This is a genomic window from Pseudomonas sp. Irchel s3b5 (genome assembly GCF_900187435.1).
GTDB lineage: Bacteria > Pseudomonadota > Gammaproteobacteria > Pseudomonadales > Pseudomonadaceae > Aquipseudomonas.
On the sequence record NZ_FYDY01000029.1, the window covers coordinates 1 to 57,671 of the forward strand.

A 57,671-nucleotide genomic window follows, 5' to 3' on the forward strand; every position below is an offset into this window, starting at 1 on the left:
AGTTGAAAAGGTCGCCGAGGTCGAGCAGGTCTTGTTGAACAGACATAAAAAATCCGATGCCAGAGGTCTGGCATCGGATTTTCTAGGAAGCCCTGCGCGAGCTCAAATGCTTAAGTGAACAGCATTACGCCGAAAGGCGGGTTTTTTGTGGGCGATGAATCGACTTTGTGGCGAGGGAGCTTGCTCCCGCTGGACTGCGCAGCGGTCCTTCTTTTTTGGGACGCTTCGCGACCCGACGGGAGCAAGCTCCCTCGCCACTGAGTGTTCGGCGTTACTTGTCGTGATCAATATCCAGCTTGCTGAACGTCACCTTCCCGCCTTCGCTGGTGTACCCGGTGTTGTCCTGCACATAGACCCCGGCCTTGAAGTACAGCGGTTTCTCGCGCCAGGTCGTGCTGATGTTGGTGTCCCACGTGTAGCCCGCCGCGCTGATGCCCAATGCGCCGCCGGGGCTGAGGTGAATGAGGTAGGAAAATTCGCGGTCGAGTTTGACGCCGGTGGCGATGGTGATTACCCGTCCTGTGTCGTCATAGGGGTGCATGCGCACTTTGGCGACGATGTTGCCTGTCTCGGTGTCGGTTTTGTACTGGTACTCCACCTTCACCATGGGTTTTTGACTTTGATAGGCATGGATCTGGCCGATGACAATCTTCCCCGAACTCGGCACCTGGTTCACTGCCAGGGTGGCGCGCAAGGTGTTGTCGGCGTCGGGGTAGTACCAGTTGCGCAGGGTGCCGTTGCTGTAGGTTTCACGCAGTTCTGTGCGGGGATAAATAGCATTTTCGGTTCGTGAGCCGGTCACCGGCGTCCAGAAAAACAATGTGCCGGTATCGGAATGGAAGTACTGATCCTTGAAGCCGTCTACCAGTTTGGAGGTTTCTACTGTGTACGGCGGGCTGCCAACGGGGACGCTTAGGTTCCAGGTTGCGAGATCGATCATGTAGGTTCTTCCATTTTGGTCGTGCTGCACGGGCGTGCCAGAAGCTCTAGCCCGCACCTTTTGGGGCGGTCTTTATAAGCGCAGAGGGGTGTTTTGTTAACGCCCGTCTGGCGGTTCGTTGGCGCCAACATCCTGTCGAAGTGCCATCCTTCCCGGTTTTAGCGGGCTGTAGAGGTGACCGTTAGTCGGCGAGTTAACCCTTTGGTTAGGTGATGGCGCTCTGATGGCTTCTGCTTTTTTGGATCCAGGTCTAGAGTAATGGCTTAGTATTTGTCCGGTTTTCACGAGAAGCCGGCCTGGCCTCGCACAAAGAGAAGCAGCATGGAATGCGCGCAACCCACGTCCGTCGAAGGCAACTCAACGTTACTGATTGTCGACGACTACCCTGAAAACCTGATCAGCATGCGCGCGTTGTTGCAGCGTCAGGACTGGCAGGTCATTACCGCCGCCTCGGGTTTCGAGGCGCTCGGCTTGTTGCTTGAGCATGATGTCGACCTGGTGCTGCTGGACGTGCAGATGCCGGGCATGGACGGATTTGAAGTGGCCCGCCTGATGCGCGGCAGCCAGCGAACCCGTCTCACACCGATCATCTTCCTGACCGCCAATGAGCAGTCGCCGGATGCGGTAATCAAGGGTTACGCCAGTGGTGCCGTGGATTACCTGTTCAAACCCTTCGATCCGCAGATCCTCAAACCCAAGGTCCAGGCGCTGCTCGAACATCAGCGCAATCGCCGACAACTGCAGCGTCTGAGCCACGATCTGGAGAGCGCACGCGCCTTCAATGCTTCGGTGCTGGATAACACCGCCGAAGGGATCCTGGTGTTGGGTGAGGACGGGGTCATTCGCTTCGCCAACCCGGCCATGTCGCGGCTGCTCAACGCGACGGTGCAGGAGCTGCAAGGCAAAGAGTTTCTCGACTACCTGCAAAAACCGCATTTTCCAATCTGGGCCGATTCCGAGTTTTTCGCCGGTTACAAACGTCGTGAGACCCTGCGTCTGCACGACGCCGTATTGCGCACGGCGCCAGGTCAGCAAGTGCCGGTGGCGTTGTCCTGCGCGCCTTTGCCCTCTGAGCAACATGCGATGGTGGTGACCGTGCTGGACATGTCGGTGGTGCGTCATCTGCATCAGCAACTGGAGTTTCAGGCGGTCACCGACCCGCTGACCGGTTTGCTCAATCGCCGGGGTTTTTACCAGACAGCGGAAAACCTGCTGCTGCGGGGCGAGCGTTCCGGGAGTGCCTGGGTGCTGCTGTATCTGGACCTCGACGGCTTCAAGCGCGTCAACGATTCCCTGGGGCACGATGCCGGTGACCGTGTGTTGCGTTGGGTGTCCGAACAGTTGAAATCCTGCTTGCGGCCCTTCGACATTCTGGCCCGCATGGGGGGTGATGAGTTCACCGCGCTGCTGGATCTGGAGTTCCCCGAGCAAGCGGCCAAGATTGCCGAAAAACTCATCGAGCGGGTGTCGATCTGTCAGCAGATCGATGGTCTGGACATGGCCTTGGGGGCCAGCATCGGTATCGCTACGTTCCCCGATTGCGGTGCCAACCTGGATGGTCTGCTGCGGGCGGCTGACATCGCCATGTATGAAGCCAAGCGCGCCGGGCGTCAGCAATATCGTTTCTACGATCATGACATGAACGGGCGGGCACGCTCGCGGCTGATGCTTGAAGACAGCGTGCGCACCGCCATCGAGAACCGTGATTTCAACTTGGTGTATCAACCTCAGGTGTCGATTGTCGACGGGCGGATTCGCGGGTTCGAGGCCTTGCTGCGCTGGCAGCACCCGAGCGTCGGCGATGTGCCGCCGGGTCTGTTTTTACCTTTGCTGGAAGAAGCGCGGCTGATCAGTCGTCTGGGCAGCTGGATTTACCATTGCAGCGCAGGCCAGCGTAAAGCCTGGGAAACACTGTTTACCGAAGACCTGGTCGTGGGCGTCAGTTTGAGCTGCACGCAGTTCGGCATGCCCAATCTGGCCACTGAATTGCGCCAGGTGCTTGAGCGCCATGGCTTGCAGGCGCGTCATCTGGAGCTCGAGGTCACGGAAGAAGCCTTGATGCACAACCCTGAAGAGACGCGTAAACAACTGCGTCTGCTGCGCAACCTGGGGGTGCGTGTGGCGCTGGATGATTTCGGCTGCGGACATTGCTCGCTGTCGCATCTGCGCGACCTGGAACTGGACACCCTCAAGCTCGACCGTCACTTGATCGCCCGGCTGCCGGATTCCGTTCGAGACGCGGCACTGGTGCGCAGTGTGATCGACCTGTGCAAACAGTTCGGCATGCTGGTGATTGCCGAAGGGGTGGAAACGGTCGCGCAATATGAGTGGCTGCAAGCCAATGGCTGCGAGTATGTACAAGGGTTTCTGGTGGCGCGGCCGATGACGTCTGAAGACGCCGGTGAGTTTGTACAGCCCTTCGACTGGAGCGCGCTGACCCGCTGAATTCGCTACACTGGCGACCTTTTAGTGACCTGTATTGCCGCCCCGATGACCGCGTTGAAATACCTCCAGGCTTATCCCGCCAACTTGCAGGACCAGGTGCGACAGCTGATCGCCGACGGTCGGCTGGGCGATTACCTGACCCAGCGTTACCCGGAAAAGCACGGGGTGCAGAGCGACAAGGCGCTGTACACCTATGCGCTGGACCTCAAGCAGGAATACCTGCGAAATGCCCCGTCTATCGACAAAGTGCTGTTCGACAATCGTCTGGACCTGACTCACCGCGCGTTGGGCCTGCATACCACGATTTCCCGGGTGCAGGGCGGCAAGCTCAAGGCCAAGAAGGAAATCCGCATCGCTTCGTTGTTCAAGGAAGCACCGTCCGAGTTCCTGAAAATGATCGTCGTGCATGAGCTGGCGCACTTCAAGGAATCGGACCACAACAAGGCGTTCTACAAACTGTGCGAACACATGCTGCCGGGGTATCACCAGGTCGAATTTGATGTGCGGGTCTACCTGACGTGGCGGGATCTGTAGGCGCTGCCGCAGGCTGCGATCTTTTAAGGAGTATTGGATGGACGTGAGCAAGACCAAAAGCAGCTTCTATCGCCGCTTGTACGTGGCGTACCTGATCGACAGCGGGCTGGCCAGCAGCGTCCCGGCCCTGACCGAGACTACCGGCATGCCCCGGCGCACGGCTCAGGACACCATCGCGGCGTTGGCGGATCTGGATATCGTCTGCGAATTCGAGCAGGAAGAAGGTGCACGCAACCATGCGGGGCGTTATCGGATTCGCGAGTGGGGGGCGATTGATCGCGGTTGGATCGAGCGTAATCTGCGGCAGATCAAGGCGGTGTTGGAGTATCCCTGAGGTTTGCGTTGCCTGAGCTGACGCCATCGCGAGCAAGCTCGCTCCTACAGTAATCGCGTTTGGATCAAAATTACTCAATCCAATCGGTACCCTGCGGGAGCTGGCCTGCCAGCGATGGGGCCGTCAGGGACGGCGCATTCCAATGTGTGGAATGCCATCCTCGACAAACTCCTCACCTGTCACGACAAACCCGTACCGCCCGTAATACCCCTGCAAATGCGTCTGGGCCGAGAGGTAAATCGGCGTTTGCGGCCAGCGTTCTTCAATCTGCTCCAGCGCCTGGTCCATCAACGTGTGTCCAAGCCCGGCGCCACGTGCGTGCGGGGCGATGATCACTCGGCCAATCACCACGTCCCCGCCTTGCAGTTCCGGGTCGAGCAGCCGCAGATAAGCTACCAGTTGATTGCCGTCCCAGGCCATCAAGTGGCAGGTGTCACCTTCCAGGTCCTGGCCATCCACGTCTTGATAAGCGCATTGCTGCTCGACGATGAACACCTCGGCGCGCAGCTTCAAAATGGCATAGAGCTGTTCTTTGCCCAGGTCGCTGTGATGCTTGCAGATCCAATCGACTGTCATGTTTTGATTCCCTGAAAACGTCGCTCCGATACTAAGCGCACTCGCGCCAGAAGTCTTTATGGCGGAGGAATCTGTAACAAAGGCCAAAATGCCATCATTCGATTCTCGCGGCCTTGTCGTCTTTGTGTAATCTGCAATGCAGCGCTGTGCAGTGGTTCCCATGAGCCAAGGTTTGCAAGACGAGCCTTGGGGTTTTGGCTGAAAACAAGAAGGGCTGACCGCCCGCTAAGGACTTTCTAGCATGCCGCGATTGCATCGAGCCTTTGCCTTGACTGGATTGCTGTTGCTGGCTCAGGGGGTGGCAGCAGAAAAGCTGCGCCTGGTTGCTGATGCCTGGCCACCTTTTACCGATGCCACGCTCGTCAATGGTGGCTTGGCCACGGATATTGTCAGCACTGCATTGGCCAGGGCCGGTTATGCCAGTGAATTTGAGCAGGTGCCTTGGGCCCGGGCGCTGATGGGATTGGGCGAAGGGCGATACGACGTGCTCGTCAACGCCTGGTACAACGACGAGCGCAAAAAGCTGGGTCAGTTTTCCAGCGAGTACCTGCTCAACCGCGTGCGCTTTCTCAAGCGCAAAGACGCGCCGATCGAGTACAACAGTTTGCAGCAACTGCACACTTACCCGATTGCGATCGTGCGCGGTTATGCCTATTCACCGGCGTTCGATAAAGACGAATCCCTGCAGAAAGTCCCGGTGCACAGCTTCGCCATGGCGGTGCGCATGCTCGCTGCCGATCGGGTCAAGTTGACCCTTGAAGACGAATACGTCGCGCGCTACTACCTGGCCCGTGAAGCGCCCAGTGTGCGTAACGCGGTTGAGTTTCTGCCGAGGCCTCTGAGTGAGAACAGCCTGCACATCCTGGTCAGCCTGAAGAACCCCAGGCACAAGCAAATTGTCGCCGGTTTTGAGCGGGAGATCGCGGCGATGAAGGCGGACGGGAGTTATGCCAAATTGATGAGGCAGCATGGAATGTGAGTAGGCGGGTCCAGAATCCATGTTGTTTTTGCCGGCCTCATCGCGGGCAAGCCCACTCCCACAGTGGGCGAACGCAAAACGTGTGACCACCAGATAACCCTGTGGGAGCTGGCTTGCCAGCGATTGCGTCGGTCCGGACAGCGAAAATCTCAACCCTCACGGCTGTCCTTGATCAGGTGCGCCGCCAATGTCCGCAGCGGCCCAAGCTGCCGACAGATCAACGCCAATTGCGTCTGCACCAAACGCTGGCCTTCATCGATCTCATCCGGCATCTGCTCAAGCATGTCGGCCAGCGCTTCCTCTTCATCACTCTGAATCGCCACCGAGGATTTGCTCGCCAACCCTTGGGCGATCTCGTCGATGCTGGCGGCCAGCTTCGCGCCAGCGCCTTCGATCAAGTGCTCGCGCACGTCCGCCGGCAGCGGGGTTTCCCGATGCGCGCCCAGGCCTGAGAGGTAACTGAGCAGCGTGTGTGACAGCACCAGGAAACGGAAACCCACGTCCGCCTCCTTACGGAAATGCCCCGGCTCCATCAGCATGTTGGCCAGGGTGGTCGACAGCGCGGCGTCGGCGTTGTGCGCGTTGCGGCGGGCTAGGCGATAGGCCAGGTCGTCACTTTTGCCATCAGCGTATTGCTGCATGATCTGGCGCAAGTAAATGCTGTTGCAGGACAACGTATTGGCCAGCACCTTGTTCAGGCGTCGACCCTGCCAGTCCGGCAGGAACAGGAACACCGCCAGCCCGGCGATCAGGCTGCCAAGCAAGGTATCGAACAATCGTGGCAGGAACAGCCCGTAACCATCGCCGACCTGATTGAAGCAGAACAGCACCATCAAGGTGATCGCTGCTGTCGCCAAGGTGTAGCGGGTGGTGCGGTTGGTAAAGAACACCACGCCGGCGGCAATGGCGAAGCACGACTGGATCAGCGGATTGGGGAACAGGTCGAACAGCGCCCAGGCCAGGGTCAGGCCGATGGCGGTGCCGACGATCCGTTGACCGAGTTTGCGGCGGGTCGCGCCGTAATTCGGCTGGCAGACAAACAGCGTCGTCAGAATGATCCAGTAACCTTGGGACGGGTGGATCAAATGCACCATGGCGTAGCCGATGCACAAGGCCAGGGGCAATCGCAGGGCATGACGGAACAGCAGGGAAGTCGGCGTCAGCTGTGTGCGTAACCGCAGCCATACGTCCTTGAGGCTGCGTGGCGAGCGATCGAGCAGGCTGCTGTCAGTGGCATCGGCCAGGGCGTCGGGGTTGCTGGCGTCGCTGAGCAACCGGTCGAGAGTGCCAAGGTTGGCCGCCAGCGCCCGCAACGAGCGCAGCAAGCCGCGCCAGGCCGGGTTGCTCTGGACGCGCAGGTGTTCGAGAGAAGCATCAAGATCGCTCAAGGCTTCGGCGAAGCTGGCGTCGTAGGTGAACGGCTGGCGCATCTGGATCGATTCGGCCAGGGCCCGGCAGGCCTTGCCTTGCTGGCGCAGCAGGCGCTGACAGCGGAACAGCACGTCACTGTGGAAAAACGCTTCCGCCAGCGCGTTATAGGGGTAGTGCGAGGAACTGGCGCGCTCGTGGATGTCCTGGGCGAGGAAATACAGCTTCAGGTAGCGACTGACTTTCGAGCCCGGACGACCGTTGCCGACCCGGTGCAGGATAATTTCCTTGGCCGCGTTCAATGCGGCAACGACGCGCCCGTTCTGCTGGGCCAACTCCAGGCGACGCGCCTCGACGTCCAACTGGCGAATGGGTTCAAGCAGCGACGATTTCAGCTTCAGGTAAAACCCCAGCTCCCGGAACAACCGCGCCAGGCTCTGCTGCACCGGTTGATTGGAAAACAGCGCCTGCCACAACACCGACAGCAAGCCGTACCAGGCCGCGCCGGCCACCAGCAACACCGGTTCGTGCCAGAAGTCGGTGACCGCGCCACCGCGCTGGTCCACACCGATCATGGTGTAGACCGACAGAATCAGCGTCGCTGAGGCAATCGCGCCATAGCGTTCGCCCAGCGCGCCGAGCATGGTCAGGCAGAACGCGGCGAGGGCGAAAGCGATGACGAAGAGATAGGGGTAGGGGAAGAGCAGTTCGACGGACAGGGCGGCAACGGCAAAACACACCAGCGTCACCGCCAGCGCGTTGAGACGGCCCTGCCAACTGTCGTCGGTTTCGGCCAGGGCGCTGGCGATAATCCCCAGGAACAAGGGAATCAGCAGCCCCATTTCATCCTGATACCAACACAGCGCCATGGTGCCGGTCAGGGCAATGAACACCCGCACGCTGTAGCTGAATTTATCCAGCGCCCACAGGCGCCGCAGAGACTGACGGAACGAAGTCGATGACATGAAGTGCGAAGGCCTTCCGAGGCAATGACGCTAAATTGAGCCACTAATGACGCCGACGCAATGGCGTCGATCACATCAGACAGCAAAATCTGTTCCTTCCCTGTGACACGCGGCATTTGTAGGGGCGGCTTGCTGGCGATGAATGGTCACGCGGTCTGCCTGGTAGACCGTGTTGTCCGCATCGCTGGCAAGCCAGCTCCTACAGGGCTTTGGGTGTCAGACGTATTGCGCAGCCGCGTAGCCCGAGGCCCAGGCCCACTGGAAATTGAATCCGCCTAAATGCCCGGTCACGTCGAGCACTTCGCCGATGAAGTACAGGTCTGGGCTTTTCAGCGATTCCATGGTCTTGGACGACACTTCATTGGTGTTGACGCCGCCAAGGGTCACCTCGGCCGTGCGATAGCCTTCAGTGCCGGCGGGCACGACTTTCCAGCTCGCCAGTTTTTCAGCGATGGCGGCCATTTCGGCGTGGGTGTACTGCTTCATCGGTTTGGAGACGAACCAGTTGTCCGCCAGCAAGTTGGCCATCTTCTTGGTGAAGATTTCACCGAGCAGGGTTTTCAGCTCGCTGTTGGGGCGTTCAGCTTGCTGTTGTTGCAGCCAGCCCGGCACGTCGTGATCAGGCATCAGGTTGATCTCGACCGTGTCACCGGATTCCCAGAACGAAGAAATCTGCAAAATCGCCGGGCCGCTGAGGCCGCGGTGGGTGAACAGGATGTTCTCGCGGAAACTCTGCTCGTTGCAGCTCACCAGGCAATCGACCGACGTACCCGACAGCTCGGTGCACAGTTCCTTGAGCTGATCGGTGATGGTAAACGGCACCAGGCCGGCGCGGGTCGGTAGTAGCTCGTGACCGAACTGCTTGGCCACTTGATAACCAAAACCGGTGGCGCCCAGGGTCGGGATCGACAGACCGCCAGTGGCGATCACCAGGGATTCGCACGTCACTTGGCCAAGCGTTGTATCCAGCAAGTAGCCTTTTTCAAGCTTCTCGATGGTCTGGATCGACGTGTCCAGGTGCAGGCTGACGCCAACCTGGTCGCACTCGTTGAGCAGCATTTCCAGGATGTCGCTGGATTTGTTATCGCAGAACAACTGGCCGAGTTTTTTCTCGTGGTACGGCACGCCGTGCTTGGCCACCATGCCGATGAAATCCCACTGGGTATAGCGGGCCAGGGCAGATTTGCAGAAGTGCGCGTTTTGCGAAAGGAAATTGCTCGGTTCGGTGTACATGTTGGTGAAATTGCAGCGGCCACCGCCCGACATCAGGATTTTCTTGCCGGCCTTGTTGGCATGGTCGAGCAACAACACCTTGCGCCCGCGCCCGGCGGCGGTCAGCGCACACATCAACCCTGCGGCGCCAGCGCCAATGATCACGACTTCGGTAGAGCGCAAAACGGTGTCCTCACAATTTTTTAATCCAACGCAAAACCTGTAGGAGCCGGCTTGCTGGCGCTGCAGACGCTGCGGTCCATCGGGTCGACCGCGTCATCGTTCATTGCCAGCAAGCAGGCTCCTACAGTGAATCAATCAGAGGATGCGAACGCGCAACGAACGGCCCTTGATCTTGCCGTCGTTCAAACGCTGCAGGGCCTGCTTGGCGACGCTGCGATCCACGGCCACGTAAGCCTGGAAGTCGAAGATCGCGATCTTGCCGACCTGGGCACCGGGGATGCCGGCGTCACCGGTCAGGGCGCCAAGGATGTCACCTGGGCGAACCTTGTCTTTACGGCCGGCGCCAATGCACAGGGTGCTCATCTGCGGCAGCAGCGGACCGCCGCCCTGGGAGACGAGGTTGTCCACCTGATCCCAGGTCAATGGCGTTTTTTGCAACAGTTCGATGGCCTGCGCACGCTGCGCTTCCGACGGCGCGACCAGGCTGATCGCAAGGCCTTTCTCACCGGCACGACCGGTACGGCCGACGCGGTGGATGTGGATTTCCGAATCACGGGCCAGCTCGACGTTGATCACCATGTCCAGGGAATCGATGTCCAGACCACGGGCAGCAACGTCGGTGGCAACCAATACCGAAGTACTGCGGTTGGCGAACATTGCCAGCACCTGATCGCGGTCGCGCTGTTCCAGATCGCCGTGCAGGCCGACGGCGGAAATGCCTTTGGAGGACAGGTGATCAACGGTTTCCTGCACTTGCTGCTTGGTGTAGCAGAAGGCGACGCAGGACGCCGGACGGAAGTGACCCAGGACCTTGGTCACCGCGCTCATGCGGTCGTCAGGGGAAATTTCGTAGAAGCGCTGCTCGATCTGCGTGTCGTCGTGGAACGCTTCAGCTTTAACCTGCTGCGGGTTGCGCATGAACTTCGACGCCAGTTGCTTGATGCCCACCGGGTACGTGGCGGAGAACAGCAACGTCTGACGACGCTCCGGGGACTGCATGATGATTTCTTCGATGGAATCGTAGAAACCCATGTCGAGCATGCGGTCGGCTTCGTCGAGGATCAGGGTATTGAGGCCGTGAAGGACCAGCGAACCCTTGCGCAGGTGCTGCTGGATGCGCCCCGGGGTGCCGACGATGATGTGCGCGCCGTGTTCCAGCGAAGCGATCTGCGGGCCGAGGGACACGCCGCCACACAGGGTCAGGACCTTGATGTTGTCTTCGGCACGGGCCAGACGACGGATTTCCTTGGCGACCTGGTCAGCCAGCTCACGGGTCGGGCACAGGATCAACGCCTGGCAACCGAAGTAGCGCGGATTGATCGGGTTCAGCAGGCCGATACCGAAGGCGGCGGTCTTGCCGCTGCCGGTCTTGGCCTGGGCGATCAGGTCCATCCCCTTGAGGATCACCGGCAAGCTTTGCGCCTGGATCGGCGTCATCTGGGCATAACCGAGGGAGTCGAGGTTAGCCAGCATGGCGGCGGACAGCGGCAAAGTATTAAATTCGGTGGCGATGGTGGTCACGGGACTGGCCTGCAAAACAAAATGTCGCGCAGTGTACCAGTCCGGTGGCCATTCGCCCTAAGGTTCGATGTGCTGTTCCGGACGTTTGACGCGCCGTCCGTCTTCCTTTGAGAGCTGCGAGAAGATCGTCGCGGCCAGCATGGCCATGATTCCGACGGTCACAAACGTCAGCTGGAACGCACCGAGCACCGTCTCGACGCCGCTGCTTCCAATCTCCGCCGTGAAACCACCGAGCAATGCACCCGCACACGCAACGCCGAGGCTCAGGGACAATTGCGCGACCACCGACAGCAGGCTGTTGCCGCTGCTGGCGCTGGCGTCGTCGAGATCGATCAGGGTCACGGTGTTCATCGCGGTGAACTGCAAAGAGTTGATCGCGCCAAGGACCGCCAGCTGACACAACAGCAGCCAATATGGCGTCTGCTCGCTGACCAGGCCCATGCTCGCGAGCATGATCCCCAGCGCCAGGGTGTTACCGGTGAGCACGATGCGGTAACCCAAACGCTCGATCAGCGGGCGTGCCACCCACTTGGCAACCATCGCCGCCGCGGCGAGCGGCAACATGCTCATCCCGGCCTGGGACGGCGAATAACCCAATGCGACTTGCAGCAACAATGGCACCAGAAAAGGCAGGGCGCCACTGCCGAGGCGGGCGAACAGGTTACCGAGAATGCCCACGGCAAAGGTCCGGGTCTTGAACAGCGACGGTGCGAACAGCGGGTTTTCGATATGCCCGGCACGCAGCCAGTACGCGGCGAGGCACGCCATGCCACCGAACAGCAACAACATCACCCGCAAGTGCGGCAGGTGCAGTTCACCCAGGCCTTCCATGGCGATGGTGATCAGAATCATCGCTGCGCCGAACAGCACAAATCCCAAGCTATCGAAACGCGTGCGTTCAGCGCCGCGCAGGTCAGGGATGAATTTCCACACGGCGTAGCAGCCGACCAACCCCACCGGCAGGTTGATCAGGAAGATCCAGTGCCAGGTCAGGAATTGCACCATCCAGCCGCCCAGGGTCGGGCCGATCAACGGACCGAGCAGACCGGGAATAGTGATGAAGCCCATGATCCGCACCAGTTCCGAGCGCGGGTACGCCCGCAGCACCACCAGCCGCCCGACCGGCAGCATCAAGGCACCGCCCAGGCCTTGAATCACTCGGGCGCCGATCAACTGAGTCAGTGTGGTCGACAGTGCGCAGAGCAACGAGCCGAGGCTGAACAGCAAGATCGCGCTGAAGAAGATTTTCTTGGTGCCGAAGCGATCGGCAATCCAGCCCGACGCGGGGATCAACAAGGCGACGGTGAGCATGTAGGCGATGATCACGCCTTGCATGCGCAACGGGTCTTCCGCCAGATCCTGGGCCATGGCCGGCAGGGCGGTATTGAGGATCGTCCCATCGAGGGACTGCATGAAGAAAGCAATGGCGACCACCCACGGTATCCAGCGGGCGGTCACGGCGTCGAGAGGCGGGCGGTTGGGCATGGGACCTCTTGTCAGGGAATATCAGCGTTTCACCGATACTGTAGGAGCTGGCTTGCCGGCGATGAGGCGGTCAAATTCAACATAGTTGTCGGCTGAAAGACCGCGATCGCTGGCAAGCCAGCTCCTACAGGGTATTGCGGTGTTACAGGGTCAAGGTCAATCGGCTGACAAGGGCCCCCGGCAACAACGCAGAAGCTGTCGCCCGCTGGCTGTACGTACTGGCCGATAACAGCAACTCGCGCTCCTCTGTCAGCGCTTCCAGTTGCGAACCCAGCAGGCTGAACGCACTGTCATCAAACCGCATGGTGCTCACCGGCGCCTGGATCTCGCCATTCTCGACCCAGAACGTCGCAAAGCGCGTCATGCCAGTCAGGCGTGCCGCCGGTTGATCCGAGAAGTTCAGGTACCACAGGTTGCTGATGTACAAGCCGGTGCCGAGTTGTTTGAGGATGTCCGCTTCAGGCAATGCCCCGGCCTGCATGTTCAACGCGCTCGGTGATTCGCCACCGTCGGCGCCATTGGCCGTGAGGCCATACTCAGCGGCACTGCGTGAACCGACCAGTTGCGCGCCTGCATTGCCCTCGACTATCAACTGAAGATCGCTGCGCGGATAGCCTTCCTCGGAAAACGCCGGGCTTAAGGAACCACTGACTTTTTCATCCAGCGAGACCAGCGGGCTGAAGCGTTGATCGCCGCCGTAGAGCTTCTGCAGCGGGCTGCTTTTGCTGGCAATCGACTGCGCTGAAAAACCGCCCCAGCAGAGCATGCCCATGATTTCTTCCAGCGCGGCCGGCGCGAGGTAGGCGCGGTACTGACCCGGTGCCAGGGTGCGCAATGGGCGACCCAGATATTCCAGTTGTTTACGTGCCTGCTGGAAGCGTTTGGCAAACCCTTCACTGCTCCAGTCGTGCCCGGCATAGCTCGCTTTTACTGCCTGGCCGTTTGCGTGGAACAGGCTGAAATCGAAATTGAAGCTGTTGGCCTGATGCCAACCGAACGCGCCTGAAGAACTGGCAAAACCACGACTGATGGGACCGGCCGCGTAAAAGCCGACCAGGTCCAGACCTTCGGCGGCCTGGGCAATCTCAGCGACCACCTGTTCTGTATCCGGCAGCGGATGCTCCTGCACATTCGTGCTCTGCCAGCCGTTATGGTTGAGCAGCAGGTACGGATCCTGAGGCAGCAGCGGCAGGGTTTCGCGCAGCTGTTGCACGCCTTCCAGCAGACGCTGAAGGTCAACTTCCGGGTCGCCCGCCAGCGTGATTTGCAGGTCGGCGTGGCGGCCATCGTTGATCAGTTTCAGGCCGATGTTCGCTTGCTGCACCTGTCCGGCCTGACGGACCTTGGCGTGGTTGAAGCGCACGAAGGCCGACGACTCGGCGGCGTAGCTGAGGGTGAATTGTTCCGGCTCTTGCAGCGCTTCGCGTAACCCGGCGACCAAAGTCTTGAAAGACTCGGCCTGAGCTTTCGATGTACTCATCAGGCATCTCCCCCAAACACATCAACGTTGCTGAACACGCATGCCGGCGAGGCATGGCCGACGCGAATCACCTGATTCGGTTCGCCCTTGCCGCAGTTCGGGGTGCCGAGCACCTTGAAGGTGTTGGCATCGCCGACGGCGCTGAGGCTCTTCCAGAACTGCGCGGAAATCGCCCGGTAATTCGGATTTTTCACCACGCCTTTGAGCTCGCCATTCTCGATCAACTGGCCCCATTCACAGCCGAACTGGAATTTGTTGCGCGCATCATCGATGGACCACGAGCGGTTGGTGCTCATCAGAATGCCGTGTTCGATGTTGCCGATCAGTTGTTCCAGCGGCTGATCGCCGGGCTCGATATTGAGGTTGGCCATGCGGTCGATCGGCGGACGGTTCCAGCCGCAGGCGCGGCTGTTGGCGACGCCATCCATGCCGGCGCGGAACTGCGACAGCGCGCCGCCCAACGGGCGCAGCAACAGGCCTTCGCGGATCAGGAATTGTTTGCTCGCAGCGGTGCCGTCGTCGTCATGGCCGTAACTGGCGAGCTGTTCGGGGATGTCCGGGTCGAAGGTCACGTTGAGCAGTTTGGAACCGTATTGCAGGCTGCCGAAATCCTCGGCTTTGACGAAGCTGGTGCCGGCGTAATTGCGCTCGTCGCCGAGGATGCGGTCCAGTTCCAGCGGATGGCCGATGGACTCGTGGATCTGCAACATCATCTGATCGGGCATCAACAGCAGGTCGCGCGGACCTTGCGGGGTGTTGGGTGCGAGCAGCAATTGCAGTGCCTGATCGGCGACTTGCGCGCCGGCACCGATCAGGCCGCAACGGCTGATGACATCGGCGCCGCCTTGCTGGCCGAAGTTCTCGCGGCCGAGGCTGCGAGTCTGGCTGTCGTTGCCGTCGTAGGCTGTGACGTCCAGGCCTGGGTAGACAAATCGTTGTGCCTGGCGCAGCTCGGCACCGGCGCTGTTCAAGTAGATCTGCTCGACGTGGGTGATGCCGACGCTGACCTGCCAGTTCACCAGGCGCTCGTCCTTGGGCACGGCGGCGGACTCGGCGCCGAGCAGTTGGTAGCAATCGCTCAGGGACGGAAAGGGCTGGTCGAGGTTCGGCGAGAAGTAGTCGGCGCGATCACTCGAAACAGCCTGGTCGCGCAGGTCCAGCAGGGCGTGGGGCTTGAGTCGGCGAGCTTGTTGTTCGGCTCGGCCCAGTGCCGCTTGCAGGCCTTGTTGTGACAGATCGTTGGTCGCGGCATAGGCTTCGACCCCATTGACCCGCACCGTCAGCATCGCCCCTTCGTCACGGCTCAGGCTCGGCGGTTCGGCGACGTTCTTGCGCACCGACAGGTACTGGCCGGATTCGCGCACATAACGCAGGGAAAAGAACTCGGCCCCCGTGCGCAATGCAGCAAAACGCTGCTTGAGCTGGGGATGGAAATCGAACATTCGGGAACCTCCTTGGTATGGAGTGGCGGCGAAGCGGTGTAGCGAGGGGAGAGGTGAAACGATTGTGTGGCGCTAGATTAGGCCTGTGCGGGGGGAGGAGCAAGTTTGGAATGGGGTCGGGGTGGGTTGCTGAGTCTGGCGGCAAGATGTGTGCTGAATGGCTGGCCTCATCGCTGGCAAGCCAGCTCCCACAGTGACCAAGTTGGACGCAAATTTTGCGGCCGACATAAAACCTGTGGGAGCTGGCCTGCCAGCGATTGGCCGTGACGCGGTATAGCGCCTTACGCGATCTGGGTCACTTCACGCATCGGCTTGCCCTTCACCGGCGCTTCACCCGCCACGTAGTAAGTGGCGGTGCTGCGCGGCAACGGTTTGCGGCCACGGATCTTGTCGGCGATTTTCTCGGCCATCATGATCGTTGGGGCATTGAGGTTGCCGGTGGTGATGATCGGCATGATCGAGGCATCGACCACGCGCAGGCCTTGCATGCCGTGCACGCGACCTTCGCCATCGACCACGGCCATGTCGTCGGTGCCCATCTTGCACGAGCAGGACGGATGGAACGCGGTTTCGGCGTGCTCGCGGATGAACTTGTCCAGTTGCTCGTCGGTTTGCACTTCGATGCCCGGGCTGATCTCGCGACCGCGGAAGGCATCCAGTGCCGGCTGCTGCATGATTTCACGGGTCAGGCGGATGCCGTCGCGGAATTCCTGCCAGTCCTGCTCGGTAGCCATGTAGTTGAACAGGATGCTCGGGTGCTGGCGCGGGTCCTTGGACTTGGCCTGGATGCGCCCGCGGCTTGGCGAACGCATGGAACCCATGTGCGCCTGGAAGCCGTGCTCTTTCACACCGTTGCTGCCGTTGTAGTTAATCGCGACCGGCAGGAAGTGGTACTGGATGTTCGGCCATTCGAATTCTTTGCGGGTACGGATGAAACCGCCGGCTTCGAACTGGTTGCTGGCGCCGATGCCGGTGCCGTTGAACAGCCACTCGGCACCGATGGCCGGCTGGTTGTACCAGAGCAGCGACGGGTACAGCGAAACCGGTTGGGTGCACGCGTATTGCAGGTACAACTCAAGGTGATCCTGCAGGTTTTCACCGACGCCGGGCAGGTCGTGGACCACCGGAATGTCGAGCTTGTTCAGCAGTTCGGCCGGGCCGACGCCGGAGCGTTGCAGGATCTGCGGCGAAGCGATGGCGCCGGAGCACAGCAGCACTTCCTTGCGCGCTTTGACTTCAACGCGCTCTTCAGCGTCGCCGACCAGGTAACGCACGCCGACCGCACGCTTGCCGTCGAACAGGATCTTGTCGGTCAGGGCGTGGGTGACGATGGTCAGGGTCGAACGTTTCTTGGCGACGTCCAGGTAACCACGGGCGGTGGAAGCACGACGACCTTTCGGTGTCACGGTGCGGTCCATCGGGCCGAAGCCTTCCTGCTGGTAGCCGTTCAAGTCTTCGGTGCGCGGGTAACCGGCCTGCACGCCGGCTTCAACCATGGCGTGGAACAGTGGGTTGTTGCCGGCCTTCGGCGTGGTCACGCTGACCGGGCCGTCACCACCGTGGTAGTCGTTCGGGCCGATATCGCGGGTTTCTGCCTTGCGGAAATACGGCAGGCAATCGAGGTAGGTCCAGTCTTCCAGGCCTGGCAGTTTCGCCCAGCCGTCGTAGTCCATCGCGTTGCCGCGGATGTAGCACATGCCGTTGATCAGCGAAGAACCACCCAGGCCCTTGCCGCGACCACATTCCATGCGACGACCGTCCATGTGTGGCTCGGCATCGGTTTCGTAGGCCCAGTTGTAGCGGCGGCCTTGCAGCGGGAACGCCAGTGCCGCAGGCATTTGCGTGCGGAAGTCGAAACGGTAGTCCGGGCCGCCCGCTTCGAGCAGCAGGACGGTGACGCCTGCGTCTTCAGTCAGACGGGTCGCCAGGGTGTTACCGGCCGAGCCGGCACCGATGATGATGTAATCGAATACTTGGGACATTGAGTGCACCCTCTTTGAAGTTGGTCAGGTCTTGGCGAGTGCTGCGCACTCGATCGCCAGCAAGCCGGCTCCTACAGAAGTGCGGGGCGCCGTGACTGTTGTGCACGACGCCAACCCTGTAGGAGCCGGCTTGCTGGCGATAGCGGGCTCCCGGGAGAAGCAGAGGCTGCCTTAGAACACCGAGACGTAATCGCCCAGCTCAACCTGTACCGATTTGATGCGGGTGAAGTTGTTCAGCGAGCTGATCCCGTTCTCACGGCCCACACCCGACTGCTTGTAGCCGCCCACCGGCATCTTCGCGTCGGACTCGCCCCAGGCGTTGATCCAGCAGATACCGGCTTCCAGTTGATGAATCACGCGGTGGGCGCGGTTCAGGTCCTTGGTGACGATACCGGCGGCCAGGCCGAAGTCGGTGTCGTTGGCGCGACGGATCACTTCTTCTTCAGTTTCGTAGGTGAGGATCGCCATCACCGGGCCGAAGATTTCTTCGCGAACGATGGTCATGTCGTCGGTACAGTCGGTGAACACGGTAGGTGCCACGAACGCGCCTTTGGCGAATTCACCGTCGGTCAGACGCTCGCCGCCGCACAGAACACGGGCGCCTTCTTCCTTACCTTTGGCGATGTAACCCAACACGCTTTCCATGTGGGCGAAGCTGACCAGCGGGCCGAAGTTGGTGTTTTCGTCTTCCGGGTTGCCGACGCGGATGCGCGCAACACGCTCAACGATCTTGGCTTCGAACGCAGCTTTCAGGTGAGCCGGTACGAACACGCGAGTGCCGTTGGTGCAGACCTGACCGGAGCTGTAGAAGTTGGCCATCATCGCGGTATCGGCGGCGCGGTCGAGATCGGCGTCGTCGCAGATGATCAGCGGCGATTTGCCGCCCAGTTCCATGGTCACGTCTTTGAGCGACGAGGCCGAAGCGCTGGCCATGACTTTCTTGCCGGTGTCGGTGCCGCCGGTGAAGGAAATTTTTTCGATGCGCGGGTGCTCGGTCAGCCAGGTGCCGACTTCACGGCCGCTGCCGGTCAGGACGTTGAACACGCCGTCCGGCAGGCCGGCTTCGGTGTAGATCTCGGCCAGTTTCAGAGTGGTCAGCGAGGTGACTTCGCTTGGCTTGAAGATCATCGCGTTACCGGCCGCCAGGGCAGGGGCGGATTTCCACAGCGCGATCTGGATCGGGTAGTTCCACGCGCCGATACCGGCCACGACGCCCAGCGGCTCGCGACGGGTGTAGACGAACGAGGTGGTGCGCAGCGGGATCTGCTCGCCTTCGATGGCCGGAACCAGGCCTGCGTAGTATTCCAGCACGTCAGCGCCGGTGACGATGTCGACATACTTGGTTTCGGAGAACGACTTGCCGGTGTCCAGGGTTTCCAGGGCGGCCAGTTCATCGTTGCGCTCGCGCAGGATGTCGACGGCACGACGCAGGATGCGCGAACGCTCCATGGCGGTCATGGCGGCCCAGATCTTCTGGCCCTTTTCGGCGCTGACGACGGCGCGTTCGACGTCATCGAAGGTCGCACGTTGCACTTTTGCGAGGACTTCTCCGTTAGCCGGGTTGATGGCTTCGAAAGTGGCGTCGCTGCTGGCGTCGCTGTACGCGCCATCGATGTAGAGTTTTTGCAGTTCGAAACGGGCCATAAAGTCCTCGCAAGAGCATAAGTGGTTGGCGTTAACCACCGGGCGCGCCGTGAAGCCTGGGTGCGCTGATCAGTGGCGGTTCAGGGGTTGAGCGTTTATGTGTGCTCTAACTCACCCGCTTGGCCAATTGGATATCCATGTATTCGTAAGCGATCTGTTGCGCCTGCTCGGTGTCGAAAGCGTCTCCCGACAGCGCGCCGCGCAACCACAAACCGTCAATCAACGCTGCCAGGCCTCGGGCGGCACTGCGCGCATCATTGAGCGGCAGTACACGGCGGAACTGGCAGCACAGGTTGGAATACAGACGGTGATCGTTGATCCGCTGCAACCTGTGCAAAGACGGCTGGTGCATGCTGGTGGCCCAAAAGGCCAGCCAGGTTTTCATTGCCGGGCCGTTGACCTGGCTGGCGTCGAAGTTGCCTTCGATGATCACCTGCAGATGCGCCCGCGGGCTGTCATCTGTCAGCGCCTGTCGGCGCGCGGTGACGTTCTCGCTCAGGACAGTCATCAGGTACCCCATGGTGGCGGCGATCAGGCCATTCTTGTCCTGAAAGTAGTGACTGATGATGCCATTCGAGACACCGGCCAAACGGGCGATCAGCGCAATGCTGGCGTCCCCCATTCCGACCTGGTCGACCGCCAGCAACGTGGCTTCGATCAATTGTTGGCGACGGATGGGTTGCATACCGACCTTGGGCATCTTGCACATCTCCTTAGGCCTTCCGGCAGACGTGGAACGTCTATCGGCTTGTGGGCCAGTCTATTTTGTTTTGATTGAACGTTCAATCAACAAAGAATAAGATCTGCGACAAATCGTCGCTGCCTACAGATTTTTTCCTACAGGTAGCGGCGGAAAAATCGACTTCCGAAACTGCTCGAAACCTATGCGCTGCGGCGCTTCAGGGCTTCGGGCTTTTTTCGGGCTGTCTTTATATCACCCGTCGGTCGGCTGCCCACTAACCGATTAGTCGGGTAACACGTTTGTCTTGCGTTCTTCTCTCGCACTGCCTGGAGCATCTGTGCCATGAGTTCTGCCTCGCTAATAAAGACCCCACCGGAGAAGGTGACGGTCAACGGTTGGGTGTTCTACACCTCTACCGCGTTGATTCTATTGTTGACCGCCATTCTGATCATCGCCCCGCAAGAGGCCGGCAGACTGCTCGGTATGGCGCAAGCCTGGTTGTCCCGCAGCTTCGGCTGGTACTACATGGTGGTGATTGCCGCCTACCTGATTTTTGTCATCGGCCTGGCGTTTTCGTCCTACGGCAAACTGAAACTGGGCAGCAAGGACGACACCCCGGACTTCAGCTACGGCGCCTGGGCGGGGATGCTGTTCTCGTCGGGTATCGGCATTTCGTTGCTGTACTTCGGCGCGTCCGAACCGCTGGATCACTACTTCAATCCGCCGGAAGGCGTCTCCGGCAGCAACCTCGCGGCACGTCAGGCGGTGCAACTGACGTTCCTGCATTGGGGCCTGCATGGCTGGGCGATCTACGCGTTGGTCGGTCTGGCGGTGGCGTACTTTGCCTATCGGCATAACCAGCCGCTGGCGTTGCGGTCGGCGTTGTATCCGCTGGTGGGCGAGCGCTGGGTCAAAGGCGCAGCCGGGCATGCGGTGGACGGCTTCGGCATGTTCGTGACCCTGTTGGGTCTGGTGACGAACCTGGGGATTGGTTCGCTGCAAGTGTCTTCCGGGTTGGAAAACCTGTTCGGCATGGAGCACAGCAACACCAACCTGCTGATCGTGATCATCGTGATGAGCACCGTGGCGACCATCGCCGCCGTGTCCGGTGTGGAAAACGGTATCCGCCGTCTGTCCAACCTGAACATCGTACTGTTCAGCGGCCTGCTGATTTTCGTGCTGTTGTTCGGCCCGACTCTGCACCTGCTCAACGGCTTTGTGCAAAACGTTGGTGACTACCTGAACGGCGTGGTGCTGAAGACGTTCGACCTCTATGTGTACGAAGGCGATAGCGAGAAGTCCGACCGCTGGTTGGGCCTGTGGACCCTGTTCTATTGGGCCTGGTGGATTTCCTGGGCGCCATTCGTAGGCATGTTCATCGCGCGTATTTCCCGTGGTCGCACGGTGCGTGAACTGGTGGCGGGCGTGTTGCTGATTCCGCTGGGTTTCACCCTGGCGTGGTTGTCGATCTTCGGTAACTCGGCCCTGGACCTGGTGATGAACCATGGGGCGGTGGAGCTCGGGAAGACAGCGCTGGAGCAGCCGTCCATGGCGATCTACCAGTTGCTTGAGCATTACCCTGCATCGAAGGTGGTGATCGGCGTGTCGATCTTTGTCGGTTTCGTGCTGTTCCTGACCCCGGCGGACTCCGGTGCGGTGATGATGGCGAATCTGTCGTGCAAGGGCGGCAACGTCGACGAAGACGCCCCGCACTGGCTGCGGATTTTCTGGTCGGCGGTGATCACCCTGGTGACCATCGGCCTGCTGTTCGCCGGTAACTTCGAAGCCATGCAAACCATGGTGGTGCTGGCGGGTCTGCCGTTCTCGGTGGTGCTGGTGTGCTTCATGTTCGGCTTGCACAAGGCCATGCGCCAGGACGTGCAGATCGAACAGGAGCAAGCGCAGTTGGCGGAACGTGGCCGTCGTGGTTTCAGCGAGCGTTTGACTCAACTGGACCTGCAACCGAGCCAATCGGTAGTGCAGCGTTTCATGGACAAGCAGGTGAGCCCGGCGCTTGAAGATGCGACGGCGCAGATGCGTGCGCAAGGTCTGGAAGTGCAGACGTTGCTCGGCAAGTCCAAGCGTTGCATGGGCGTGCGCGTGGAGATGGAAGAGGGCAACCCTTTCGTCTACGAAGTGAGCCTGGATGGCTACCTGGCCACGCCGACCGAGTCGGTGCAGTCCGACGAGGCGCGACAGCGCTTCTATCGCGCCGAGGTGTACCTGCACAACGGCAGCCAGGACTACGACCTGATGGGCTTCACTCAGGATCAGATCACACGTGACGTGCTCGATCAGTTTGAAAGCCATCGCCAGCTCCTTGGCCGGGTTTATAGCTGAGTTGTGAGTAGCGCCTTTGTAGGAGCTGGCTTGCCAGCGAATGCCATACCGCGGTGTATCTGATACACAGCCATCGCCGGCAAGCCGGCTCCTACAGAGATAGCGTTGATGCAAATAACGCGTTCAAACAAAAACGCCGCGATCCTCTCGCGGCGTTTTTGTGTCTGTCGTCTTACCCCAGGTTCTTGCCGAGCAGCGCGTGATACAGCTCGCTGTCACCCAGAATTCCCACCACATGATTGTTGTCGTGCAGCACCAGTTTGTTGCCGGTCTGATAACGAATCTGCAACGCGTCGCGCATACCGATGCTCGAGTCCACCAGGGTGGGTCGACGACTCAGGCCTTCGACGGCCTGACCCGGTACCCAGTTTTGCAGATCCAGGTTTGAGCCGTTCTGGCGGGCGCCCTTGATGGTGTTGCCTTCCGCCAGGTCCAGCCACGAATCGCCGCCTGGATCGAGGCACACGGAACCGTTGATGCGTTTGCAGTTGTCCAGCGTGCGCATCAGGCTGCGACCGCACAGCACGTTCAGCGGATTGGTGTGGGCGACGAAGGTCCGTACATAGTCGTCCGCTGGGTTGAGGACGATTTCTTCCGGCTTGCTGTACTGGATGATCCGGCCGTCTTTCATGATCGCGATGCGACTGCCGAGCTTCAGGGCTTCGTCGAGGTCGTGGCTTACGAACACGATGGTTTTGCTCAGCTTGCGTTGCAGTTCCAGCAGTTCATCTTGCAGGCCTTGGCGGATCAGCGGGTCAAGTGCCGAGAACGGTTCGTCCATCAGCAGGATGTCAGCGTCCATCGCCAGCGCACGGGCCAGGCCCACACGTTGCTGCATGCCGCCGGACAGCTCATCGGGTTTCTTGTTGCGCCACTGGGTCAAGCCCACCAGTTCAAGCTTTTCGTCGACCAGTTTTTTGCGTTCCTTCTCTGGCCGACCCTGCATTTCCAGACCGAAACTGATGTTCTCGCGCACGGTCAGCCAGGGCATCAGGGCGAACTTCTGGAACACCATTGCAATGCGCTTGGTGCGCATCATTTTCAGCTCTGCCGGGGTGCAGGAGGCGATATCGATCTGTTTGCCTTCATGCTCGACGAACAACTTGCCGCGGCTCACGGTATTTAGGCCGTTGATGCAGCGCAGCAGGCTGGACTTGCCGGACCCGGACAGGCCCATCAGCACGCAGATTTCACCTTTCTCGATATCCAGGCTGGCTTTTTCAACGCCGACAATCTGCCCGGTCTTTTTCAGGATTTCGTTTCGGGTCATGCCCTGGTCAAGCAGTTTCAAGGCTTCGCGCGGATCTCTGGCGAAGATCACGTCGACGTCTTCAAAGCGAATAATGCTCATGCGTCACCCCCTACTTTAGCGTCGGGTTGTTTGCAGATACGGTCGAGCATGATCGCCAGCAGTACGATCGCCAGGCCCGCTTCGAAGCCCAGGGCGATATCAGCGGTATTCAGTGCGTTGACCACCGGTTTGCCCAGGCCATCGGCGCCCACCAGTGCCGCGATCACCACCATCGAGAGCGACAGCATGATGCACTGGGTGATGCCGGCCGCGATGCTTGGCATGGCATGGGGCAGTTCGATCCGTGAGAGCAGTTGGCGACGCGAGCAGCCAAAGGCCTTGCCGGCATCCATCAGTTCTTGCGGGACATCGCGGATGCCCAGGTAGGTCAGGCGGATCGGCGCGGCAATGGCGAACACCACGGTGGAGATCAGGCCCGGCACCACGCCCAGCCCGAAGAGGGTCAGGGTAGGAATGAGGTAAACGAAGGTCGGTACGGTCTGCATCAGATCGAGTACCGGACGCATTACAGTGTAGAACATCGGCTTGTGCGCGGCGACGATGCCCAACGGCACGCCGATCAATACGCAGACCAGGGTGGCGAACAACACCTGGGCGAGGGTTTCCATGGTTTCCTGCCAGTACCCCAGGTTGAGGATCAGCAGGAAGGAGGCGATGACGAAAGCGGTCAGGCCCCATTTGCGCTGGATGAAGTGGGCGAGCAGTGCGATCAGGCCGATCAATGCCAGCGGGTTGAACCAGGTCAGCGCAAAAGTCACGCCGTGGATCATCGTTTCCAGTGTCACGGCGATGGCGTCGAAGGTGTTGGCGCCGTGTTGCGTCAACCATTCAACGAAGCCTGCGATGTACTGGCCTAGAGGTATTTTCTGATCAATCAGCATGGTAGTGAACGTCCGCATGCGAGGAAATAAACAGCCCGGGCGGCTACACCGCCCGGCATAAGCGATGCTCCCTGATTCAAGGCGTCAGTTTGGCTTTCACGGCCTCCAGGCCAGGTTTACCGTCAATGGTGGTCACGCCAGCGAGCCAGGTATCGAGCACCTGTGGATTCTTTTTCAGCCAGGCCTTGGCGGCCGCGTCAGGCTTCATCTTGTCGTCCAGGATGTTGCCCATCAGTTCGCTTTCCATGTCGACGGTGAACTCCAGGTTTTTCAGCAACTGACCCACGTTGCTGCACTCCTGGGCGTAACCCTTGCGGGTGTTGGTCGCCACGGTGGCGGCACCGAAATCCGGGCCGAAGAAGTCATCGCCACCGGTCAGGTATTGGATCTTGAAGCGCTTGTTCATCGGGTGCGGCGCCCAGCCGAGGAACACTACGGCGGTGTCGCGTTTCTGTGCACGATCGACTTGCGAGAGCATGCCCGCTTCGCTGGACTCGACCATCTTGAAACCGGCGGTTTTCAGGCCGAAGGCGTCTTTGTCGATCATGCTCTGGATCAGACGGTTGCCGTCGTTGCCAGGCTCGATGCCGTAGATCTTGCCGTCGAGTTCTTTCTTGAATTTGGCGATGTCGGCGAAGTCATGCAGCCCTTTGTCGTACAGCGCCTGAGGCACGGCGAGGGTGTACTTGGCGCCTTTGAGGTTGGTGCGCACAGTCTCGACGGTGCCCGCATCGCGGTAGGCCTTGATGTCGTTTTCCATGGTCGGCATCCAGTTGCCCAGGAACACGTCCATGTTCTTGCCGTCGGCCAGGGACTTGTAGGTCACGGGCACGGAAATCATGGTGGTCTTGGTCTTGTAGCCGAGGGCGTTGAGTACGACGCTGGTGGTCGCGGTAGTCGCGGTGATGTCGGTCCAGCCGACATCGGAGAAGTTTACGGTGCTGCATTGGGCCGGTTCGGCGGCTTGCGCCAGAACCGGCAGACTAAGCAGGGCGGCCAACAACAACGACGGGGAACCTTTCATGGATGGACTCCTTGGTGTTTTTTTTGGCAGTGTTCCGACTGGACCACCGCACTTATAGGTTGCGGTTGGATGGCGTTCTGGAGACAGCTCTACCACGGCGCCTTGCAATCGAGTCGATACGATCATGTACCAGTGAAAATCTGACGCCTACAGGGCGCGTCGTATCCAGTACAGGGATGGTCGCATCCAGTGTCGGTGACGTCGTTTACAGATTTTTTCAGGCTCATTTGGCCGTTCGGATCGCAAAAAAACGGCGAAAACGCGGCGTAAAAGACACACGGCGTTCGTGGGCATGAGTGCGTCGGTTAGAGACGTCGAACAACACGATAAAAGCTTGATGATGCGGCCACCTCGACGGATTGCAGCTTGAGCGTAGCAGCTCCGTCACCGGGCGTTTTTGCGCCTGGAGTTGGTACATCCAGGAGTTCTGCAGTCATGGCAATCAGTGTTTTCGACCTGTTCAAAATCGGCATCGGACCTTCCAGCTCCCACACCGTTGGGCCCATGCGGGCAGCGGCGTTGTTCGTTCAAGGCCTGCGTGATCGAGGACAACTGAAGCAAGTGCGGCGTGTCGAAGTCCAGCTGTTTGGCTCGCTGTCGGCCACCGGCATCGGGCACGGCAGCGACAACGCGGTGATCATGGGCCTGATGGGCGAATGGCCGGACGCGATCGATCCGTCGCAAATCGGCATTCGCATCGCCACGCTGCGCGAAACGAATACCTTGTTGCTCGACGGCCACCTCGAGGTCCCGTTCGTCTGGGGCAGCGACATGCGCCTGATCGACGAAAACCTGCCGTACCACCCCAACGCCATGACCCTGATTGTCGAGGACGAACGCGGTGAGTTTCATCGCGACACCTACTATTCGGTCGGTGGTGGTTTTGTCGTCGATGAGGCGCAGGCTGCAAGCGGCGTCGTCGACCTGGATCGCACGATGTTGCCGTACGATTTTTCCAGCGCGGCCGAGCTGCTGGAACTGTGCAAGAAGCACAACCTGCGGGTGGCCGAATTAATGATGGCCAACGAGAAAGTCTGGCGCAGCGAGGAGGAAATCCGCAGCGGCCTGATGACGCTCTGGCGTGCCATGCAGGATTGCGTCGAGCAAGGTCTCAAGCACGAAGGCATCCTGCCCGGTGGCCTCAACGTGCGGCGCCGCGCGGCAAAACTGCATCGCAGTTTGCAGGAGCTGAACAAGCCCAACGTCATCGGTTCGACCTTGAGTGCGATGGAGTGGGTCAACCTGTTCGCCCTGGCGGTCAACGAAGAAAACGCGGCCGGCGGGCGCATGGTCACGGCGCCGACCAATGGTGCGGCGGGGATCATTCCGGCGGTGTTGCACTACTTTATGAAGTTCAGCGAAGCGGTGACCGACGCCAACGTCGTGGATTACCTGCTCGGGGCGGCGGCGGTCGGGATTCTGTGCAAGAAGAACGCTTCGATCTCCGGTGCCGAAGTGGGTTGCCAGGGCGAAGTCGGTTCGGCCTGCGCGATGGCAGCAGCGGGGCTGGCGGAAATCCTCGGCGCCACGCCGGAGCAACTGTGCAACGCGGCGGAAATCGGCCTGGAACACAACCTCGGCCTGACGTGCGACCCAGTGGGTGGCCTGGTGCAGGTGCCGTGCATCGAGCGCAACGCAATTGCGGCGGTGAAGGCGATCAACGCGGCGCAAATGGCTCTGCGGGGTGATGGGCAGCACTTCATTTCGCTGGATCGGGTGATTCGCACGATGCGCGATACCGGCGCCGATATGCATGACAAATATAAGGAGACATCGCGGGGTGGCCTGGCGGTCAGCGCGGTGGAGTGTTGAGTGTAGGAGCCGGCTTGCTGGCGATTCAGACGACGCGGTGAGTCAGTCAATCCGCGTTATCGTTTATCGCCAGCAAGCCGGCTCCTACAGACGAGGCTTTACCAGTCAAAACTGCGCGCTAAGTGAACACCCGATTTAAACCGCGCCACCTTTTGGCGCGTCGCTAACAGATAACTCGCTTCACCGATGGTCGGCTCCTATTCAGAGGCTCGACCACTCGTCACCCGTGCCTGTGGTGACACTCTTTCGCGGCGGCTCTGAGCCCAGTTCCCACAAGTGCTACCGAATTGCTCACAGCTCGTGGGGCGGGGCGCTTGCCAGCCTTGATGGCCATTTAAATCCCCCTTTCCTGTGTGTCATGTATAGACACATTCCGACGTCGTTTTCAGGAGTTATTGAACGCACATTCAAAAATAGGCACGGCAATTGCTCTGTCATTACAAAGCCCGTCTCCCACGCGAGAACGATGGCAATAACAAGAGCCTCCGCCTGAGGCCATCACCTGCTTTGTGTGAGGAGATACCGCGATGACGTCGTTCAACTCCGGGGCCCAACCCCAGAACCGTGCGCCTCAATCCATCGGCTTTCTGCTGCTGGACAATTTCACGCTGATTTCTCTGGCCTCCGCGGTAGAACCGCTGCGCATGGCCAACCAGTTGTCCGGCCGCGAGCTGTATCGCTGGACGACCCTCACCGTTGATGGCGGTCAGGTCTGGGCCAGTGACGGCCTGCAAATCACCCCCGACGCCTCCATGCACAAAGCCCCGCCAATGGACACCATCATCGTTTGCGGTGGCATCGGCATCCAGCGCACTGTCACCCGGGAACACGTGTCATGGCTGCAAAGCCAGGCGCGTCAGTCCCGTCGTCTGGGCGCGGTCTGCACCGGCAGCTGGGCCCTGGCCTGCGCCGGTCTGCTGGATGGTTTCGATTGCAGCGTGCACTGGGAATGCCTGGCGGCGATGCAGGAAGCTTTCCCGCGTGTGGTGATGAGCACCCGTCTGTTCACTCTCGACCGAAACCGTTTCACCAGTTCCGGCGGCACCGCACCGCTGGACATGATGTTGCACCTGATCAGCCGCGATCACGGCCGTGAACTGTCGGCCGCGATTTCCGAGATGTTTGTCTACGAGCGTATCCGTAACGAGCAGGACCACCAGCGTGTGCCGCTCAAGCATATGCTCGGCACCAACCAGCCGAAGCTGCAGGAAATCGTTGCGCTGATGGAAGCCAACCTCGAAGAGCCGATCGATCTGGACGAACTGGCGGTGTATGTCGCGGTGTCGCGTCGACAGCTCGAACGGCTGTTCCAGAAATACCTGCACTGCTCGCCGTCGCGTTACTACCTCAAGTTGCGTTTGATTCGCGCTCGGCAGTTGCTCAAGCAAACGCCGATGTCGATCATCGAAGTGGCGTCGGTGTGCGGGTTTGTGTCCACGCCGCACTTCTCCAAGTGCTACCGCGAATACTTTGGCATTCCGCCGCGTGACGAGCGCGTAGGTTCCAATACCACGCAGCAAGTGGCGATGATGCCGCTGCCGCAAGCGCTGGTACTGTCGCCGTTGTCCGGGCCGTTGTCGGCGCTGAGCCAGGCGCGTAATGAGTCGACGTTTGCCAGCGTAAGGCTCTAGACCGAGGGTCCATTAAAAGATCGCAGCCTCCGGAGCTCCTGTAGGAGCTGCCGAAGGCTGCGATCTTTTGATCTTTTGATCTTTTGATCTTTTATCGGCTGGTGTGGCTCTGCTGATACTCCGCCAATGCCGGCAATAACTGCTTGTCGATGGCCTGGCGCACTGCCGGCAAAATTGTCGCGCTGCTGGTGTACATCTGCTTGACCATTGTGCGCAGCACGGTGGCCCGTTCGTTGTTCAAACCTCGTACCGCACACTCACAAGCCTGCTCGGCTGTGGATCCGCTGGGTACCTGAAAGCCCAATGACTTGAGCTGCCCCAACAGGTCTTCCTGGTCTATCAAATCGGCGTACATCATGACGCAATCCTTCTTCAGGGAACGGTGTCGTGAATCGATTCTGGTGGGGGTGCGGGGTGTCGGCAAGGGCGATTTGTCGCAATGCCTCAATTGGTTATGAACATGTCGTTTTCGGCTAACCTGGCGGCGAGAGGAGTGGGCACACTGGACCCAGCTTGCTTGACGACGGTTTGGTCACCATCGCACGGCAGCTCCTCAACAGTACCCTCTGCCTCGATCCTGTCACGGCTTGATCGGGGCTTTTTTTGTCTGTGAATCCGGGAAATGTGCGGTGTCTGGACTGGCGCTATCGCGGGCAAGCCACGCACACAGGATCGGGGTTACCACAAATTGGGTGAACGACGCCAAACCTGTGGGAGCTGGCCTGCCAGCGATGAACGATGACGCGGTTTATCGTTGCAACACCAGAATCCGCGACAACAACTCATCCCGGTCGACATAGCACCCCTGGAAATGCCGCGCCCCGCTGGCAGGGTCAAACGCGTTGCGCGCGTGCAAGGTGCGGCGGTTGTCGAAGCACCAGAGTTCGCCCGGGTTGAGCCGCTGCATCAACCTGAACCGGGGCTCGCGTGTCATCGCGATGAAGCGACGATAGGCGCGATAGAGCCTGGGCATCTGCTCCACCGACGCATCGAACGGGCCGCGCAGAAAATTCGCCATGCGGATTTCCGACACCTGCCCCAAGGGATCCAGGGCGATGATCGGTGCGAGGCAGCGGTAGTCGCTGTGGCGGTCCTTGTTGCGGAACTCCACGGGTATTTCACACAGGCTTTTGAAGGCCTCCGGATCCTCGCGGCGCAACGCATCGGCGATGGCAAAACCATCGACAAAAACGCTCTCGCCACCGTCGGCGTCGTTGACCAGACAATGCAAAAACTGCAGCCCCGGTTGCAACTCCCGGGTCGGCAGATCGCTGTGCAATGGCAGGTTGAATGCGGTGTAGGCGTTGCTGTCGGCATCAGCCTTGGATTGCACGTTGAACAGCACGCCAAAATTGCTCTCGCGGATGAAGGAAATCCGTTGGGCGATCAGTTTCAACGAGCCGGGTTCAGTGGGTACGCCGCGGACTTGGGTCAGTCCGATATCACGCACGGCCAGCAGCCATTGCAATAGCGCATCGTTGTCGGTCATCAGCGCCTGATAGTCGAAAACAGGAAGCTGCAAATCGCTGTGCCACAGTCTGGCTTTCGGCTTGCCTTCCCGGCGCTCGGCGCGGGATTCGTCGTCATAGGCATGTGCCCTCAACCAGCCGGGGTCGAAGCGGCTGAGGTGACCGTCCTGCCACTGAACGCACAGGCAACCTTCAGCATCAACGCCGGTTTCGGCGGGCATCAGGTTTTCCGCAACATCGACGATTTCCAGCACCTGTTCGCGGGTCACCGTGTACACGCAATGCGGGCACGGGCAGTTGTCCCGAAGCCATTGATGATGGAAAGGGCTGACGCGATCGTCGGCCCACTTCACCAGCACGCGATCCGCCATGGCTTGCACGCCAGTCAGCGCGCTGATCAACGGATAAGTACGAAAGTCGGCAAACGCAGCGGCGGTATTCATGGCGATCTCCTTGTTATTTTTTTGGGGGCAATGCGATCACTCGGCCGATGTAGGCGGGTGTGGGCAGGTCAGCCTGTTCGGCGACGATGGCTTGCAGCTTGCTCAATGACTGTTCACTGAACGGTGCCGATCTTGGTCCGGCGAGATCGACATGCAGCAGCATTTGCTCGTTGCCCGCCAGCGCCTTGTCATCTCCGACGAGGTGCAGGCTGTGATAGAGGTGCAGGCGTTTGCTGTCGTGGGCGATGATTTGCGTGTGCACTTCGACGTCGGCGTCGAGCTTCACTTCGTGCAGGTAATTGAGGTGCAGTTCGAGGGTGAACAGTGAGTTGCCGCTGGCTTCGCGGCTGTTGCTGTCGAGGCCAAGGCGATCCATCAGGGCGTCGGTGGCGTAGCTGAAAATCAGCAGGTAGAAAGCGTCGCGCAGGTGGCCGTTGTAGTCGACCCAGTCGGGGATGATTCGGGTTTGGTAGGTGGTCAATGCAGGCATGTCATCAAATCCTGAAATCACGAAAACCTGTAGGAGCCGGCTTGCTGGCGATTGCGATGTTCGCAGCGCCGAAGGGTCGGAGGATGCGCCGGCCTCATCGCTGGCAAGCCAGCTCCTACAACGGGTACGGTTATTCGGCAAATGCCATCCCATGCTTCTCTTTGGTGGTCTTCACCGCCTCCAACACCGCGAGCAGGCAGTCATCACGATAGCGTTCCAGCGCCGAAATGCTGTGCTTACCCAGTTGATCGCTGGTGCCATCGACCACATCGTCGATCAGTTTGTCCGTCAGCTCCGGTGCGGGCAGATAGGTCCACGGCAGCTGCAATGCCGGACCGAACTGTGCCATGAAGTGGCGCATGCCTGCGTCGCCGCCGGCCAGAGTGTAGGTCAGGAACGTGCCCATGAACGACCAGCGCAAACCGGCGCCAAAACGGATCGCGTCGTCGATTTCACCCGTGGTTGCCACGCCGTCGTTGACCAGGTGTAAGGCCTCGCGCCACAACGCTTCGAGCAGACGATCGGCGATGAACCCTGGCACTTCCTTGCGCACGTGCAGCGGGCGCATGCCCAGGGATTCGTAGACTTTCATGGCCGCTTGCACCGCTTCAGGTGCGGTGTTTTTACCGCCGACCACTTCAACCAGCGGCAGCAGGTAAACCGGGTTGAACGGGTGGCCGACCACGCAGCGTTCCGGGTGTGTCGAACTCTCGTAGAACTCACTCGGCAACAGGCCCGAAGTGCTGGAGCCGATCAGCGCATTGGGTTTGGCCGCCGCGCTGATTTTGCTGTGCAGTTCCAGTTTCAGTTCAAGGCGTTCCGGGGCGCTTTCCTGAATGAAGTCTGCGTCGCGAACGCACTCTTCGATGGTGGCGACGAAGCGCAAGCGATCCTGTGAGGCTCCGGGTGCCAGGCCTTGTTTCTCCAGCGCGCCCCAGGCATTGGCGACACGTTTGCGCAGCGCCGCTTCGGCACCGGGCGCCGGGTCCCAGGCCACCACATCCAGGCCATGGGCGAGGGCGCGGGACACCCAGCCGCTGCCGATGACACCACTGCCCAGCGCGGCGAAGGTTTTGATTTCGGTGATGAAGGTCATGGTCATTTCCTGAAAATTTCGGTGTTCGATGTAGGAGCCGGCTTGCTGGCGAAGACGGTATTCCCGTCACGGAAAATGTGGCGGATGTACTGGCCTCATCGCCAGCAAGCCGGCTCCTACAGGGGAGTAGGGGTTAGCCGCGTTGGGTCAGGCCCATTTTCTTGCGGCCTTCAGCCGGGGTCAGGACGCGGGCGCCGAGGCGGCTGAGGATTTCGGTGGCGCGCTCGACCAATTGGCCGTTGGTCGCCAACACACCCTTGTCCAGCCACAGGTTGTCTTCCAGACCGACCCGCACGTTGCCGCCCAGCAGCACCGCTTGCGCCGCCATCGGCATCTGCATGCGACCGATGCCGAAACCCGCCCACACCGCATCGGCGGGCAAGTTGTCGACCATGGCTTTCATGGTGGTGGTGTCCGCCGGCGCGCCCCACGGAATGCCCAGGCACAGCTGAAACAGCGGGTTGTCGAGCAGGCCTTCCTTGATCATCTGTTTGGCGAACCACAGGTGACCGGTGTCGAAGATTTCCAGCTCGGCTTTTACGCCCAGCTCTTGAATGCGTTTGGCGCCAGCCCGCAGTTGCGCCGGGGTGGACACGTAAATGGTGTCGCCATCGCCGAAGTTCAGGGTGCCGCAGTCGAGGGTGCAGATTTCCGGCAGCAGTTCTTCGACGTGGGCCAAGCGGGTGAGCGGGCCGACCAGGTCGGTGTTCGGACCGAATTCCATCGGGTTCTCGCCAGCACCGATTTCCAGGTCGCCGCCCATGCCGGCGGTCAGGTTGACGATGATGTCCACGTCCGCCTCGCGGATACGCTCCATCACTTCGCGGTACAGCGCCACATCACGACTGAACTTGCCGGTTTGCGGGTCGCGAACGTGGCAGTGCACCACGGTGGCGCCGGCCTTCGCGGCTTCCACGGCAGCGGCGGCGATCTGTTTCGGGGTGACCGGCACATGTGGGCTTCTGGCGGTCGTGTCGCCAGCACCGGTGAGTGCGCAGGTGATGATGACGTCGTGGTTCATTTGGCGGTTTCCTTCAGGCGTGTGGGGCCCGTTCGCAGCCCGGTCGGGCTGCGAATCGGTGATTCAATCAGGGTTTATTTGCTGGTCAGTTTCAGGTTTTCCGCAGCCGGTTTGCCGTCGAAGGTGGTGACGCCTTCGAGCCAGCGTTGCTTGTCCTGCGGGTGATCCTTGAGCCATTGCCTGGCCGACTCGAAGGCGTCCTTGTGATCGAGCAGCGGCTGCATCATCCGGCTCTCGTCTTCGGCGGTGTAGGTCAGGTTGCTCAGCAGGCGGCCGATGTTCGGGCACTGCTCGGCGTACTTCGGCGCGGTGACGGTCCAGACCGTGGCCATGCCTTCGTTCGGGCCGAGGGCGTCTTCACTGCCGGTGAGGTACGTCATTTGCACGTTGACGTTCATCGGGTGCGGTGCCCAGCCGAAGAACACCACGGCTTCGTTGCGGCGCACGGCGCGGTCCACGGCGGCGAGCATGCCGGCTTCGCTGGATTCGACCAGCTGGAATTTGCCGAGGCCGAACTGGTTCTTCGCGATCATTGCCTTGATCTGGGTATTGGCGCCCGAGCCAGGTTCGATACCGTAGATCTTGCCGCCCAGTTCTTTTTCGAACTTGGCGATATCGGCGAAGGTTTTCAGGCCCTTGTCGGCAAGGTAGGTCGGTACGGCGAGGGTGGCGCGGGCGTCTTTGAGGCTTGGGGCTTCAAGCACCTTGACCTGGTTGGCGTCGACGAACGGGGTGATGGTCTGGGTCATCAGCGGGTTCCAGTAACCCAGGAACAGGTCCAGACGCTGGTCGCGGATCCCGGCGAAGATGATTTGCTGGGAGGCGCTGGTTTGTTTGGTGTTATAGCCGAGGCCATCGAGCAATACCTGGGTCATCGCGCTGGTCGCGATCACGTCGGTCCAGTTCACTACACCCATGCGCACGTTCTGGCACGCGGCGGGTTCGGCGGCCATGACACTGGCGCTCAGAAAAGCGGTACCACTGAGTGCAAGAACACAGCTGCTGATCAGTCGTTTCATTCTCAGGTTCCTCGGCAGTTCGTTTATTGTGAGTTCCGGTGTCTGATGCGCCGGTGATGACACGTTACGCAGCAAATCAGCCGTGAAAGCGCACTGCGGCGACCAGCACTTGCACTGCGGCGACCTACGCTCTTGAATGCCGCGGGCAAGTGGCGTATCAACATCCCTACTGCCCGCCCTCTTGTTACCTGGCCTCTTGTTACCTGCTAAGCGAGTGCGCTCCATGTCCCAGGATTTCTACTTCTTGTTGATGCCGGGCTTCTCGGCCATTGGCTTTATTTCGGCCATCGAGCCGCTGCGGGTCGCCAATCGCTTTCGCGGCGAGCTCTATCGCTGGCATGTGTTGAGTGCAGACGGCGGCGCGGTGCTGGCCAGTAACGGGATGTCGGTCAACGCCGATGCGGCGCTGGAGCCGTTGAAGAAAGGGGCGACGCTGCTGGTGGTCGCCGGGTTCGAACCGCTGAAGTTCGCGACCCCGGCGCTGGAGCATTGGCTGCGGCGGCTGGACAACGAAGGTGTAACCCTCGGCGCCATCGACACCGGCAGCTTCATCCTCGCCGAGGCGGGTCTGCTCGACGGGCATCGCCTGACCCTGCACTGGGAAGCCATCGACGCGTTCAAGGAATCTTATCCGCAGCTCAGCGTCACCCAGGAGCTGTTCGAAATCGACCGTCGGCGCATCACCTCTGCCGGTGGTACCGCTTCCATCGATTTGATGTTGGATTTGATCGCCCAGGCCCACGGTGCGGAACTGGCGATCCAGGTCAGTGAACAGTTCGTGCTCGGCCGTATTCGCCCGCGCAAGGACCACCAGCGCATGGAAGTCGCCACACGTTATGGCATCAGAAACAAGAAACTGGTGCAGGTGATCGGCGAGATGGAGCAGCACAGCGAACCGCCGCTGAGTACGCTGGAATTGGCGGAATCGATCAAGGTGACGCGGCGACAGCTGGAGCGATTGTTTCGGTTGCACCTGAACGACACACCGAGCAATTTCTACCTGCGGTTACGCCTGGAAAAGGCGCGGCAGTTGCTGCGTCAGACCGACATGAGTGTGCTGGAAGTGAGCATTGCCTGTGGCTTTGAATCGCCGTCGTATTTCACCCGCAGTTATCGGGCGAAGTATGAGCGCTGTCCACGGGAAGATCGGCGTACCGCAAAAGCATGATCAATTGAGAGCCCTGTAGGAGCTGGCTTGCCAGCGATGGCATTCTCAAGATCACCACGATGCCCATGGCCTCATCGCCAGCAAGCCGGCTCCTACAGGGCGGTGTTTTTACTTTTTCATCAGTGCAGAGCAGGCTGCTTTGTAAGCCTCATGCTGATACTTGTTCAGCGTCCCCGGCAGCTCGAAGTTGTGCTTTTTGGCCTGGGCATTGATCGTCTGCGGCGACAGCAACGTCACCTCACAATTTTCCAGCAACTGGAAAACCCCTTCGATCTTGAACGTCGTCGGCCCGCCCGCGAACTCGCCTTTCTTGCTGCGCTTCTTGATCACAATACGATCAACGGAGTTCTCACGCACAAACGACGCAACCTGAGCCGCAAACACTTTGACGTTGGCGGCCTCGTCGTCATCGTCCAGGGCAATTTTCTTGGTGTTGAGGGCGACGTGACTCAGGGCCGTACCGTCGAGGGATGCTACGGCGATGATCGCTTCGCTGCCTTTGATTTCGATGCCGCAGACTTTCATGTCGAATCCTTTTACTGGCTGATGGCGTGCAGCTTACAGCTCAAGTTGACTGGCGGTGATGCCAAACGCCGCGGCGATTTTTTCGCGTGTGGCTTTGCGGGGCTTGGCGACTGTTTCCTGTTGGGCGAAGGCCGGTTGAGAAATGCCCATGCGTTTGGCTACTTCATCTTGGGTAAGGTTCAAGTGTTCTCGCCAGGCGCGTACCGGTAGAGCTCCGTCAACAATGCGGCTGACAACTTCGTGAGGGATCATCATGTTTTCCATCCTTTGTATTTACTCCTGCCCAATCGACTCCAAAAACTCCGACCGCTCGTCACTCATTCGCGCCACGCAATCGTTCTGCGCAATGGTGAATGCTTTGCTGCCGGCCGTGGCGGGAAAGGCTTCTACGGCGCAATCGGCATCGCGGGTTTTCAGCCATTGGGCCTGGGCGGTCTTGATCCTGGCGGTGATGTCGGTCAGTTGCGACGGGTTCTTGCCGTAGAGCGACTGCATGCGCTCGTTCAGGCTTTTGAGGTTTTCGCTCAGCAGGTCTTCGGCGGTGGTTTTGCTGAAGACCGAGCATTCCAGGGTCTGGATGTCGTTTTCGACTTTGTCGCAGGGGTTGTCGTCGGACTCCTCCGCTGCGTGTACGCCGGTCGCAATCAGTGCCAAAGCCAGGAAGATGGATTTCATTGAGGTCGCCGCTCTATTCCAGTGATGCGACGAATTCTGGCTCAAGCGGACGGCCTTGAACAGGTCGCGGATTGTGCCTGGCGACGCCCCTTTGTCGCGGATTGACGCTTTCGGCAATTCCCCTGTCGTTTTTGCACCCGGCTGCCCCGGTGCGCAGGCATATGCTGGCCCCAAAGCGCCGGCAGACGATTCGGCGCATGAATCGCTAATAAGGGGACAGCCTGATGAGCCCAGCCGAATTGCACGCCGACAGCATCGTTATCGACGGGCTGATTATCGCCAAGTGGAACCGTGAACTGTTCGAAGACATGCGCAAGGGCGGTTTGACGGCGGCCAACTGCACCGTTTCGGTGTGGGAGGGCTTTCAGGCCACCGTCAATAACATCGCCGCCAGCCAGAAACTGATCCGCGAGAACGGCGACCTGGTGATGCCGGTGCGCACCACCGCCGACATCCGCAAGGCCAAGGAACTGGGCAAGACCGGCATCCTCTTCGGCTTCCAGAATGCCCACGCCTATGAAGACCAGATCGGCTATGTCGAGGTGTTCAAGCAGCTGGGCGTCGGCATTGTGCAGATGTGCTACAACACCCAGAACCTGGTCGGCACCGGTTGCTACGAACGTGATGGCGGCCTGTCGGGTTTCGGTCGCGAAATCGTCGCCGAGATGAACCGGGTTGGCGTCATGTGCGACCTGTCCCACGTCGGCTCCAAGACCTCCGAAGAAGTCATCCTCGAATCGAAAAAACCGGTCTGCTATTCCCACTGCCTGCCGTCGGGGCTCAAAGAGCACCCGCGCAACAAGTCCGATGAAGAGCTGAAGTTCATTGCCGACCACGGCGGTTTTGTCGGCGTGACCATGTTCGCGCCATTCCTGGCCAAAGGCATCGATTCGACCATCGACGATTACGCCGAGGCCATCGAGTACGTGATGAACATCGTTGGCGAAGACGCCATCGGCATCGGCACCGATTTCACCCAGGGCCATGGCCAGGACTTCTTCGAATACCTGACCCACGACAAGGGCTACGCCCGCCGCCTGACCAGCTTCGGCAAGATCATCAACCCACTGGGCATCCGCACCGTGGGCGAGTTCCCGAACCTTACCGAGACTTTGCTCAAGCGTGGCCACCCTGAGCGCGTGGTGCGCAAGATCATGGGCGAGAACTGGGTCAATGTCCTCAAGGACGTCTGGGGCGAGTAAGCCGCCGCACTTCTGAATCCTTTCCTGCGGCCGTCCGCGCCGCAGGCAACACAACGAATTTTCTGGAGTTAAGTTTCCATGGCCAAGATCGCCCCGCAATTGCCAATCGAAGTCGACAGCGAAACCGGTGTCTGGACCTCCGATGCCCTGCCGATGCTGTACGTGCCGCGCCATTTTTTCGTCAACAATCACATGGGCATCGAGGAAGTGCTGGGCGCCGACGCCTATGCCGAAATCCTCTACAAGGCCGGCTACAAATCCGCCTGGCACTGGTGTGAAAAAGAAGCCGAATGCCATGGCCTGGAAGGCGTCGCGGTGTTCGAGCACTACATGAAGCGCTTGTCGCAACGCGGCTGGGGCTTGTTCAAGATCCAGGACATCGACCTCGACAAAGGCACCGCCAGCGTCAAGCTCGAACACTCGGCGTTCGTCTACGTGTACGGCAAGGTCGGGCGCAAGGTCGACTATATGTTCACTGGCTGGTTTGCCGGTGCGATGGATCAGATTCTCCAGGCCCGTGGCAGCAAGATTCGCACCGTCGCCGAGCAAGTCTACGGTGGCTCCGAAGAAGGCCACGACGACGGCTTGTTCACCGTCAAGCCGTTGTAAGTCGAGGAACCCGCCATGGCTTTCGAAGCAATGTTCCAGCCGATCCAGATCGGCAAACTGACCATCCGTAACCGCGTGCTCAGCACCGCGCACGCCGAGGTCTATGCGACCGACGGCGGCATGACCACCGACCGGTACGTCAAGTATTACGAAGAGAAGGCCAAGGGCGGGATCGGCCTGGCGATCTGCGGCGGTTCGTCCGTGGTGGCGATCGACAGCCCGCAGGAGTGGTGGAGTTCGGTGAACCTGTCCACCGACCGCATCATCCCGCACTTCCAGAATCTGGCCGACGCCATGCACAAGCACGGCGCCAAGATCATGATCCAGATTACCCACATGGGCCGTCGCTCGCGTTGGGACGGCTTCAACTGGCCAACCCTGATGTCGCCCTCGGGCGTGCGTGAGCCGGTGCACCGTGCCACCTGCAAGACCATCGAGCCGGAAGAAATCTGGCGGGTGATCGGCAACTACGCGCAAGCGGCACGCCGCGCCAAGGCCGGTGGCCTGGACGGTGTGGAATTGTCAGCCGTGCACCAGCACATGATCGACCAGTTCTGGAGCCCGCGAGTCAACAAGCGTACCGACGAATGGGGCGGCACCTTCGAAGGCCGCATGAAGTTCGGCCTGGAAGTCTTGAAAGCGGTGCGCGCCGAGGTCGGTGACGATTTCTGCGTGGGCATGCGTATCTGCGGCGACGAGTTTCACCCGGATGGTTTGTCCCACGAGGACATGAAGCAGATCGCCAAGTATTACGACGACACCGGCATGCTCGATTTCCTCGGCGTCGTGGGTTCGGGTTGCGACACCCACAACACCCTGGCCAACGTTATCCCCAACATGAGTTATCCACCGGAGCCGTTCCTGCACCTGGCCGCCGGTATCAAGGAAGTGGTCAAGGTCCCGGTGCTGCACGCGCAGAACATCAAGGATCCGAACCAGGCGACCCGTATTCTGGAGGGCGGTTACGTCGACATGGTCGGCATGACCCGCGCCCACATCGCCGACCCGCACCTGATCGCCAAGATCAAGATGGGGCAGATCGACCAGATCAAACAATGCGTCGGGGCCAACTACTGCATCGACCGTCAGTATCAAGGTCTGGACGTGCTGTGCATCCAGAACGCCGCGACGTCCCGTGAATACATGGGCCTGCCGCACATCATCGAAAAAACCACCGGCGTGAAGCGCAAGGTTGTGGTAGTTGGCGCCGGTCCTGCGGGTATGGAAGCCGCTCGCGTTGCTGCCGAACGCGGCCACGACGTGACCCTGTTCGAGAAAAAAGAATTCATCGGCGGGCAGATCACCACCGCTTCGAAAGCGCCGCAACGGGACCAGATCGCCGGTATCACCCGCTGGTATCAACTGGAACTGGCACGCCTGAAAGTCGACCTGCGCCTGGGCACAGCGGCGGATGCGCCGACCATCATGGACCTGCGTCCAGACGTGGTAGTGCTGGCGGTTGGCGGTCATCCGTTCATCGAGCAGAACGAACACTGGGGCGCGGCTGAAGGTTTGGTGGTCAGCAGCTGGGACGTGCTCGACGGCAAAGTCGCGCCGGGCAAGAACGTGTTGGTCTACGACACCATTTGCGAATTCACCGGTATGTCGACTGCCGACTTCATCGCGGACAAGGGCAGCCAGGTCGAGATCGTCACCGACGACATCAAGCCGGGCGTGGCCATTGGCGGTACGTCGTTCCCGACCTACTACCGCAGCATGTACCCGAAAGAAGTGATCATGACCGGCGACATGATGCTGGAGAAGGTCTACCGCGAAGGCGACAAGTTGGTGGCGGTGCTGGAGAACGAATACACCGGCGCCAAAGAGGAGCGGGTCGTCGATCAGGTGGTCATCGAAAACGGCGTGCGTCCGGACGAAGAAATCTACTACGCGTTGAAGGAAGGCTCGCGCAACAAAGGCCAGATCGACGTCGAGGCGTTGTTCGCGATCAAACCGCAACCGTGTCTGGAACAGAGTGGTGACGGTTACCTGCTGTTCCGCATCGGCGACTGCGTGGCCCAGCGCAACGTGCATGCGGCGATCTACGACGCGCTGCGGCTGTGCAAGGATTTCTAAGCCGGCCACCTGTAGGAGCCGGCTTGCTGGCGATGAACGATAACGCGGTCTGCCTGATTCACCGCGTCGTCTGAATCGCCAGCAAGCCGGCTCCTACAAGATCGATGCATGACTCCGTGGTTTGTGGGAGCTTCACCTATGTTGAACACCCTTCTTCCAATCCTGTTGTTCGCAGCCCTGGCCCTTGGCGTCCTCGGCGCGTTGCGGCGGGTGGCCATGTGGCGCCGGGGCCGGGCCTCGAAGGTCGACCTGATCGGCGGCCTGTTCGCCATGCCCAAGCGTTACATGGTCGATTTGCATCACGTGGTGGCGCGGGACAAGTACATCGCCAACACCCACGTCGCTACGGCGGGCGGTGCGGTGGCGTCCATCGTGCTGGCAATTCTGGTGCACGGTTTCGGCCTGCATAACCGCATCCTCGGCTACGCGTTGCTGCTGATGACGGCGGTGATGTTCGTCGGCGCGATCTTTGTTTACCTGCGTCGCCGCAACCCTCCATCGCGTCTGTCGAAAGGCCTGTGGATGCGCCTACCGAAAAGCCTGCTGGCGTTCTCGGCCTCCTTCTTCCTGTTGACCTTGCCGGTGGCCGGGATCCTACCGGAAAACTTCGGTGGCTGGCTGGTGGCTGCGATTCTCGGGGTTGGCGTGTTGTGGGGCGTTTCGGAACTGTTCTTCGGCATGACCTGGGGCGGGCCGATGAAGCACGCCTTCGCCGGTGCGCTGCACCTGGCCTGGCACCGTCGCGCCGAACGCTTTGGTGGTGGTCGTTCCACCGGTTTGAAACCGCTGGACCTGAACGACCCGACCGCGCCACTGGGCGTGGAAAAACCCAAGGATTTCACCTGGAACCAGTTGCTCGGTTTCGACGCCTGCGTGCAGTGCGGTAAATGCGAAGCAGCATGCCCGGCCTTCGCGGCCGGCCAACCGCTGAACCCGAAAAAACTGATTCAAGACATGGTCGTCGGCCTGGCTGGCGGCACCGACGCGAAGTTCGCCGGCAGTCCGTATCCGGGCAAGGCCATTGGCGAGCATTCAGGGAGCCCGCATCAACCGATCGTCAACGGTCTGGTGGACGCCGAGACCTTGTGGTCGTGCACGACCTGCCGCGCTTGCGTCGAGGAATGCCCGATGATGATCGAGCACGTCGATGCCATCGTCGACATGCGCCGCCATCTGACCCTGGAAAAAGGCGCGACACCGAACAAGGGCGCCGAGGTCCTGGAAAACCTGATCGCCACCGACAATCCGGGCGGTTTTGCGCCGGGCGGGCGGATGAACTGGGCGGCGGACTTGAACCTCAATCTGCTGAGCGAGAAGAAATCCACTGACGTGTTGTTCTGGGTTGGCGACGGCGCCTTCGACATGCGCAACCAACGCACCTTGCGTGCGTTCGTCAAAGTGCTCAAGGCGGCGAAAATCGACTTCGCCGTGCTCGGCCTCGAAGAGCGCGACAGCGGTGACGTGGCCCGGCGCCTGGGCGACGAAGCAACCTTCCAGCTATTGGCCAAACGCAACATCCAGACCCTGGCCAAGTACAGCTTCAATCGCATCGTCACCTGCGATCCGCACAGCTTCCACGTGCTGAAAAACGAGTACGGCGCCTTCGATGGCAACTACCTGGTGCAGCACCACAGCACCTACATGGCAGAAATCATCCAGGCCGGCGCGCTGAACCTCGGCCAGCACAAAGGCGACAGCGTGACCTATCACGACCCGTGCTACCTCGGCCGCTACAACGGCGAGTACGAGGCACCGCGTCAGGTGTTGCGCGCCCTCGGGATCGAAGTCAAAGAGATGCAACGTTCCGGTTTCCGTTCGCGCTGCTGCGGCGGCGGCGGCGGGGCGCCGATCACTGATATTCCGGGCAAGCAACGGATTCCCGACATGCGCATGGAAGACATCCGCGAGACCGGCGCCGAACTGGTGGCGGTGGGTTGTCCACAATGCACGGCGATGCTCGAAGGTGTGGTCGAGCCCCGCCCGCTGATCAAGGACATCGCCGAGCTGGTGGCCGACGCGTTGCTCGAAGATGCCGCGCCGAGCAAACCGGCTGCACCAGCCCAACGTGAACCTGCGGAGGTGCATTGATGAGCGACATTATCCGCCGCGACCCGCGTGCCGAATGGATCGCCCGTAACCGTCTGCATCCGCTGCACGCGGCCATGCAACCGGCGCAACACAGCTGGATGGGACCCAACGGCGTCATCCGCAAGAACCCGCATGGGATGGGTTTCATCGGACCCAACGGCATCAAACGGATCGACCGAAGTGGCGAACAACAGGGTGGCGCCACCAAGCGCACCGCCGCCGTTGAGGTGCAATTGCCGCTGCATCAAGTGCCAGCACCGGCGTTCTACATCTGCGTGGTGCCGGACATGGTCGGCGGCCGCTTGAGCAGCCACGACCGCGATCTGTTGGGCCTGGCTCATCAACTGGCCGGCAGCGACGGCGCGGTACTGGCCGTGGTGTTCGGCGAGCACAAGGAGACCACGTTTGGCACCGCAGGCGTCGATCGCTTGCTGGTGCTGGATGGCGAAGAATTCAGCGGTTATGCACCGGAACAGCGAGTCCAGGGCCTGCGGGCTGTGGATAACCAGTTCAGCCCGCGTCACTGGTTGCTGCCGGACAGCCGCAGCGGTGGCGGTGAATTGGGTCGGCGCTTTGCTGCGGCTTTGGGTCAACGCCCGGCCACGCGGGTCTGGCAGGTCAAGGATCAGGCGTGCATCGGCCGCGCTGGTGCGGGTTTGCAAGACCTGGCCCGTCCGCTTGCACGCCTGATTCTGGCGGCCGTCGAATGCGCCGAGCCGGTCAGCGAAACCCGTCACGAAGCCTTGCCGGTGGAGTTATCCACAACCGTCGCGCGCAGTCTGTCGCGCATCGAGGATCTGGGCGCGGTAGCGGTAGACCCGGCAGCGATTCCCATGGCCGAAGCCGAGTTCATTTTCTCCGGCGGTAACGGGGTCAAGGATTGGCAGTTGTTCCACCAGACCGCAGCCGCGCTGGGCGCCACCGAAGGCGCGTCCCGCGTGGCGGTGGACGATGGCTTCATGGCCCGCGACCGTCAGGTCGGCGCATCCGGCACTTGGGTCACCGCACGGGTCTACGTGGCGGTTGGGATCTCCGGGGCGATCCAGCACCTGCAAGGCATCGGTGCCTGCGACAAGGTGGTGGCCATCAACCTCGACCCCGGCTGCGACATGATCAAACGGGCCGACCTGTCGGTGATCGGCGAGAGCGCCGAGATTCTTCAAGCCTTGATCGAGGCGGTAGAGGCCTACCGCAACGACGCCAAGCGCGATGCGGCTTAAGGGAAGGAAAGGGTTATGAGCACGAAAATCATCAGCCTGGTTTCCATCGGCGCCCACCCGACGTCCGGTCGGCCACGGCGCGCGGAGCAGGATGCGCGGGCGGTGGAACTGGGCCTGCAACTGGCTGGGGATAACCTGCAAGTGCTGCATGCCGGCGACATCGCTGAACCTGCGCTGCGTGCCTATCTGGGCATGGGCCTTGAACAACTTCACGTACTTGAACAACCGGAAGGCGCCGATGCGCTGCCAGCGCTGACCGACTATTTGCGCGACGCGGGCGCTCAAGTGGTGCTGACCGGCAGCCAGGCGGAAACCGGTGAAGGTTCGGGGATGTTGCCGTTCCTGCTGGCCGAAAGCCTCGGCTGGCCGCTGGTGGTGGGACTGGCGCAGGTCGAGTCCATCGATGGCGGTTCGGCGCTGGTGCTGCAAGCCTTGCCCCGTGGCCAGCGGCGTCGATTGAAAGTGCGACTGCCGTTTCTGGCGACTGTGGATAACACCGCGCCCAAGCCTCGGCAAAGTGCTTACGGCCCGGCTCGACGCGGCGTGCTGCAAGCACAGGACGTCGAGGTCATCGATGATGAATTGCTGGCGGTTGCCACCTTGCAACCGGCCAAACCTCGGCCGAAACGCTTGAAAGTAATCAAGGCCAAAAGCGGTGCCGACCGGATGAAAGCCGCAACGGCGAAAGCCAGTGGCGGAGGGGGACAAGTGCTCAAAGGCGTTACGGCGCAAGCTGGCGCTGAAGCCATTCTCAAGCTGCTGATTGAAGAAGGCGTGGTTCGCTAACGCTTTGTGTAGGAGCAGCCTGCGGCAGCTCCTGTGTAACGGATAACCTGCCAGGTTATCCCTCACCCAATGATTCGTGTCATCGGTGACGCCTATCTTATGCACAGCCCTTGAGCGTCTTCGAGGGTTCATGCCTCAATAAAATCCAAACGTTGATGTTTACCCACAATCCCTGTTGGTGGTTCTGTGGATAACGTGTTCGCCCTTCGCTACACCCCATACAAATCAAGCCGTACGAGGCGTCGTTCAAAAAACAACCAGCCTTGTTGGTGTTTTTTCCAAGCTTTTTCAAGGGGATAAGTGCTGACGTTGATGCAGACTTGCCCCCAATCTCTGTTGGCGCTTCTGTGGATAAGATGTTTGCTTAACGCTGAAGCCCTTGTAAAACGCGGCGTTCAAGCGTTTGATCAATAAATGATCGAAACCTCATTTTGAATCGTCAATCAACGCCCGGAAGCCGAAAAACCGCGGCTTTCAGCGGTTTTCCACAGCATCGAGTAAGTTGCCCCCAAAGTCTGTTGGCCTTTCTGTGGATAAGGTGTTTGCCATACGCCACAGGCCACGGTTTACGTGGCCTGCAAAGAGTTGTTCAAAATATGATCAGTCGCCACTGAAAACCCTGGTTCTGAATAAGTCACGGATTTTCTTTGGTTTTTGTGGAGAAAGTTTTCAGAGTGTCCACACTTGTCCCCATTTGCTGTGGGTGGAGGTGTGGATAACTTGTTTGCGGAAGGCTGAGAGGCGCGGGCCGTATAGCGCGGAAGGGAATAGATCATATTTCGTACAGTTCTAAACGCCTGTAGGAGCAAGCTTGCTCGCGATGGACGTCAACGATAACGCTGGCAACCTGACACCCCGCGGCGTTCTCAGGTCCATCGCGAGCAGGCTCGCTCCTACAGGGGGCAGTGGAATCAGCCTTGGACGGGCACACCTTTGAGATACGGCGCAGGCTCGGCCCCCAGGTTGCTCAGCAGGCGTTCGCTGTACCAGTCCACAAAGTTCACCACACCGAACTCATAAGTCTTGGAGTAAGGCCCCGGCTGGTAGGCGGTGGAGTTGATCCCGCGCTGGTTCTCTTCGGCCAGGCGACGGTCCTGGTCGTTGGTGGCGTCCCAGACCTGGCGCATGCGGTCCACGTCATAATCCACGCCCTCGACCGCGTCCTTGTGCACGATCCACTTGGTGGTGACCATGGTTTCCTGGGCCCTGATCGGCCACACGGTGAACACGATGATGTGGTCGCCCATGCAGTGGTTCCAGGAGTGCGGCAGGTGCAGGATGCGCATCGAGCCCAGGTCCGGGTTCTTGATGCGGCCCATGAGTTTGGCGCAGCCCTGCTTGCCGTCCAGGGTCATCGACACGGTGCCCTTGAGCAGCGGCATGCGCACGATGCGGTTACGCAGGCCGAAGCTCGCGTGGGCGTATGGGATCTTCTCGGCGTCCCAGGCCGCGGCGGAGGCGGCGACGTGGTCCTTGAAGGCCTGGTCGGCGCGTGGATCGGTGACGTCGTCCCATTCCAGCAGGGTTTTCAGCAGTTCCGGGTGCGACGCGTTGCAGTGGTAGCACTCGCGGTTGTTTTCCAGTACCAGTTTCCAGTTGGCCTTTTCCATCAAGGTGGTGGTGATCGCCACCTTGGTGTTCTCCATGTCGTACGGTTCCATGTAATGGCTGAGCGTCGACAGGAAGTCATCGATGGCCGGCGGGTTCTCCGCCAGGCTGATGAAGATGTAGCCGCCGGCGGTTTTCACGTTCACCGGTTTGAGGCCGTACTGCTTCATGTCGAAGTCGGCGCCCATTTCGGTGCCGGCGAACAGCAGGCGGCCGTCGAGTTCGTAGGTCCACTGGTGGTAGTGGCAGACCAGTTTGGCGACCTTGCCCTTTTCGCTGGTGCACAGGCGCGAACCACGGTGGCGGCAGACGTTATGGAACGCATGCACCACACCCTCGGCGCCACGGATCACGATGATCGGGTTCTTGCCGACCTGCAGGGTCAGGTAGTTGCCCTTGGTAGGGATTTCGCAGGTCATGCCGGCGATCAACCACTCTTTCTGAAAGATTTCCTGCATGTCGATATCAAACAGGCGCTCGTCAGAGTAGAACGGCTGCGGCAGCGAGAACGTGCGCTCGCGCTCTTGCAGCATCTGCGCGGTGGCCTTGCGTGCGGGTTCCAGCGGATCGCCCAGGCTCAGGGTAGTAGTGACGTCCATCGATTCAGTCCTCATGGCCATTCTGTGTGGCCGGCGAAATGTGGCTACGGTTGTGCGACGCAAGACAAAAAACAGCAGTTCTCTGTTGAAGCGAGTGTGGGGCCGGCGCAGGCCAGAACCTTATCCATGGGCGACATGATGCAATCTGTTCCCGACGCGCAACCCCCGGTCGTTGGGGGCTGGTCGCGATAAGCATGTCAATGTCGCAGATAGGTAAACGGCTGGTTCGCGCTATACGCAGAATCGCCAACATGAAGGCCGACAGTCGGCCGTGGAGATCAGCATGTCCAACACCTTCCTGAACCCGGTAACCACCCAGACCTGGGCCAATGGTCGACACATCGTCCGTTGCGTCAAAGTCATCCAGGAAACCTGGGACGTGCGCACCTTCTGCTTCATGGCCGACCAGCCGATCATGTTCTTTTTCAAGCCGGGGCAATTCGTCACCCTGGAGCTGGAAATCGAAGGCGAGCCGATCATGCGCTCGTACACCATTTCCAGCTCGCCGTCGGTACCCTACAGCTTTTCGGTGACCATCAAGCGTGTGCCCGGCGGTCGGGTTTCCAACTGGTTGCACGATACCCTGCACGAAGGCCAGGAGCTGGCGGTACACGGCCCGGTCGGGCTGTTCAATGCCATGGATTTCCCGAGCCCGAAAGTGCTGTACCTCAGCGGCGGCGTCGGGATCACGCCGTGCATGTCCATGGCACGCTGGTTCTATGACACCAACGCCAACGTCGACATGACGTTTATCCACAGCGCCCGCTCACCGAAGGACATCATCTATCACCGCGAGCTGGAACACATGGCGTCGCGGATCGACAACTTCAGCCTACACCTGATTTGCGAGAAGCACGGCCTGGGCGAGCCTTGGGCCGGTTATCGCGGTTACCTGAACCACAAGATGCTGGAACTGATGGTTCCGGACTTCCTCGAGCGGGAAGTGTTCTGCTGCGGCCCGACGCCGTACATGCACGCGGTCAAGCGCCTGCTGGAAAACGCTGGCTACGACATGAAGCGTTACCACGAGGAGTCCTTCGGTGCGACACCACCGGAGGCTCGTGCCGATGCAGTGGAGCAAGCCGAACAAGCGGCCGATGCGCCGGAAGTCGATGCGGCTGATTTGCATCAGGTGGAGTTCACCGCGTCCGGCAAGAGCATTCGCGTGGTGCCGGGCGAGACCGTGCATGCGGCGGCGGCCAAGGTCGGTCTATTGATCCCGAAAGCTTGCGGCATGGGGATCTGCGGGACCTGCAAGGTGCTCAAGCTCGGCGGCGAGGTAGAGATGGAGCACAACGGCGGGATCACCGAGGAAGACGAAGCCGAAGGGTACATCCTGTCGTGCTGCAGCGTGCCGAAGGGGGATGTGCGCATCGAGTTCTGACGGTCACGCAATAACCCTTGTGGGAGCGAGCCTGCTCGCGATGAACCTGAGAACGCCGCGGGTTGTCAGGTTGCCAGCGTTATCGTTGACGTCCATCGCGAGCAGGCTCGCTCCTACAGGGGAGGGTGTTTAGTCGACAAACAAGTCTGTCATCAGTTTGTCGCTGCTGTCCGGCGCGAAGCGGTAGTGGTCGAACTCGGTCACACCGCTTTCCCGCAGAATCTCCTCATCGATCAGCAACCGCCCGGTCAGGCTGCGTCCGCTGCTGCTCAGAATGACGTGGGCCGCATCCGCCATGATCGCCGGCGTGCGCGCATGCTTGAACGACTCCCGCGACCCCAGCTGAAACTCGATGGCGGCGGTGGCAATCATCGTCTGTGGCCACAGGGAGTTGACGCTGATCCCGTAGTTCTTGAATTCCTCGCTCATGCCCAGCGTCAGCATGCTCATGCCGTATTTGGTGACGGTGTAGGGGCTGTATTGGGCGAACCATTTGGTCGCGAGGTTCAGCGGCGGGGACAGGTTGAGGATGTGACCGTTGGACTTCTTCAGGTACGGCAGGGCGGCCTGACTGCACAGCAGCACCGCGCGGGTGTTGATCTGGTGCATCAGGTCAAAGCGCTTGAGTTCGAGGTGTTGAACACCGGTCAGTTTGATCGCCCCGGCGTTGTTGATCAGTGCGTCGATGCCGCCAAAGTGTTCGTTGGCCTGGGCCAGCGCTTCGCGCACGGCGTCTTCTTCACGGACGTCCACTTGCAAGGCCAGCGCCTTGCCGCCTGCGGCTTCGACTTCCCGGGCCACGCTGAAAATTGTCCCCGGCAGCTTGGCGTGGGGCTCGGCGCTTTTGGCAGCGATCACGATGTTGGCGCCATCGCGTGCGGCTCGTAGCGCAATCTCGCGGCCGATGCCACGGCTGGCGCCGGTGATGAACAGGGTTTTGCCTTGCAATGACATGCTGACGCTCCTGATTATTGTTATGTGAGCGGGGAGGCTCGACAAACAATGTAGACCATGAGCGCGCATTGCCTCTGTAGGAGCCGGCTTGCTGGCGATCCAGGCGACGCGGTGTCTGGTCGGCCGTCATCGCTGGCAAGCCAGCTCCTACAAAAGACGGGTGTCAGGCGGACATCACTTCACGAATATCTTTGGCCAATTCCCGCACCCGCTCTTCCTCGGTATCCCACGAGCACATGAAGCGTGCGCCGCCGTTGCCGATGAAGGTGTAGAAACGCCAGCCCTTGGCCGTCAGTGCGGCGATGGCCGGTTCCGACAGTTGCAGGAACACGCCGTTGGCCTGCACCGGGAACATCAGCTCTACGCCGGGAATGTCGCTGACCAGTTCGGCCAGCAGTTGCGCGCAATGGTTGGCGTGGTTGGCGTATTTGAGCCAGGCGTCGTTTTCCAGAATCCCGACCCACGGCGCCGACAGGAAGCGCATCTTCGAAGCCAGTTGCCCGGCCTGTTTGCAGCGATAGTCAAAGTCTTCCGCCAGCTTGTGGTTGAAGAACAGAATCGCCTCGCCCACCGCCATGCCGTTTTTCGTCCCGCCGAAGCACAACACGTCGACACCGGCCTTCCAGGTCAGGTCAGCCGGCGAGCAGCCGAGGAATGCGCAGGCGTTGGAGAAGCGTGCGCCGTCCATGTGCAGGTTCAGGCCCAGCTCTTTGCAGGTGACGCTGATGGCGCGGATTTCGTCCGGGGTGTAGACGCTACCGACTTCGGTGGCCTGGGTCAGGGTCACGACGCGGGGTTTCGGGTAGTGGATGTCCTGGCGCTTGAGCGCGACCTCGCGGATCGACTCCGGGGTCAGCTTGCCGTTTTCAGTGCGGGCGATCAGCAGTTTGGAGCCGTTGGAAAAGAATTCCGGGGCGCCGCATTCGTCGGTTTCGACGTGGGCGGTTTCCGAGCAGATCACGCTGTGGTAACTCTGGCACAGCGAAGACAGGGCCAGCGAGTTGGCGGCGGTGCCGTTGAAGGCGAAGAACACTTCGCAGTCGGTTTCGAACAGTTTGCGGAAATCGTCGGAGGCGCGGGCGGTCCACTCGTCGTCGCCGTAAGCGCGTTGATGGCCATGGTTGGCCTGTTCCATGGCCGCCCAGGCTTCAGGGCAGATGCCGGAATAGTTGTCGCTGGCGAATTGTTGGCTCTTATCGGTCATGGCCTGCTTCCGTAGTCGGAACGCCTATGGTGAAGCGTTCCGTGGTCAATGAGGGTGCGCACTTTACCCAAGATCGTCAGGAGCGCACACGGGATGTTGCTGTCGGGAAAATACACAATCGAAGGGCGATTATGCACGCGACTATGCACTTAAAGCAGCGCGACGGGGCACTGGATCTGCTCAAGTGGCTGGCGCTGTTGTGCATGGTGCTCGATCACCTGCGATATGTCGGCTTTAGCATCGATCTGTTGTATGTGCCGGGGCGTCTGGCGTTTCCGTGGTTTTGCCTGGCGATGGCAGCCAATCTGGCGCGCAAGCCTGCGGTGGTGAACGGCGGGCAATGGCGCTATCTGGGTTGGCTGTTGCTGTTCAGTGCGGTGAGTGAAATTCCTTACCGGATGTTTATTCCCAATCCGGACACGTTCAATGTGCTGCCGACGCTAACCCTTGGCCTGCTGGTGGCGCGGGGCTGGCAGCAACCGACCCTGCAATCGCGTCTGTTGGCGGTCGGCGCCTTGCTTTTGGCAGCGCTCTTTTCCCAGCGGGTGATGTTTGGTTTCTTCGGTGTTTTGTTGCCGCTGGTGTTGTTGTGGGTGATCCACCGTCCCTGGTACTTCGCGCTGATGGCGGGGCTAATCTGCCTGGCGTGCAATCAATGGCAGGTGCTGTATTTCTCCGTTCGACTGGGCAATGGCGTGGCGATGGCGGCGGTCGCCACGTGTCTGATTGCGCCATGGCTGGGGCTGTTCTTGTTGCGACATGCGAAGAACGTAAAAGCACCGCCGATGCGGCGCTGGGCGTATGCGTTGTATCCCGTGCATTTCCTGCTGTTGCTGGCACTGCGTCAGGCCATCGCATAACCCTGTAGGAGCTGGCTTGCCAGCGATTGTGGCGGGCCTGCCGATATCAATGCCGGATGTGCTGCCCCATCGCTGGCAAGCCAGCTCCTACAAGGGATCTGCGTTGAATTGATAGTTGTGTTCGGCCAGCCATTTCTTGCCATGTCGTAAACGCACCTTTGCGTGGCGCCCGTAGGCATTTGATCTCTCCAAGCCAGTCATACCATCGCTATCAAAGGGCACTGCCGAAACGCCGGTGCCTTACCGAGACGAATGGCGCACTGATGCCGCTGGGAGAGACGCGATGTTCAGCAAGCAAGACCAGATCCAGGGTTACGACGATGCACTGCTGGCGGCGATGAATGCCGAGGAGCAACGTCAGGAAGATCACATCGAGCTGATCGCGTCAGAGAACTACACCAGCAAGCGCGTCATGCAAGCGCAGGGCAGCGGCCTGACCAACAAGTACGCCGAAGGCTATCCGGGCAAGCGCTACTACGGTGGCTGCGAGCACGTCGACAAAGTCGAGGCGCTGGCCATCGAACGCGCCAAGCAACTGTTCGGCGCCGATTACGCCAACGTCCAGCCGCACTCCGGTTCTTCGGCCAACAGCGCCGTGTACCTGGCATTGCTGCAAGCTGGCGACACCATTCTGGGCATGAGCCTGGCCCACGGTGGTCACCTGACCCACGGCGCCAAAGTGTCGTCCTCGGGCAAGTTGTACAACGCCGTGCAGTACGGCATCGACACCAAGACCGGCCTCATCGATTACGACGAAGTTGAGCGCCTGGCCGTCGAGTGCAAGCCGAAGATGATCGTTGCCGGTTTCTCGGCTTATTCCAAGACTCTCGACTTCCCGCGTTTCCGCCAGATCGCCGACAAGGTGGGTGCGCTGCTGTTCGTCGACATGGCCCACGTGGCCGGTCTGGTTGCCGCCGGTCTGTACCCGAACCCGCTGCCTTACGCCGATGTGGTCACCACCACCACCCACAAGACCCTGCGCGGTCCACGGGGCGGCCTGATCCTGTGCAAGTCCAACGAAGAGATCGAGAAGAAACTCAACGCCGCAGTTTTCCCGGGCGCCCAGGGTGGCCCGCTGATGCATGTCATCGCCGGTAAAGCGGTGTGCTTCAAGGAAGCGCTGGAGCCTGGCTTCAAGACCTACCAACAACAAGTGATCGACAACGCCCAGGCCATGGCCGGCGTGTTTATCAAACGCGGCTACGATGTAGTGTCCGGCGGCACCGACAACCACCTGTTCCTGGTCAGCCTGATCCGTCAGGGCCTGACCGGCAAAGAGGCGGACGCAGCACTCGGTCGCGCCCACATCACTGTGAACAAGAACGCTGTCCCGAACGATCCACAGTCGCCGTTCGTGACCTCCGGCCTGCGCATCGGCACCCCGGCGGTGACCACCCGCGGCTTCAAGGTGGCCCAGTGCGTGGAACTGGCCGGCTGGATCTGCGACATCCTCGACAACCTCGGCGATGCCGATGTCGAGGCCAATGTTGCCCAGCAAGTGTCGGCACTGTGCGCGGACTTTCCGGTTTATCGCTGAGCGCGGTTTTGGAGTAAATGACTATGCAACGCTACTCAGGTTTCGGCCTCTTCAAACACTCCCTCAGCCACCATGAAAACTGGCAGCGCATGTGGCGCACGCCGACCCCGAAAAAGGTCTACGACGTGGTCATCGTTGGCGGTGGCGGACATGGTCTCGCCACGGCTTACTACCTGGCCAAGGAGCACGGCATCACCAACGTGGCCGTGGTCGAGAAAGGCTGGCTGGGCGGCGGCAACACCGCACGCAACACCACCATCGTTCGCTCCAACTACCTTTGGGACGAGTCGGCGCACTTGTACGAACACGCGATGAAACTGTGGGAAGGCCTGTCCCAGGACCTGAACTACAACGTGATGTTCTCCCAGCGCGGCGTCTACAACCTGTGCCACACCCTGCAGGACATCCGTGATTCCGAGCGTCGGGTCAGCGCCAACCGCCTCAACGGCGTGGATGGCGAACTGCTCGATGCCAAGCAGGTGGCCGACGAGATTCCGTACCTCGACTGCTCGAAAAACACTCGCTACCCGGTGATGGGCGCGACCGTCCAGCGTCGCGGCGGCGTGGCTCGTCACGATGCCGTGGCGTGGGGCTTTGCCCGTGCCGCCGACGCCCTCGGCGTGGACCTGATCCAGCAGACCGAAGTGATCGGCTTCCGCAAGGAAAACGGCGTGTGCATCGGCGTTGAAACCAACAAGGGCTTCATCGGCGCCAAGCGCGTCGGCGTCGTGACTGCCGGTAACTCCGGGCACATGGCCAAGCTCGCCGGTTTCCGCCTGCCGATCGAATCCCATCCGCTGCAAGCGCTGGTGTCCGAGCCGATCAAGCCGATTATCGACAGCGTGATCATGTCCAACGCGGTGCACGGCTACATCAGCCAGTCCGACAAGGGCGACCTGGTGATCGGCGCCGGTATCGACGGCTACAACGGCTACGGCCAGCGTGGTTCGTACCCGGTGATTGAGCACACCATCCAGGCCATCGTCGAGATGTTCCCGGTGCTGTCCCGCGTACGCATGAACCGTCAGTGGGGCGGCATCGTCGACACCACGCCGGATGCCTGCCCGATCATTTCGAAAACCCCGGTTCCGAACATGTTCTTCAACTGCGGTTGGGGCACCGGTGGCTTCAAGGCCACGCCTGGCTCGGGCAACGTATTTGCCGCGAGCCTGGCCAAGGGTGAAATGCACCCATTGGCCGCACCTTTCTCCATCGACCGTTTCCACAACGGTGCGTTGATCGATGAACACGGCGCTGCGGCCGTCGCCCACTAACAGGAGAAATTTCCTATGTTGCATATCTTCTGTCCTCACTGCGGCGAACTGCGCTCCGAAGAGGAATTCCACGCATCCGGCCAGGCGCACATCCCGCGTCCAATGGACCCGAATACCTGCACCGACGAGGAGTGGGGCGACTACATGTTTTTCCGCGATAACCCGTGCGGTCTGCACCACGAGCTGTGGGATCACGTCGCCGGTTGCCGCCAGTACTTCAACGTCACCCGCGACACCGTGACCTACGAGATTCTCGAAACCTACAAGATCGGCACCAAGCCACAATTCACCGACAAGACCGATAGCCCGAAAGCGGCCAGCACGGCTCTGGGAGAGAAGGTATGAGCCAGATCAATCGCCTGTCCAACGGCGGACGGATCGACCGCAACAAAGTCCTGACGTTCACCTTCAACGGCCAGAGCTACAAAGGCTTTGAAGGCGACTCGCTGGCCGCTGCTCTGATCGCCAACGGTGTCGACATCATCGGTCGCAGCTTCAAGTATTCCCGTCCCCGCGGCATCTTCGCAGCCGGCGCTGAAGAGCCGAACGCGGTGCTGCAGATCGGCGCCACCGAAGCCACGCAGATCCCGAACGTGCGCGCCACGCAACAGGCGCTGTATCAGGGCCTGGTCGCCACCAGCACCAACGGCTGGCCGAGCGTGAACAACGACATGATGGGGATTCTCGGCAAGGTCGGCGGCAAGCTGATGCCACCGGGTTTCTACTACAAAACCTTCATGTACCCGCAATCGTTCTGGATGACCTACGAGAAGTACATCCGCAAGGCTGCTGGCCTGGGCCGCTCGCCGACCGAGAACGATCCGGACACCTACGACTACATGAACCAGCACTGCGACGTGCTGATCGTTGGTGGTGGCCCGGCGGGTCTGGCCGCTGCTTTGGCGGCTGCACGCAGCGGTGCCCGTGTGATCCTGGCTGACGAACAGGAAGAGTTCGGCGGCAGCCTGCTCGACTCCCGCGAAAGCCTCGACGGCAAGCCTGCGATGGAGTGGGTGGCCGGTGTCATCGACGAACTGAAGAACACCCCGGACGTGCTGCTGTTGCCGCGCGCCACGGTCAACGGCTACCACGACCACAACTTCCTGACCATTCACGAGCGCCTGACCGACCACCTCGGTGACCGCGCACCGATTGGCCAGGTGCGTCAGCGCATTCACCGGGTCCGTGCCACTCGCGTGGTGCTGGCGACCGGCGCTCACGAGCGTCCATTGGTCTACGGCAACAACGACGTACCGGGCAACATGCTCGCCGGCGCCATCTCGACTTACGTGCGCCGTTACGGCGTGGCACCGGGCAAGAAACTGGTGCTGTCGACCAACAACGACCACGCCTACCGCGTGGCGCTGGATTGGCTCGATGCCAGCCTGCAAGTGGTGGCCATCGCCGACGCCCGCAGCAACCCGCGTGGTGCGCTGGTGGAAGAGGCTCGCGCCAAAGGCATCCGCATCCTCACCGGCAGCGCCGTGATCGAGGCCCGTGGCAGCAAGCACGTGACCGCTGCCCGCGTTGCCGCCATCGATGTGAAGGGACATAAAGTCACCAGCCCGGGCGAATGGCTCGACTGCGACGTGGTTGCCAGCTCCGGCGGTTATAGCCCGGTGGTTCACCTGGCTTCGCACTTGGGCGGCAAGCCGATCTGGCGCGAAGACATCCTCGGTTTCGTACCGGGTGAAGCGCCGCAGAAACGCGTGTGTGTCGGTGGCATCAACGGCGTTTACGGCCTTGGCGATTCGCTGGCCGATGGTTTTGAAGGCGGCGGTCGCGCTGCTGCCGAAGCCGGCTTCCAATCGGTTGAAGGCGTGTTGCCGAAAGCCCTGAGCCGTCTTGAAGAGCCGACGCTGGCGCTGTTCCAGGTGCCACACGAAAAGAACACCGCACGGGCACCGAAGCAATTCGTCGACCTGCAAAACGACGTCACCGCTGCCGCCATCGAACTGGCGACCCGCGAAGGCTTCGAGTCGGTCGAGCACGTCAAGCGCTACACCGCGCTGGGCTTCGGCACCGATCAGGGCAAGCTCGGCAACGTCAACGGCCTGGCCATCGCTGCCCGCTCGCTGAACGTGACCATCCCGCAGATGGGCACCACCATGTTCCGCCCGAACTACACGCCGGTGACGTTCGGCGCCGTGGCCGGTCGTCACTGTGGGCACATCTTCGAGCCGGTGCGTTACACCGCACTGCATCAATGGCACCTGAAAAACGGCGCCGAGTTTGAAGACGTCGGCCAGTGGAAACGTCCTTGGTACTTCCCGAAATCCGGTGAAGACCTGCACGCCGCGGTCAAGCGCGAATGCAAAGCCGTGCGCGACAGCGTCGGCCTGCTCGATGCTTCGACCCTGGGAAAGATCGACATCCAGGGCCCGGATGCGCGCGAGTTCCTCAACCGCGTCTACACCAACGCCTGGACCAAGCTCGATGTGGGCAAGGCGCGTTACGGCCTGATGTGCAAAGAAGACGGCATGGTCTTCGACGACGGTGTGACGGCTTGCCTGGCGGACAACCATTTCGTCATGACCACCACCACCGGCGGCGCGGCTCGCGTACTTCAGTGGCTGGAGCTGTACCACCAGACCGAATGGCCGGAAATGAAGGTGTACTTCACCTCCGTCACCGACCACTGGGCGACCATGACCCTGTCCGGGCCGAACAGCCGCAAGCTGCTCGCTGAAGTCACGGACATCGACCTGAGCAGCGAAGCTTTCCCGTTCATGACCTGGAAAGAAGGTCTGGTGGGTGGTGTGCCGGCGCGGGTATTCCGGATTTCGTTTACCGGTGAGCTGTCGTACGAAGTCAACGTGCAAGCCGACTATGCGATGGGTGTATTGGAGAAAATTGTTGATGCTGGCAAGAAGTACAACCTGGCGCCATATGGCACCGAAACCATGCACGTGCTGCGGGCCGAGAAGGGCTTCATCATCGTCGGTCAGGACACTGACAGCTCGATGACCCCGGACGACTTGAACATGGGCTGGTGCGTCGGTCGCACCAAACCGTTCTCGTGGATCGGCTGGCGCGGCATGAACCGTGAAGACTGCGTGCGTGATCAGCGCAAGCAACTGGTGGGCCTGAAGCCGATCGATCCGAACAAGTGGCTGCCGGAAGGTGCGCAACTGGTGTTCAACACCAAGCAAGCCATCCCGATGACCATGGTCGGTCACGTGACTTCCAGTTACCTGCACAACTCCCTGGGCTATTCGTTTGCCATGGGCGTGGTCAAGGGCGGGTTGCAGCGGATGGGCGAGCGCGTGTTCGCACCGCTGGCCGACGGCAGCGTGATCGAGGCGGAAATCGTGTCTTCGGTGTTCTTCGATCCGAAGGGCGAACGCCAGAACGTGTGATTGCCGGATGTCCGTAGGAGCCGGCTTGCTGGCGATGAACGATAACGCGGTGCATCTGATACACCGCGTCGTTTGGATCGCCAGCAAGCCGGCTCCTACAGGAGGCAACCGCACCATCAACAGAATTCAGGAAAGGTGCTTTATGACCGCAGCCAATGTTTACCAACAACGCCCAACCACCGGGGCCAAGGCCGAGTCGTCGTTGCATCACGCCGACCTCGCCAGCCTGGTGG

46 protein-coding genes and 1 pseudogene (1 of these 47 running past the window's edge) are annotated in these 57,671 nt (G+C 60.5%); 21 read left to right on the top strand and 26 right to left on the bottom strand.

What is annotated here, in order from left to right:
- Positions 1–271: 271 nt before the first annotated feature.
- On the bottom strand, positions 272–940 hold the full coding sequence (locus CKW15_RS23160; RefSeq protein WP_095057448.1) for a polysaccharide lyase family 7 protein: 669 nt from the start codon (positions 938–940) through the stop codon (positions 272–274).
- A gap of 321 nt (positions 941–1,261) precedes the next feature.
- Here CKW15_RS23160 and CKW15_RS23165 point away from each other — a divergent pair, with 321 nt between their 5' ends.
- The 3 genes from CKW15_RS23165 to CKW15_RS23175 are packed head-to-tail and all read left to right on the top strand — an operon-like array spanning position 1,262 to position 4,253.
- Positions 1,262–3,385 (top strand): bifunctional diguanylate cyclase/phosphodiesterase, encoded by a 2,124-nt coding sequence (locus CKW15_RS23165; protein WP_095057449.1) that lies wholly within the window; start codon positions 1,262–1,264, stop codon positions 3,383–3,385.
- Between the two features lie 45 nt (positions 3,386–3,430).
- A complete protein-coding gene (locus tag CKW15_RS23170) occupies positions 3,431–3,919 on the top strand; it encodes a M48 family metallopeptidase (RefSeq protein ID WP_095057450.1) in 489 nt (162 codons plus the stop codon).
- 37 nt (positions 3,920–3,956) lie between these two features.
- The gene (locus CKW15_RS23175; protein WP_095057451.1) at positions 3,957–4,253 is read left to right on the top strand and encodes a helix-turn-helix domain-containing protein; all 297 of its coding nucleotides are present in this window, start codon (positions 3,957–3,959) and stop codon (positions 4,251–4,253) included.
- A 123-nt stretch (positions 4,254–4,376) separates the two neighbouring features.
- Here the strand turns inward: CKW15_RS23175 and CKW15_RS23180 are convergent, their stop codons facing one another.
- Positions 4,377–4,829, bottom strand: coding sequence for a GNAT family N-acetyltransferase (locus CKW15_RS23180; protein WP_095057452.1), 453 nt, complete (start codon positions 4,827–4,829; stop codon positions 4,377–4,379).
- A gap of 241 nt (positions 4,830–5,070) precedes the next feature.
- On the opposite strand from CKW15_RS23180, the gene CKW15_RS23185 reads away from it, so the two are divergent.
- Positions 5,071–5,808: an ABC transporter substrate-binding protein gene (locus tag CKW15_RS23185; protein WP_095057453.1), complete on the top strand. Its 738-nt coding sequence runs from the start codon at positions 5,071–5,073 to the stop codon at positions 5,806–5,808.
- A gap of 149 nt (positions 5,809–5,957) precedes the next feature.
- On the opposite strand, the gene yccS is transcribed toward CKW15_RS23185, so the two are convergent.
- The 9 genes from yccS to betI form a co-directional block, all read right to left on the bottom strand.
- Positions 5,958–8,141, bottom strand: a complete 2,184-nt coding sequence (yccS, locus tag CKW15_RS23190; RefSeq protein WP_095057454.1) for a YccS family putative transporter — start codon at positions 8,139–8,141, stop codon at positions 5,958–5,960.
- Positions 8,142–8,357: 216 nt separating this feature from the next.
- Positions 8,358–9,536 (bottom strand): NAD(P)/FAD-dependent oxidoreductase, encoded by a 1,179-nt coding sequence (locus CKW15_RS23195; RefSeq protein ID WP_095057455.1) that lies wholly within the window; start codon positions 9,534–9,536, stop codon positions 8,358–8,360.
- A 135-nt stretch (positions 9,537–9,671) separates the two neighbouring features.
- Entirely contained in the window at positions 9,672–11,009 is a 1,338-nt protein-coding gene (gene dbpA, locus CKW15_RS23200) for an ATP-dependent RNA helicase DbpA (RefSeq protein WP_256580310.1), read from the bottom strand.
- Between the two features lie 105 nt (positions 11,010–11,114).
- Complete coding sequence (gene mdtD, locus CKW15_RS23205; protein ID WP_095057457.1) at positions 11,115–12,542, bottom strand: multidrug transporter subunit MdtD; 1,428 nt, start codon at positions 12,540–12,542, stop codon at positions 11,115–11,117.
- A 142-nt stretch (positions 12,543–12,684) separates the two neighbouring features.
- Entirely contained in the window at positions 12,685–14,022 is a 1,338-nt protein-coding gene (locus CKW15_RS23210) for a TldD/PmbA family protein (protein WP_095057458.1), read from the bottom strand.
- Positions 14,022–15,464, bottom strand: a complete 1,443-nt coding sequence (locus CKW15_RS23215; RefSeq protein ID WP_095057459.1) for a TldD/PmbA family protein — start codon at positions 15,462–15,464, stop codon at positions 14,022–14,024. Before CKW15_RS23215 ends, CKW15_RS23210 begins: the two co-directional genes overlap by 1 nt.
- A gap of 281 nt (positions 15,465–15,745) precedes the next feature.
- The gene (betA, locus tag CKW15_RS23220) at positions 15,746–17,446 is read right to left on the bottom strand and encodes a choline dehydrogenase (protein WP_095057460.1); all 1,701 of its coding nucleotides are present in this window, start codon (positions 17,444–17,446) and stop codon (positions 15,746–15,748) included.
- Positions 17,447–17,617: 171 nt separating this feature from the next.
- The gene (gene betB / locus CKW15_RS23225) at positions 17,618–19,090 is read right to left on the bottom strand and encodes a betaine-aldehyde dehydrogenase (protein WP_095057461.1); all 1,473 of its coding nucleotides are present in this window, start codon (positions 19,088–19,090) and stop codon (positions 17,618–17,620) included.
- Between the two features lie 106 nt (positions 19,091–19,196).
- Positions 19,197–19,790, bottom strand: a complete 594-nt coding sequence (betI, locus tag CKW15_RS23230; RefSeq protein WP_095057462.1) for a transcriptional regulator BetI — start codon at positions 19,788–19,790, stop codon at positions 19,197–19,199.
- A 381-nt stretch (positions 19,791–20,171) separates the two neighbouring features.
- Here betI and CKW15_RS23235 point away from each other — a divergent pair, with 381 nt between their 5' ends.
- Positions 20,172–22,112 (top strand): BCCT family transporter, encoded by a 1,941-nt coding sequence (locus CKW15_RS23235; RefSeq protein ID WP_256580311.1) that lies wholly within the window; start codon positions 20,172–20,174, stop codon positions 22,110–22,112.
- Between the two features lie 172 nt (positions 22,113–22,284).
- Here CKW15_RS23235 and choV read toward each other — a convergent pair whose 3' ends face one another.
- The 3 genes from choV to CKW15_RS23250 all read right to left on the bottom strand — a co-directional run bounded on the left by choV (position 22,285) and on the right by CKW15_RS23250 (position 25,329).
- Positions 22,285–23,463 (bottom strand): choline ABC transporter ATP-binding protein, encoded by a 1,179-nt coding sequence (choV, locus tag CKW15_RS23240; protein WP_095057464.1) that lies wholly within the window; start codon positions 23,461–23,463, stop codon positions 22,285–22,287.
- A complete protein-coding gene (choW, locus tag CKW15_RS23245; protein ID WP_053163121.1) occupies positions 23,460–24,305 on the bottom strand; it encodes a choline ABC transporter permease subunit in 846 nt (281 codons plus the stop codon). Before choW ends, choV begins: the two co-directional genes overlap by 4 nt.
- Positions 24,306–24,381: 76 nt before the next feature.
- The gene (locus tag CKW15_RS23250; RefSeq protein WP_095057465.1) at positions 24,382–25,329 is read right to left on the bottom strand and encodes a choline ABC transporter substrate-binding protein; all 948 of its coding nucleotides are present in this window, start codon (positions 25,327–25,329) and stop codon (positions 24,382–24,384) included.
- 435 nt (positions 25,330–25,764) lie between these two features.
- Between CKW15_RS23250 and CKW15_RS23255 the strand changes: the two genes are divergently transcribed.
- Both CKW15_RS23255 and CKW15_RS23260 read left to right on the top strand, forming a co-directional pair.
- A complete protein-coding gene (locus CKW15_RS23255) occupies positions 25,765–27,141 on the top strand; it encodes an L-serine ammonia-lyase (RefSeq protein WP_095057466.1) in 1,377 nt (458 codons plus the stop codon).
- Positions 27,142–27,668: 527 nt separating this feature from the next.
- On the top strand, positions 27,669–28,772 hold the full coding sequence (locus CKW15_RS23260) for a GlxA family transcriptional regulator (protein WP_095057467.1): 1,104 nt from the start codon (positions 27,669–27,671) through the stop codon (positions 28,770–28,772).
- Between the two features lie 91 nt (positions 28,773–28,863).
- Here the strand turns inward: CKW15_RS23260 and CKW15_RS23265 are convergent, their stop codons facing one another.
- From CKW15_RS23265 to choX, 6 genes are all read right to left on the bottom strand, one after another.
- A complete protein-coding gene (locus CKW15_RS23265; protein ID WP_095057468.1) occupies positions 28,864–29,130 on the bottom strand; it encodes a hypothetical protein in 267 nt (88 codons plus the stop codon).
- Between the two features lie 390 nt (positions 29,131–29,520).
- Entirely contained in the window at positions 29,521–30,684 is a 1,164-nt protein-coding gene (locus CKW15_RS23275) for a gamma-butyrobetaine dioxygenase (protein WP_095057469.1), read from the bottom strand.
- Positions 30,685–30,697: 13 nt separating this feature from the next.
- A complete protein-coding gene (locus tag CKW15_RS23280) occupies positions 30,698–31,174 on the bottom strand; it encodes a thioesterase family protein (protein WP_095057470.1) in 477 nt (158 codons plus the stop codon).
- Between the two features lie 130 nt (positions 31,175–31,304).
- Positions 31,305–32,270, bottom strand: a complete 966-nt coding sequence (locus CKW15_RS23285; RefSeq protein ID WP_095057471.1) for an L-carnitine dehydrogenase — start codon at positions 32,268–32,270, stop codon at positions 31,305–31,307.
- A 133-nt stretch (positions 32,271–32,403) separates the two neighbouring features.
- Complete coding sequence (locus tag CKW15_RS23290; protein WP_053163105.1) at positions 32,404–33,291, bottom strand: 3-keto-5-aminohexanoate cleavage protein; 888 nt, start codon at positions 33,289–33,291, stop codon at positions 32,404–32,406.
- A gap of 74 nt (positions 33,292–33,365) precedes the next feature.
- Positions 33,366–34,310, bottom strand: coding sequence for a choline ABC transporter substrate-binding protein (gene choX / locus CKW15_RS23295; RefSeq protein WP_095057472.1), 945 nt, complete (start codon positions 34,308–34,310; stop codon positions 33,366–33,368).
- 223 nt (positions 34,311–34,533) lie between these two features.
- Between choX and CKW15_RS23300 the strand changes: the two genes are divergently transcribed.
- Complete coding sequence (locus tag CKW15_RS23300; protein ID WP_095057473.1) at positions 34,534–35,478, top strand: GlxA family transcriptional regulator; 945 nt, start codon at positions 34,534–34,536, stop codon at positions 35,476–35,478.
- A 108-nt stretch (positions 35,479–35,586) separates the two neighbouring features.
- Here the strand turns inward: CKW15_RS23300 and CKW15_RS23305 are convergent, their stop codons facing one another.
- From CKW15_RS23305 to CKW15_RS23315, 3 genes and pseudogenes are all read right to left on the bottom strand, one after another.
- Positions 35,587–36,003 carry a DUF3010 family protein gene (locus CKW15_RS23305; protein ID WP_095057474.1) on the bottom strand — a complete coding sequence of 139 codons (417 nt, stop codon included), beginning with the start codon at positions 36,001–36,003 and terminating at the stop codon, positions 35,587–35,589.
- A 33-nt stretch (positions 36,004–36,036) separates the two neighbouring features.
- Positions 36,037–36,258: pseudogene (locus tag CKW15_RS23310) on the bottom strand (helix-turn-helix domain-containing protein); the annotation flags it as partial.
- Positions 36,259–36,276: 18 nt separating this feature from the next.
- On the bottom strand, positions 36,277–36,678 hold the full coding sequence (locus CKW15_RS23315) for a lysozyme inhibitor LprI family protein (RefSeq protein WP_095057476.1): 402 nt from the start codon (positions 36,676–36,678) through the stop codon (positions 36,277–36,279).
- Positions 36,679–36,902: 224 nt separating this feature from the next.
- Here CKW15_RS23315 and CKW15_RS23325 point away from each other — a divergent pair, with 224 nt between their 5' ends.
- From CKW15_RS23325 to CKW15_RS23350, 6 genes are all read left to right on the top strand, one after another.
- Positions 36,903–37,880 carry a dipeptidase gene (locus tag CKW15_RS23325; RefSeq protein ID WP_095057478.1) on the top strand — a complete coding sequence of 326 codons (978 nt, stop codon included), beginning with the start codon at positions 36,903–36,905 and terminating at the stop codon, positions 37,878–37,880.
- Positions 37,881–37,958: 78 nt separating this feature from the next.
- Positions 37,959–38,489: a DUF5943 domain-containing protein gene (locus CKW15_RS23330; RefSeq protein ID WP_008033249.1), complete on the top strand. Its 531-nt coding sequence runs from the start codon at positions 37,959–37,961 to the stop codon at positions 38,487–38,489.
- A 15-nt stretch (positions 38,490–38,504) separates the two neighbouring features.
- A complete protein-coding gene (gene dgcA, locus CKW15_RS23335; RefSeq protein WP_095057479.1) occupies positions 38,505–40,565 on the top strand; it encodes a dimethylglycine demethylation protein DgcA in 2,061 nt (686 codons plus the stop codon).
- 138 nt (positions 40,566–40,703) lie between these two features.
- Positions 40,704–42,653 carry a dimethylglycine demethylation protein DgcB gene (dgcB, locus tag CKW15_RS23340; protein ID WP_095152732.1) on the top strand — a complete coding sequence of 650 codons (1,950 nt, stop codon included), beginning with the start codon at positions 40,704–40,706 and terminating at the stop codon, positions 42,651–42,653.
- A complete protein-coding gene (locus tag CKW15_RS23345) occupies positions 42,653–43,873 on the top strand; it encodes an electron transfer flavoprotein subunit alpha/FixB family protein (protein ID WP_095057481.1) in 1,221 nt (406 codons plus the stop codon). The genes dgcB and CKW15_RS23345 overlap by 1 nt, the downstream gene beginning before the upstream one ends.
- A 15-nt stretch (positions 43,874–43,888) precedes the next feature.
- A complete protein-coding gene (locus tag CKW15_RS23350; protein ID WP_095057482.1) occupies positions 43,889–44,659 on the top strand; it encodes an electron transfer flavoprotein subunit beta in 771 nt (256 codons plus the stop codon).
- Between the two features lie 911 nt (positions 44,660–45,570).
- On the opposite strand, the gene gbcA is transcribed toward CKW15_RS23350, so the two are convergent.
- On the bottom strand, positions 45,571–46,866 hold the full coding sequence (gbcA, locus tag CKW15_RS23355; RefSeq protein WP_095152733.1) for a glycine-betaine demethylase subunit GbcA: 1,296 nt from the start codon (positions 46,864–46,866) through the stop codon (positions 45,571–45,573).
- A gap of 283 nt (positions 46,867–47,149) precedes the next feature.
- On the opposite strand from gbcA, the gene gbcB reads away from it, so the two are divergent.
- Positions 47,150–48,250, top strand: coding sequence for a glycine-betaine demethylase subunit GbcB (gene gbcB, locus CKW15_RS23365; RefSeq protein WP_095057484.1), 1,101 nt, complete (start codon positions 47,150–47,152; stop codon positions 48,248–48,250).
- Between the two features lie 129 nt (positions 48,251–48,379).
- Here gbcB and CKW15_RS23370 read toward each other — a convergent pair whose 3' ends face one another.
- Both CKW15_RS23370 and CKW15_RS23375 read right to left on the bottom strand, forming a co-directional pair.
- Positions 48,380–49,204: an NAD(P)-dependent oxidoreductase gene (locus tag CKW15_RS23370; RefSeq protein ID WP_095057485.1), complete on the bottom strand. Its 825-nt coding sequence runs from the start codon at positions 49,202–49,204 to the stop codon at positions 48,380–48,382.
- 163 nt (positions 49,205–49,367) lie between these two features.
- Entirely contained in the window at positions 49,368–50,408 is a 1,041-nt protein-coding gene (locus CKW15_RS23375; RefSeq protein ID WP_095057486.1) for a low specificity L-threonine aldolase, read from the bottom strand.
- A gap of 143 nt (positions 50,409–50,551) precedes the next feature.
- Between CKW15_RS23375 and CKW15_RS23380 the strand changes: the two genes are divergently transcribed.
- The 6 genes from CKW15_RS23380 to CKW15_RS23405 all read left to right on the top strand — a co-directional run.
- A complete protein-coding gene (locus CKW15_RS23380; RefSeq protein ID WP_256580308.1) occupies positions 50,552–51,268 on the top strand; it encodes a TraX family protein in 717 nt (238 codons plus the stop codon).
- Positions 51,269–51,551: 283 nt separating this feature from the next.
- Positions 51,552–52,805 (top strand): serine hydroxymethyltransferase, encoded by a 1,254-nt coding sequence (gene glyA, locus CKW15_RS23385; protein ID WP_053163070.1) that lies wholly within the window; start codon positions 51,552–51,554, stop codon positions 52,803–52,805.
- Positions 52,806–52,828: 23 nt separating this feature from the next.
- Positions 52,829–54,079 (top strand): sarcosine oxidase subunit beta, encoded by a 1,251-nt coding sequence (locus tag CKW15_RS23390; protein ID WP_007980419.1) that lies wholly within the window; start codon positions 52,829–52,831, stop codon positions 54,077–54,079.
- A gap of 15 nt (positions 54,080–54,094) precedes the next feature.
- On the top strand, positions 54,095–54,424 hold the full coding sequence (locus tag CKW15_RS23395; protein ID WP_095152734.1) for a sarcosine oxidase subunit delta: 330 nt from the start codon (positions 54,095–54,097) through the stop codon (positions 54,422–54,424).
- Positions 54,421–57,438, top strand: coding sequence for a sarcosine oxidase subunit alpha (locus CKW15_RS23400; RefSeq protein ID WP_095057489.1), 3,018 nt, complete (start codon positions 54,421–54,423; stop codon positions 57,436–57,438). Before CKW15_RS23395 ends, CKW15_RS23400 begins: the two co-directional genes overlap by 4 nt.
- A 142-nt stretch (positions 57,439–57,580) precedes the next feature.
- Positions 57,581–57,671, top strand: the start of a protein-coding gene (locus tag CKW15_RS23405) for a sarcosine oxidase subunit gamma (protein WP_095057490.1). Its footprint extends 542 nt past the window's final position; 91 of the gene's 633 nt are visible here — the first part of the coding sequence; it begins with the start codon at positions 57,581–57,583; its stop codon lies off the right edge, out of view.

What these genes read in the sequence shown, in the direction of transcription:
- betA (WP_095057460.1), bottom strand. Translation starts at nt 17,446, where the DNA reads ATGTCCCAAGTATTCGATTACATCATCATCGGTGCCGGCTCGGCCGGT.
- CKW15_RS23400 (WP_095057489.1), top strand. Translation starts at nt 54,421, where the DNA reads ATGAGCCAGATCAATCGCCTGTCCAACGGCGGACGGATCGACCGCAAC.
- CKW15_RS23350 (WP_095057482.1), top strand. Translation starts at nt 43,889, where the DNA reads ATGAGCACGAAAATCATCAGCCTGGTTTCCATCGGCGCCCACCCGACG.
- CKW15_RS23315 (WP_095057476.1), bottom strand. Translation starts at nt 36,678, where the DNA reads ATGAAATCCATCTTCCTGGCTTTGGCACTGATTGCGACCGGCGTACAC.
- choW (WP_053163121.1), bottom strand. Translation starts at nt 24,305, where the DNA reads ATGCTGATTGATCAGAAAATACCTCTAGGCCAGTACATCGCAGGCTTC.
- CKW15_RS23180 (WP_095057452.1), bottom strand. Translation starts at nt 4,829, where the DNA reads ATGACAGTCGATTGGATCTGCAAGCATCACAGCGACCTGGGCAAAGAA.
- mdtD (WP_095057457.1), bottom strand. Translation starts at nt 12,542, where the DNA reads ATGCCCAACCGCCCGCCTCTCGACGCCGTGACCGCCCGCTGGATACCG.
- betB (WP_095057461.1), bottom strand. Translation starts at nt 19,090, where the DNA reads ATGGCCCGTTTCGAACTGCAAAAACTCTACATCGATGGCGCGTACAGC.
- choV (WP_095057464.1), bottom strand. Translation starts at nt 23,463, where the DNA reads ATGAGCATTATTCGCTTTGAAGACGTCGACGTGATCTTCGCCAGAGAT.
- gbcB (WP_095057484.1), top strand. Translation starts at nt 47,150, where the DNA reads ATGTCCAACACCTTCCTGAACCCGGTAACCACCCAGACCTGGGCCAAT.
- CKW15_RS23210 (WP_095057458.1), bottom strand. Translation starts at nt 14,022, where the DNA reads ATGAGTACATCGAAAGCTCAGGCCGAGTCTTTCAAGACTTTGGTCGCC.
- glyA (WP_053163070.1), top strand. Translation starts at nt 51,552, where the DNA reads ATGTTCAGCAAGCAAGACCAGATCCAGGGTTACGACGATGCACTGCTG.
- gbcA (WP_095152733.1), bottom strand. Translation starts at nt 46,866, where the DNA reads ATGGACGTCACTACTACCCTGAGCCTGGGCGATCCGCTGGAACCCGCA.
- yccS (WP_095057454.1), bottom strand. Translation starts at nt 8,141, where the DNA reads ATGTCATCGACTTCGTTCCGTCAGTCTCTGCGGCGCCTGTGGGCGCTG.
- CKW15_RS23325 (WP_095057478.1), top strand. Translation starts at nt 36,903, where the DNA reads ATGAGCCCAGCCGAATTGCACGCCGACAGCATCGTTATCGACGGGCTG.
- CKW15_RS23255 (WP_095057466.1), top strand. Translation starts at nt 25,765, where the DNA reads ATGGCAATCAGTGTTTTCGACCTGTTCAAAATCGGCATCGGACCTTCC.
- CKW15_RS23215 (WP_095057459.1), bottom strand. Translation starts at nt 15,464, where the DNA reads ATGTTCGATTTCCATCCCCAGCTCAAGCAGCGTTTTGCTGCATTGCGC.
- CKW15_RS23265 (WP_095057468.1), bottom strand. Translation starts at nt 29,130, where the DNA reads ATGATGTACGCCGATTTGATAGACCAGGAAGACCTGTTGGGGCAGCTC.
- CKW15_RS23330 (WP_008033249.1), top strand. Translation starts at nt 37,959, where the DNA reads ATGGCCAAGATCGCCCCGCAATTGCCAATCGAAGTCGACAGCGAAACC.
- dgcB (WP_095152732.1), top strand. Translation starts at nt 40,704, where the DNA reads ATGTTGAACACCCTTCTTCCAATCCTGTTGTTCGCAGCCCTGGCCCTT.
- CKW15_RS23160 (WP_095057448.1), bottom strand. Translation starts at nt 940, where the DNA reads ATGATCGATCTCGCAACCTGGAACCTAAGCGTCCCCGTTGGCAGCCCG.
- CKW15_RS23390 (WP_007980419.1), top strand. Translation starts at nt 52,829, where the DNA reads ATGCAACGCTACTCAGGTTTCGGCCTCTTCAAACACTCCCTCAGCCAC.
- CKW15_RS23370 (WP_095057485.1), bottom strand. Translation starts at nt 49,204, where the DNA reads ATGTCATTGCAAGGCAAAACCCTGTTCATCACCGGCGCCAGCCGTGGC.
- CKW15_RS23260 (WP_095057467.1), top strand. Translation starts at nt 27,669, where the DNA reads ATGACGTCGTTCAACTCCGGGGCCCAACCCCAGAACCGTGCGCCTCAA.
- CKW15_RS23380 (WP_256580308.1), top strand. Translation starts at nt 50,552, where the DNA reads ATGCACTTAAAGCAGCGCGACGGGGCACTGGATCTGCTCAAGTGGCTG.
- CKW15_RS23170 (WP_095057450.1), top strand. Translation starts at nt 3,431, where the DNA reads ATGACCGCGTTGAAATACCTCCAGGCTTATCCCGCCAACTTGCAGGAC.
- CKW15_RS23305 (WP_095057474.1), bottom strand. Translation starts at nt 36,003, where the DNA reads ATGAAAGTCTGCGGCATCGAAATCAAAGGCAGCGAAGCGATCATCGCC.
- dbpA (WP_256580310.1), bottom strand. Translation starts at nt 11,009, where the DNA reads ATGCTGGCTAACCTCGACTCCCTCGGTTATGCCCAGATGACGCCGATC.
- CKW15_RS23165 (WP_095057449.1), top strand. Translation starts at nt 1,262, where the DNA reads ATGGAATGCGCGCAACCCACGTCCGTCGAAGGCAACTCAACGTTACTG.
- CKW15_RS23185 (WP_095057453.1), top strand. Translation starts at nt 5,071, where the DNA reads ATGCCGCGATTGCATCGAGCCTTTGCCTTGACTGGATTGCTGTTGCTG.
- CKW15_RS23290 (WP_053163105.1), bottom strand. Translation starts at nt 33,291, where the DNA reads ATGAACCACGACGTCATCATCACCTGCGCACTCACCGGTGCTGGCGAC.
- choX (WP_095057472.1), bottom strand. Translation starts at nt 34,310, where the DNA reads ATGAAACGACTGATCAGCAGCTGTGTTCTTGCACTCAGTGGTACCGCT.
- CKW15_RS23280 (WP_095057470.1), bottom strand. Translation starts at nt 31,174, where the DNA reads ATGCCTGCATTGACCACCTACCAAACCCGAATCATCCCCGACTGGGTC.
- CKW15_RS23395 (WP_095152734.1), top strand. Translation starts at nt 54,095, where the DNA reads ATGTTGCATATCTTCTGTCCTCACTGCGGCGAACTGCGCTCCGAAGAG.
- CKW15_RS23250 (WP_095057465.1), bottom strand. Translation starts at nt 25,329, where the DNA reads ATGAAAGGTTCCCCGTCGTTGTTGTTGGCCGCCCTGCTTAGTCTGCCG.
- CKW15_RS23375 (WP_095057486.1), bottom strand. Translation starts at nt 50,408, where the DNA reads ATGACCGATAAGAGCCAACAATTCGCCAGCGACAACTATTCCGGCATC.
- CKW15_RS23300 (WP_095057473.1), top strand. Translation starts at nt 34,534, where the DNA reads ATGTCCCAGGATTTCTACTTCTTGTTGATGCCGGGCTTCTCGGCCATT.
- CKW15_RS23285 (WP_095057471.1), bottom strand. Translation starts at nt 32,270, where the DNA reads ATGACCTTCATCACCGAAATCAAAACCTTCGCCGCGCTGGGCAGTGGT.
- CKW15_RS23345 (WP_095057481.1), top strand. Translation starts at nt 42,653, where the DNA reads ATGAGCGACATTATCCGCCGCGACCCGCGTGCCGAATGGATCGCCCGT.
- CKW15_RS23175 (WP_095057451.1), top strand. Translation starts at nt 3,957, where the DNA reads ATGGACGTGAGCAAGACCAAAAGCAGCTTCTATCGCCGCTTGTACGTG.
- dgcA (WP_095057479.1), top strand. Translation starts at nt 38,505, where the DNA reads ATGGCTTTCGAAGCAATGTTCCAGCCGATCCAGATCGGCAAACTGACC.
- betI (WP_095057462.1), bottom strand. Translation starts at nt 19,790, where the DNA reads ATGCCCAAGGTCGGTATGCAACCCATCCGTCGCCAACAATTGATCGAA.
- CKW15_RS23275 (WP_095057469.1), bottom strand. Translation starts at nt 30,684, where the DNA reads ATGAATACCGCCGCTGCGTTTGCCGACTTTCGTACTTATCCGTTGATC.